Consider the following 57355-nt stretch of genomic DNA (forward strand, 5'->3'; position numbering starts at 1 on the left):
CGTCGAAGATCCCACCGAGTTCGTCGACCCGCTCATCGGGACCGGCAACGGCGGCGCGTCCGTCGGAGAGATCAACAACTTCCCGGGCCCGTCGACCCCGTTCGGCATGATGCAGTTCTCGCCCGACACCGAGGGCTCGTACGCCGGTTACCAGTACCACAGCAGCAAGATCAAGGGCTTCAGCCTCAACCACGCGTCGGTCGGCTGCACCGCGTTCGGCGACGTGCCGCTGCTGCCGGTCGCGGGCGACGTCGGCAGCGCACCGTGGGACCGCACCGAGGCCTTCACGCACACGGACGAAAAGGCCGAGGCCGGCTACTACGCCGTGACCACGGGCGACGGTGCGAAGGTACGCACCGAACTCACCGCCACCACCCGCACCGGACTGGCCTCGTTCACCTTTCCCGCCGACATCGGGAAGAAGGCGCAGGTCCTGGTCAAGGGTGGTGGCAGTCTCTCCGGCGACAAGAAGGCCGATCTGACGATCTCCGGCGACCGCGCGATCACCGGATCCGCGACCACGGGCAACTTCTGCGGCAAGGGCAACGAGTACACCGTGCACTACGCGATCACCTTCGATCGCCCCTTCGTCGCGCACGGCACCTGGGACGGCAAGGCGGTGACCGACGGCGGCGAGTCGGTGGACGCCCCCAGGGCGGGCGCCTATCTGACGTTCGACACGACCGGCGAACGTACGGTGCGAGCGAAGGTCTCCATGTCGTACGTCTCGGTCGACGGCGCCCGGGCCAACATGGCCGCGGAGATGCCCGGGTGGAACCTCGACGACGTACGCGAGCAGACCCGGGACCAGTGGAAGCAGGCACTGCGCAAGATCCGCGTCGGGGGCGGTGAGACCGGTGAGAGGAAGATGTTCTACACCTTCCTCTACCACTCGCTGATGCACCCGAACACCTTCAACGACGCCGACGGCCGCTACATCGGCTTCGACGACAAGGTCCGCACGCTCCCCGAGGGCCGCGCGCAGTACGCCAACTTCTCCGACTGGGACACCTATCGCTCACTCGCCCCGCTGCAGGCGATGCTGTTCCCGAAGCAGGCCAGTGACATGGCGCAGTCGCTCGTCAACGACGCGGAGCAGGGTGGCTGGTGGCCGCGCTGGCCGCTCGCGAACGACTACACGGGCCAGATGACCGGCGACAACTCCGTCCCGTTGATCGCGAACCTGTACGCCTACGGCGCACGCGACTTCGACCTCAGGACCGCGCTGAAGTACCTGTTCAAGGGGGCCACCTCGGTGGACCACACGCCAGGCGCGTACCAGGAGCGGCCGGGCGTCGAGGACTACGTGGAACGCGGCTACGCGAACAACAGCGCCGTCCGCGGGGACCACGCCCGCGTCGGCGCCTCCGTCACCCTCGAGTGGGCGATCGACGACTTCGCCATCGCACAGCTGGCGCGGGCCGCCGGTGACCGGGACACGGCGCGCGCCTTCGCCCGCCGCGGCCAGAGCTGGCAGAACATCCTCAACCCGGCTACCGGCTACCTGTCCCCGCGCGGCGACGACGGTCTCTTCCCGGACGGCCCCGGCTACCAGCCGCCGCCGGCGGGCAAGTTCGGCCAGGACGGCTACGACGAGGGCAACGCGGCACAGTACAACTGGCTCGTCCCACAGAACACCGCCGGCCTGATCCGGGCGATGGGCGGCCGCGAGGCCACGGCGAAGCGGCTCGACACCTTCTTCGGCAAGCTCAACGCCGGACCGAACGAGCCGTACATGTGGGCCGGGAACGAGGTCGACTTCGGAGTTCCGTGGGTCTACAACCACCTCGGACAGCCCTGGAAGACGCAGGAGAAGGTCCGGTCGATCGCGACCGGTCTCTTCAGTCCGACCCCGGACGGTGAGCCGGGCAACGACGACCTGGGCGCCCAGTCCTCCTGGTACGTCTGGGCCGCCGTCGGGCTCTACCCGGCCACACCGGGCACCGCCGACCTGTCGGTGCACAGCCCGCTCTTCCCGCGCGTGGTCGTGGATCTGCCCGGCCATGGCCGGGACCTGGACATCCGCGCCCCACGCGCGGCGGCGGGCACGCCCTACGTCCACGGGCTGCGACTCGACGGCCGCGACCATGAGCGCACGTATCTGCCGAAGTCGGCGGTGACCAAGGGCGGCCGACTGGACTTCGACCTGTCCGGTACTCCGGACAGGTCATGGGCCACGTCCGCGAAGGCGGCGCCGCCGTCGTACGGCGACGGTGAACAGGACTTCCTGGCGTACGGCGCCCGGAACCAGGTGACCGTGTCCCCGGGCGGCGTCGGCACGAAACTCGTGGTGCACGGGCAGGCGCTGGCCGGACACGACCGCACGCTGACGGTCGCCGCGGACGCTCCGCCCGGACTGTCGGTGTCGGGGGACAGGATGAACCTCGCCCCGGACACGGGCTCCGGCACCGCCGAGTTGACGGTGAAGGCGGCGGCCGGGACGGAACCGGGGTACTACGAGGTGCCGTTCACCGTCCGCGGTCGTCATGGTGACGCCGTGCACCGCACCGTGATCGTCCTGGTGGCCGAGGAGGGCGGCGTCACCGCGGCTCTCGGTAACGCGTACGCGGCTGTGGGCGTGTCGAGCGACGGCACACCGGTCGAGGCCGACTTCGACGGCGCGGGCAACAGCTACTCGCGGCAGGCGCTGGCCGCGGCCGGGCTCAAGGGCGGTGCGACAACACAGGTCTCCGGCACGATCTTCACCTGGCCCGGCACGCCCGCGGGCCGCCCGGACAGCGTCACGGCGAACGGCCGGCGGCTCGACCTCGCCGCCGACACCAAGGACGCCAAGCGGCTGGTCTTCGTCGGCTCGGCCACGAACGGCGACCGCAGGGGGAGCGCGACGGTCACCTTCACCGACGGCACCACCGCGCGGACGGATCTGTCCTTCGGCGACTGGACCCGGCCGGGCGGCGGCACCGATCCGGTGTACGGCAACTCCGTGGTGGCGAAGACGGAATACCGCAACACCCCGAACGGCAAGGGCGAGGCGGCGTTCGTCTTCGCCACCGAGCCGTATGAAGTGCCGGAGGGCGAACAGATCAAGTCCGTCACGCTGCCCATGGACGGCGACCTGCACATCTTCGCGCTGGGTCTCGGCTGAGGTCCGCCGCGGGCCGGAGGGCGGAGCCCGCTCTCCGGCCCGCGGAGACGGCCCGGCGTCGGGCTCGGACGAGGGCGGCCCAGGGCCGGTGCCTGCCGGGTGCCTGCTCGTGGGCGGCCTCAGCACGCAGGGTGAGATCCGGGAACCCTCCGCGATCAGATCGCCACGGTCGTCGGAGCGGGCCGGCGGCAGAACTCCACGGCCGTCGCCGCATGCCCGAGGTCGCGGCCGACGGGACGCGACGCACGTCCACGAGCACCTGGCGGTTGCTGCCACTTTTTACCGTCATTTCTTTGACTTCGTCGAGCTGGACTCCTAGGTTGGTACGTGCAGGTTTTCGTCCCTTTTGTGGGCAAAAGATACGACCTGGCAGTCCTTGGGTCGGAGGCAAGGCATCCGGCGCCGGACCCCGTACACGGGCTGTATGCCGGCCCAGATGTGCATGGGCGCTCGCTCTCCCGCGCCCGGCAGCGACATCAACCCTCTGGAGAGGGGATCATCATGCGAGCGAACACTTCACGCATCAGGCGAGTGGCCATTGCCGTCTGTACGGCGCCCATCATCGCCATCGCGGCCGGGGTCGGGGCGGCCAGCGCGGCAGCTCCCGCCTCTGCTCCTGCTGCAACCTCGTCCGTGCACGAAGACGGCTGGGGTTGGGGCGGCGGTCACGGCGGCGGCTGGGGCTGGGGCAACGACAGCGGCTGGGGTTGGGGCGGTCACGGCGGCTGGGGCGGCGGCTGGGGTGGCGGCTGGGGCGGGGGCGGCTGGGGTGGCGGCGGTTGGGGCGGCGGCGGTTGGGGTGGCGGCGGTTGGGGCGGAGGTGGCTGGTGACCAGTCATCCGCTACGGCCATCCGTGTGACCGGCATGAACTGAAGGATCCGGGCGTCCGAGCCCGTGGGACGCCCGGATCCCTGCCGTGATCCGGACGGCATCCGCGTGAACGAGGGCGTCGAGGCTGTGAGGCGGGATGAAGATCGTCTGCGTGGGTGGCGGTCCGGCCGGACTGTATTTCGCGATCTCGGCGAAGCTCCGCGACGCCGGACACGAAATCACCGTTCTGGAACGGGATCCGCCCGCGGCCACCTACGGCTGGGGCGTCGTCTACTGGAACGACCTGCTCGACATTCTGCACCGTAACGACCCCGAGAGCGCCAGACAGATCGGAGCCAAGTCCGTGCTCTGGCAGGGCCAGGAGGTGGCCCTGCACGGTGCCCACCACGACGGGTCCGCGTACTTCGGCGGCTACGGGTACAGCATGGGCCGCGCGGCCCTGCTGGACGTACTGACCCGGCGTGCTTCGGGCCTCGGCGTGGACGTCAGGTACGGGCACCAGGCCACGGATCCGACGGATCTGCCGGAAGCCGACCTGGTCGTCGCGGCCGACGGTGCCAACAGCCGGATCCGGCAGTCCCGCTCCGCGCACTTCGCGCCCCGGGTGGAGGTCGGCCGCAACCCCTACATCTGGCTGGGCACGGACAAGGAGTTCGACACCTTCGTCTTCTGTTTCGAGCAGACCTCCGCGGGCTGGATCTGGTTCCACGCCTACCCGTCGGTCAAAGGGATCAGCACCTGCATCGTGGAGTGCTCCCCGCAGACCTGGCGTGGCCTGGGGCTCGACTCCCTCGGCGCCGAGGAGAGCATGCCGCTGCTGGAGGGGATCTTCCGGCGGGCACTCGACGGCCATTCACTGATCAGCAAGTCACGCGGCGACCCTGCGAGTTGGCAGCGTTTCGCCCACGTCAGCAACCGGACATGGTTCCAGGACGACACGGTCCTGATGGGCGACGCCGCGCACACCACCCATTTCACGCTGGGGTCGGGGACCAGGCTGGCGATGATCGACGCGATCGTTCTCGCCCACAGCCTCTCGCAGTACCCGGACAAGGCGGTCGCGCTGCGGGAGTACGACCAGCACCGTCGTACCGAACTGCACACCGTGCAGGCGGGCGCCCGCTCGAGCATGGCCTGGTTCGAGCAGCTCGACGACTACTTCGACCGCGACCCGGTGTCCTTCGCGTACGCCATGTCGGTGCGTCAGGGCAACCAGACCCCCTGGCGCTACCAAGTGCACCTCGCCACGCAGATCGCCGCGATCCGCAGGGCACGACGGGCCTACGACACCGGCCGACGCTGGTATCTCACCCGCCGGCGAGGCGAGGCCCCGCTGCCCGCGCTGGGAGGAAGCCGGTCCGCCGGGCGGCAGCGGACCGAGGTGAAGGCGCCGCTGCACACCACCTGACCCACACGGACTTCGGGACGGCACGGGACGCGCCGCCGATCGTACGCGCGCCAGTCCGGCGACCTTCGAACCCGTGGCGGCGCGTGCCACTCGGGAGTCCTCCGGCCGGCAGGACCGGCACCTCGCCACGGGCCACGTCCGGATGCGCGGGATGTGGCCGCGGGCGATGCTTGCCGCATGACCGAGCGTGTCGTAGTCGTCAGTGCACTCGTCAAGGGGGAGGGACGACAGGTGTGCGTGGACGGAGAGAGCATGGGGGCGGCCTTCAGCTTGCGCGGCCTGGCCGAGATCATGCGGCGGGCGGGGTGGACGGACGTGGACGAGATCGATGTGGCGGACTCGCCGGTCATCGAGTGGCACGGTGGTGGGCCCGAGGTGTGGTCACGGCAGGCATGAACGGTCATGCGCGTTGCGCGGGGTGGATGAGGGCGTGCGGACCGTGGGACGCAGCGCGACGTACGCCCGCGGGCGGGTCGAGCCGGGCGGGAACCATGGCGAGAGGGAGAAACCCGTAATCCGCGAACGCCACGGCACCGGCGGTCGTACGACCGCCGCCTGGCGGATCCCGGTGTCCCGGACCGAAGCGTGCCGGTTACGGGAACACGACGTGCGCGTCGGGCCGACTTGGCGGATGATGATCCCATTGCCGGTTCTCTCCTCGAATTCCGGGAGCCTCGCCGCATCGGCGTTTCTCGGTGTCTCGGCTGGGCACTCGGTTCAGGTATCCGAGAGATGAGAGATGTCGGGTATCCAGAAGACGACGGAAGAAGACGACGGAAGAGCCGGGCTTCGAACGGGCTGGGCGCAGGAAGAAGATGAAGTGTCGTGAGCACTGAGGTCAGCAGGAAGATCGCCACGCGTCGGCCGGAGACAGGCTGGGCGGAAGCGCGTCGTCGGAACGGGAGCGGAGTACGTACCTGCGTCCCTGCGACAGCCGCCCTCGCTGCACGGCGTGACCAGGCGGACAGTCCCGAGGGGAACATCGTCAGAGGCGAGGACTGAACCCTCGTTCCGGGAACGGGTGTGAAGGGCCGGTGAGGAAGGCGACTTCCTCACCGGCCCTTTTCGCCGTGTGATGGCGTTCCGGCACGCGAGGAATATCTCGGTTTCAGATGCGGCATTGAGGGCACGCCGCCTCTCTCTCCGGCTTCCCGGAAACGGTGATCGTCATCGCCGCGAAACGGTGACCACACCACCCCACCCCAATGGCCTAAGGTTCCGAGGGGACCGCTCGGTCTCTTCCAAGAGGGGTGTGCTCTGTGGCCGGTGACGTCGTTTCGGATCGTTTGATGGGACTGCTGTCCGTCCGAGGTGAGGATCTGGGCGCCGACTGGGCGGACAAGGTCACCGGGTCGCTGGGCGGGCGGGTGAGCCGCGCCGAGATCCATCGCGAACTTCAGGAGATATTCGCCGCACTGGTGGCCGCGCTGGGCAGCGGCAGTCTGGACGGACGCGGAGAGGAGTTCGGCGAAGTCCGCGCCCTGCTCACCGAACTGTCGCGCAACCGGGCCCTGCAGGGTTTCACGCCCACCGAGACCGCCGTGAGCGTGTTCGCTCTCAAAGAGGTCCTTGAGCCGTCACAGGGCGGTGAGGCCGGCGACCTGGAGGCGTACCTGAGGTTCGCCGCGCTGCTGGACACCCTGGGCCTGTTCACCATCGAGGTCTACACCCGTACCCGCGAGGAGCTGATCTCGGCGCAGGCCGAGCAGCTGCTGGAACTGTCCACGCCGGTCGTGAAGCTGTGGGACGGGGTGATCGGCGTACCCCTGGTCGGCACCCTGGACTCCGCGCGCACCATGGTGGTGATGGAGAAGATGCTCCAGGCGCTGATCGACACGGGCTCCGAGCAGGCCATCATCGACATCACCGGTGTTCCCGCGGTGGACACCGAGGTCGCCCAGCACCTGCTGAAGACGGTGGTCGCGGCCCGGCTGATGGGCGCCGAGTGCACCATTTCCGGTATTCGCCCGCAGATCGCCCAGACGATCGTGGCCCTGGGCATCGACTTCGGTGACATCGTCACGAAGGCCACCCTCGCCGACGCACTGCGGCACGCGCTGCGCCGCTCCGGCATCGCGTTCTCGCGCACGGCACCGCAGGCCGGTACCCGGTGAGCGAGCGAGTCCCGGTACTCCAGATCGGGCAGGTGCTGCTCGTGTCCATCCAGACCGACCTGGACGACCAGGCGGTGATGCTGCTGCAGGACGACCTGGCGGCCATGGTGGTGGAGTCCGGCGCGCACGGGGTGGTCATCGACATCACCGCGGTGGAGATCGTCGACTCCTTCGTCGGCCGGATGCTGGCCACCATCGCCTCCATCTCGCGCCTGCTGGACGCCCAGACCGTCGTGGTGGGCATGCGTCCGGCCGTCGCCATCACCCTGGTCGAACTCGGCCTGTCCCTCGGCGGAGTGAGGACCGCGCTGACCCTGGACAAGGGGCTGCGGGTACTGGAGCAGGCCCACGCCAGGGCGAAGGGCGACCCCGACTCCGATTCCCCGGCCGGAACCCCTTTCGAGGGCGTTGTGCCGGATGCCGCGGCCGGCCAGTGAGCGGCGCCCCCCGGGGTCCGGAGCTACTGGAGATCACTGCGAACGCAGGGGTGGTGCAGGCTCGTCAACTGGTGCGCACGCTGGCCCAGGCATGCCGGTTCTCGCTCGTGGAGCAGACCAAACTCATCACCGCCGCCAGTGAACTGGCCCGTAACACCCTCGTCCACGGCGGCGGCGGCACCATGACCGCCCTGCTGGTGGAGGAACGCGGGCGACGCGGCGTACGCCTGGTCTTCACCGACCAGGGACCGGGCATCGCGGACGTGGACCTGGCCCTGACCGACGGCTGGACCTCCGGCAGCGGCATGGGCCTGGGCCTGTCCGGTTCCAAACGGCTGGTCGACGACTTCGTCCTCGACACCGCGGCGGGACAGGGCACCACCGTCACCATCACCAAGTGGGTCCGATGACGACGGTCGGCCCGCCGCGGCTGGTGGACTGCGAGGACGTCGCCTGGTTCCGCGACCAGCCCGAAGCCGCCCGCGGCGCCGCGGCCGCCCTCGGCCGGCGCATCGGTCTGGGCGATCAGCGCACCGCCGAGCTGGTGCTGGCGGTGGCCGAACTGACGACCAACATCACCAAGCACGCCGTCGACGGCTCCCTGCTGCTGCGCGTGCTGCGCAACCAGTCCGTGGCCGGGGTGGAGGTGGTGGCCGTGGACGGCGGTCCCGGCATGGCGGACGTTCCTGCGGCGCTGCGGGACGGGATGTCGACCGTCGGCACCTTGGGCATCGGCCTCGGCGCGGTCCAGCGCCTGGCGGACACCTTCGACATCCATTCCCAGCCGGGCAGCGGCACCGTCCAACTGGCCCGCTTCTGGCCACGCCCACCGCAGCCCTCGGTGATCGGTGAGCCGGCCGTCGGAGGTATCACCCGGCCCATCGGAGGTGAGCAGGTCTGCGGTGACGCGTGGGCCGCGCGCACGGACACCGGGGAGCGGACGACGCCGCCGGAGGGCGACGGGACCACCCGCCCGGTCGAGTCCGGCACCGCGCGCCACGACTGGTCGACCCTGACCGGTGTCCGGCCCCCGTCCGAGCGCGCACGGAAGGACTCGAAAAACCCGGACGCCTTCGTACGCCCGGGGGCAAGGGGCCGTTCCGTGCCGGTGCGCGCCGCCGTCGCCGGACCGGGCGACGGCCTTCTGGTCATGTCCTGCGACGGGCTGGGCCACGGCCCGATGGCCGCCCTGGCCGCGCGGGCGGCCGTCCATGCCTTCCGCACCGGGGCCGCGCGCACCCCCGAACAGGCGATGGAACTGGTACACCGGGCCCTGCGCGGCACCCGCGGCGCCGCGGTGGCCATCGCGCGCCTGGAGCAGGACGGCAGGCTGCTGTTCTGCGGCGTCGGGAACATCACCGCCGCCCTGGTCACCCCCACGACCCGCACCATCCTGCTCTCCCATCCCGGCATCGCGGGCCACCAGACACACCAGCTGCGCACCTACGAACACCGCCTGCCGGCCCACGGAATCCTGGTGATGCACTCCGACGGGCTCAGCGAACGCTGGACCGCCGCCGACCTGGCCGGCCTGCTGCACCACCCGCCCGCCGTGATCGCCGCCGGTCTGCTACGCCACGCCGGGACCCGCCGCGACGACGCCAGCGCGGTGATCGCCAAGGCGGCCTGGTGAGCGCGACCGCCCCGCGCCATCGCGACCACACTCCGCTGCTGGTCACGCCGATCAGTACCGAGCACGATGTCTTCGCGCTGCGCCGCCACGCCAAGACCATCGCCCAAGCCGTCGGCCTCGACAGCCGGGACCAGGTACGCCTGGCCACCGCGCTGAGCGAACTGGGACGCGATCTGCTGCGCCCCACCGTCATGACCGCCGCCTTCACCATGCAGCGGCAACCGGCCGCACTCCAGGCCCTCCTGCAGTGGCGCGACGACCGTGCACCCAGCGGCGAGTCGCTGACCGCCGTCACCCGGCTCCTGCCCCAGACCCGCTACGAACCCGCCCCCGGCGCCCCGGGCCGGCCTGTCCGCGCCGGCGGCGGCCGGATCGCGATCACCTGCCTGGTTCCCGAACCCGCTGCCCGGGACCTGAAGGTGGAACAGGTCCTGGCCCTGCTCCAGTCCGACAGCCCTACGAGCGCGATCGACGACCTGCAGGCACAGACCAGGGACCTGATCGCCGCGTTGCAGGAGGCACACGCCCAACGCGACGAACTGGAGCGACTCAACGAGGAGTTGACCGAGACCAACGCCGGGGTGATGGCCCTGTACGCGGAACTGACGGTCGAGCACAAGGACGTCGTCGAACGCTTCGGTCAGGAACACGAACTCGCCCTGGCCCTGCAACGCACCTTCCTGCCAGCCACTTTGCCCCGGATCCCCGGGACGGAGATCGCCGTCCGCTACCTGCCCGCCGCGTCCATGACCGAGATCGGCGGCGACTTCTACGAAGCCATCGCCACCAAGCGGGGACTCCTCCTCGCGGTCGGCGACGTGGTCGGCCACTCCCTGCAGGCCGCCATGGTCATGGGTGAACTCCGCCACGCCCTGCGCGCCTACGCCGCCCAGGACCACCCCCCGCACGTCCTGCTGCAGCACCTGGACCACCTCCTGGGACTGCATCAGCCGGGATGGACCGCCACCGTATGCATCGTGCTGATCGAACCGGGCAACACCCGCCTGCACGTCGCCAACGCGGGCCACCTGCCGCCCCTGCTCCTCGCCCCCGGTGCCGAACCGCGCTATCTGCGCGAACACGGCCCACTGCTGGGCCTGGGACTGCCGCAACCCGTCGCCGTCAGCCACCCCGTCGGGCCGGGCAGCCGGCTCCTCATGATCACCGACGGGCTGGTCGAGACCCGCGACAGCAACCTGTACGAGCGCCTCGAGCTGCTGAGCAGCGCCGCCGCGTCCGGCCCCGAGGAACCGGACGCGTTGTGCACCGAGCTGCTGGAGACCTTCGGCGCGGACTCCGAGGACGACATCATCGTTTTCGCGGCCCGGCTGCACCCACCCGAACTGCTCTGATCGCCCGTCGCGTTCTCCCCGCCCGGATCCGGTGGGTCAGGTGCCGTCGTGCGTCAGGGCCTCGGACTGCCCCGGCCCCTCTTCGTCGAGGGCCGGTACGGCCGTAGCCTCCTGCTCGTCCTCACCCCGGTGGCCATGAAGATGACCGACCACCGTGTTCACGACGGCGACCAGCGGTACGGCGACCACGGCACCGCCGATCCCCGCGACCAGGCCACCGGTGGCAACGGCCAGGACCACGGCCAGGGGGTGGACCCGGACGGCCTGTCCCAGGATGAAGGGCTGGAGGACGTGCCCCTCGATCTGCTGTACCAGGAGCACCACCACGAGGACCATGAGCGCGGTGAACACGCCTTGTGTGACCAGGGCGACCACGACCGCGATGGCGCCGGAGGCGACGGCACCGACCAACGGCACGAACGAGCTCAGGAAGATCACCACGCCGATGGGGACGGCGAGCGGCACACCGAGGAAGTAGATGCCCACTCCGATGAAGAGGGCGTCGATGAACGCGACGATCATCGTCCCGCGTGCGTACGCGGTGAGTGTCCGCCAGGCGCGCGGACCCGCTGAGGCCACCTCCGGCCGGGCCTCGGCCGGGACCAGCTTGAGCGTCCATTCCCAGATGCGCCTGCCGTCGTACAGCAGGAACAGCGTGGAGAACATCGTCAGCAGCATGCCGGTGAGGGCCTCGGCCAGCACGGTGACCCCTTGGAGGCCTGTCGAGGTGATCTGACTCGTGCTGCCGATCGCGTCGCTCAGATTCTTCGCGACGTCGTTGATCTGCTTCTCCGTCACGTGGAACGGGCTCTGGAGCAGCCACTGTTTCAACTGCTCGACTCCGTCCTGGAGACGGCCGGACAACGAGTCGACGTTGTCGAGCACCTGCCATACGACGAACCAGCCGACCAGCCCCAGCACGACGAACCCGCAGATCGCCGTGACCGCGGTGGCCGGCCCCCGGGGGAGCCCGCCGCGCTGCAGCCGGGAGACCGTCGGCTCGAGGAGCGCGGTGATCAGCAACGCGACGACGAAGGCGAGGACGACCAGCCGAACGGAGCCGATCACCCGCATCAGCACCCACACCGCGGCGGCCAGGACCAGGAACCGCCAGCCGGCCTCGGCCGCCACCCGCATGCCCCAGGGCACCGCGCCGGCCGGGTCCGGTGTGCGGGGGCGAGCCCGCTGGACCTCCGCCGGCCGCTCCCGGCCTGCCGTCGCCTCGTCGTCCGCGTCCTGGCCCGCACGGGCCCGCGCGCGGCGTTCACCGAGCGTGGCCGCGCCGTTCTTCACGCGATCGCGCCATCCGTGGATCCGGGGCATCCGGAACCTCCCTTTGCATCGCTGGCCTTGTGCCCCCGTTCCGATCGGTCAGCCACCCGCGGGACGAGCGCCCCGCGCGTCGGCACCGCGGTGGACATACGCGGGGCGGGCGGGGGCGGTCAGATCACCGGCAGGGGCGTGCGTGCAGGGTGGACAGCCCTTCTCCCGAGCGGCGGAGTTGTGGGCGCCGAGCCGGTCCTCCAGCGGGAGGGCCGGCGCGCGGCCGAAGGCGATGTCGGCCTCCCACTCCGGTGGTGACGACGCGGACGTGGAGCCGGTCAGCTTCGGGGGTGTCGGTCGGTGTCGTCGTCGGGGGTCTGCCAGGAGTCCCGCCGTGCCGCCGCCCGCGGGTTCTGGTCCGCGGGGGCGGCGCCGGGATCCTTGTGGCGTGCGACACGCCGGCTGCCGTACCAGAACGCGCCGATCAGGAGGGCGGCCAGCACCAGGCCGGCGACGAGCAGGGGCAGCGACGACGTCCCGTCGGCCGCGAGGACATACGAAGAGATCATGGCCGCCGTCTACCCCCTTTCCGGGGCCCCTCACGGATGACGGGCGCTTGTTCCGATGAGGACGACAGTCCGTGACGCATGGTGAGGGCGCGCGGGCCGGGGCGAGCCGCAGGGCGGCCGTTGCCTGGACGGCTCGCGCGTGCCGCCGTGCACGGACCGGACCGGCGTGGCACCCGCCCCGGTTCCTCCGGCCTCGGCCGACGGCCGAGGGTCCCCGGGTGCGGGACCTCGGCGCGACGGATGAGGCACGGTCCGCCCCCCGTACCGCGGGGAGCGGACCGTGCCGACGACCCGTCAGCGGGTCAGAACGGGGCGTGCACGGCGAAGCGGGGAGGCATCGGCCGGGGACGCCCCGCCGTCAGGAGCAACCCGCCGGGGTCGGTTGCGACGCGTCGTGGATCAGCGCGTCCTGGGCCGCCTTCAGCCGCTTCACATCGGGCTTGACCACCTTGCGGTCGTACGACATCAGCCCGTTCAGCTCGCCCTCCACATCCGAGATCTGGGTGTAGACGGCGCCGTTGCCGCCCTTGCAGGCGAGCTTGCGCACCTCGTCCAGGCGGGCCAGATAGTCGTCGGTGTACGCCGCCGGGTCCACGTCCACGTAGGACTGCTGCACCGACCAGGCGTGACCGGGCACCGCGAGGCCGAGACCGCCGTACTCACCGCTGACCAGGGCCCGTTTCCCGTCGGGATTCGGTGGCAGCGCGGGGCTCGGGTAGCCGTGCTCGTCGATGATGTCGCCGGTGCCGCCGTCCACGCCGAGGTTGATGCCCGACATGGAGTTGACGAGGCGTGTCGGGTCCCAGGACTTGGCCTGGTCGGCGATACGGGCCTCGTCGTACTGGCCCCAGCCCTCGTTGAAGGTCACCCACATGACGACCGAAGGGCTGCTGATGTGCTCGTCGATCATCTGCTTCATCTCGCGCTCGTACTCGGCGCGGGACGCGGCGTCGGGATCGACCCCGGCGGTCATGGCGGGCATGTCCTGCCAGACCATCAGGCCGAGCCGGTCCGCCCAGTAGAACCAGCGGTCGGGTTCCACCTTGATGTGTTTGCGGACCGCGTTGAAGCCCATCCGCTTGTGCATCCTCAGGTCGTACGCGAGGGCCTCGTCGGTCGGCGCGGTGTACAGGCCGTCGGGCCAGAAGCCCTGGTCGAGGGTGGCCATCATGAAGACGGGCTTGCCGTTGAGGACGGTGCGCGGGGTTCCGTTCACCTGCTCCACGGCGATGGACCGCATTCCGAAGTAGCTGCCGACGCGGTCGGCGCCGACGGTCACCTTCAGGTCGTAGAGGAACGGGTCGCCGGGCGACCAGAGGTGCGGGTTGCTGATCCTCAGGGTGAGCGGCCGTCCGGTGCGGCCGGTCACGGTGGCGACCTCGCGGTGTCCGGCGTACGCGGTGGCGGTGACCGGCACCCCGTTCCGAACGCCCTGCGGCTCGACGGTGAGCCGGCTGTTCTCGACGTCCGGCGTCAGCTTGAGCGAGTCGACGTGATCGGTGGCCACCGGCTCCATCCACACCGTCTGCCAGATGCCGGAGGACGGGGTGTACCAGATGCCGCTGGGGTCGAGACGCTGCTTGCCCACCGGCGGATTCTCGCCGCCCTGGGCGTCGGTCGGGTCGTGGACGCCGACGATCAGTTCCTGGGTGCGGCCCGGCTTCAGCGCGTCGGTGACGTCGGCGCTGAACTTGTCGTAGCCGCCCTGGTGTTCGGTGACCTTGGTGCCGTTGACGTAGACCTCGGCCTTCCAGTCGACGGCGCCGAAGTTGAGCCGCAGGCGCTTGCCGGAGCCGATCCGCCAGTCCTTCGGGACGGTGAAGGTGCGGCGGTACCACATGCGGTCCTCGTGCCGTTCGATGCCGGAGAGCTGGGACTCCACGGGGTAGGGCACGAGGATCTTCTCGGCGAGGTTCCTTCCGACCGGCGGCTGGTCACCGGCTTTGGCCGCCGCGAACTGCCACGAGCCGTCGAGGTTGCGCCAGTTGTCCCGGGTGAGCTGGGGCCGGGGGTACTCGGGGTGGGCGTTGCGCGGGCCGACGTCGTCCGCCCACTTCGTGCGCAACTGGTAGGTGGAGTGGTTGGAGCCGCTGCTCCAGAAGGTGTTGACAACGTTGCCGTTCGTGTCGGAGAGGCCGCCCTTGCCGTCGTAGCGCAGGTCGGCGGTGCCTCGGGCCGTGCCGGTCTTGTTGCCGACGACGGGTTCCTTCAGACGGACGAGCAGGGACTTCGGGTCGGCGGGGTCCAGTTTCGCCGTGGACAGCGGCCACTTGGCTCCTCCGATGACCGCTTCGACATGGTCGGTGAGACCGGCCGGGGGTGCGGTCAGTGCCTGGGCGAAGTCGAGGCGCAAGGTACGGCCGTCCCCCTGGACCGTGGTCGCGATGGCGCCGTCGTAGGCGTATCCGTCGGGCAGCCGGAGTGCCGACTGCGGGACGGCGGTCTTGGTGCCGCCAGGCGGGGTCCAGCGCAGGTGGAGGTTGGAGCCTCCGAAGTGCTCGAAGTACTCGACCTTGATGTCGTAGGCCCGTCCGGCGGTCAGGTCGAGGGGCTGGGAGGTCTGTTCCCGGTCCCAGTCGTCGACCCAGTGGTCGATGGCGAGGTGCCCGTCGACCCACAGCCGGAAGCCGTTGTCGCCGATGATCGAGAAGGTGTGGGCGCCGGTCTGCTCCGGGACGATCCGCCCGGTCCAGCGCACGTTGACGTCGTCCGACTGCCCGGTGGCGAAGGCGAGTCGGGGCTCGAGGTTGTCGAAGTCGAGGTTGGTGTCGAATCCGGTGGCCTTCAGCTCGTGGAAGTCGAAGGCGCCGGGGGCGGACTGGGTGTAGTACTCGCCTTTCAGGCCGTGGACCTCCACGGGGTCGCCGGCGGCCGTGGCGGACGGGGCGGCGGTGAGTCCCGCGAAGCCGAGCACGGCGACGAGCAGGAGTGCCATTTGGGTTCGGAGTCTTCTGATGCGCACGGATCCTCCTTGGCTGAGGAAGGGTGGCGGCTCGTTGCTTCAGTCTGTACAACGTTGGAAGGAACGGGAGTTGGCATCACAGCACGGGTCCCGGCCTCTGTCCAGGGTCATGACAAACGACCTGGTGGCAGGGGCGCACATCGATGGAGAGGAGATCCCTTGCGGGTCAGCCTGAAGGACGTCGCGGAGCGCGCCGGCGTCTCGATCAAGACGGTTTCGAACGTCGTGAACAACTATCCGCACGTCACCCCGGCCATGCGGGCCCGGGTCCAGGAGGCCATCGACGAGCTGGGCTATCGGCCGAACCTCACGGCGCGCCATCTGCGCAAGGGCCGCACGGGCATCATCGCCCTCGCCATCCCCGAGCTGGGCAACCCGTACTTCGCCGAGCTGGCCGGAGCCGTCGTCGACGCCGCCGCCGAGCACGAGTTCACCGTGCTCCTCGACCACACGCGGGGTGACCGGGAGCAGGAGGTGCTGGTCAGCCAGGGCTTCCGGGCCAATGTGATCGACGGTCTGATCCTCAGCCCGCTGGAGCTGGAGGCCGAGGACCTGCGCTCCCGCGCCGACGACGTGCCGCTCGTGCTGCTCGGCGAGCGCGAGTACGAACTGCCCTACGACCACATCGCGATCGACAACGTGGCGGCCGCGCGCAGTGCGGTACGCCATCTGCTGAGCCGCGGACGCTCACGGATCGCCTATCTGGGGGCCCGTACGGATTCGGCCAACCGGCCGGCTCATCTGAGGCTGGCGGGCTGGCGCGAGGAGCTGACGGAGGCCGGGGTGCCCGCGCCCGACGACCTGGTGGTGCCGGTCGGCGGCTGGGACCGGGACGAGGGCGCGCGGGGGATGGCCCGGCTGCTGGATTCCGGGGTGCGTCCGGACGCCGTTTTCGCGTACAACGACCTGGTCGCGATCGGTGCGATGCGGGTGCTGCACGAGCGCGGTCTGCGGGTGCCGTGGGACGTGGCGGTGGTCGGTTTCGACGACATCGAGGAGGGGCGGTTCGGCGCCGTCACACTGACGACGATCTCGCCGGACAAGCAGGCCATCGCCCGGATGGCGGTGGCCTCCCTGCTGCGCAGCCTGTCGGGCCGTACCGAGCCCGGAGGACGTGAACTGACCGCGGATTTCCGGCTCGTGGAGCGCGAGAGCACCCTGGGGCGGCGCTGACGGGATTTCGGACCGAAGGCTTTACAGCCTCCTTCCAACGATGTAAAAACCTCCCCGGAACGACGTGTACACCGAGTTGACCGCAAGAGCCGATCATCCCCGGGAGCGCTCTCAGCGCCGGGGCCGCGCCGTTTGGGGACTCCATGAAGCCGATCGCACCTCGCCACCGCACCTCCGCCAGGACCCTCCTCGCCACCGGCCTCGTCACGAGCCTCGCGCTCGTCTCCGGATGCGCGAAGTCGGAGGACGACTCCGCGGGCAAGGACAAGAGCTCCACCAGCCAGGGCGACTCGGGCCAGGTCGTCGCCTCGCCGTCCACCGGCTCCGGCCCGACCTGCGCCATAGACGCCTACGGCGCACAGAAGACCGACCTGAAGACGGCCACCGTGGGGTTCTCCCAGTCCGAGAAGGAGGCCAACCCCTTCCGGATCGCCGAGACGGCGTCGATCAAGGCCGAGGCGAAACAACGGGGCGTGAAGCTGCTGACGGCCAACGCCCAGTCGCAGTTCTCCAAGCAGATCAGCGACGTCCAGGACCTCATCGCCAAGGGCGCCGACCTCCTGGTGATCGCACCGCTGAACTCGGACGGCTGGGAGCCGGTCCTGCGCTCGGCGTCCGCCAAGCACATCCCGATCATCACCATCGACCGTAAGATCAACGCCGCCGCCTGCAAGGACTACGTGAGCTTCATCGGCTCCGACTTCGTGGAGCAGGGCAAGCGGGCCGCGGACCGGATGATCGAGGCGACGGGCGGCAAGGGTGAGATCGCCATCCTGCTGGGCGCCGCGGGCAACAACGTGACGACCGAGCGCACCAAGGGCTTCGAGGAGCGCGTCAAGGAGAAGGCCCCCGGCCTCAAGATCGTCTTCAAGCAGACCGGGGAATTCGCCCGGGAGAAGGGTCAGTCGGTCACCGAGAACCTCATCCAGTCCAAGCCCGGAATCACCGGGATCTACGCCGAGAACGACGAGATGGGACTCGGGGCGGTCAACGCCCTCAAGGGGGCCGGCAAGCAGCCGGGCGCGGTGAAGATCGTGACGATCGACGGCACCCGCAACGCCGTCCAGGGCATCGTCGACGGCTGGATCGACGGCGTCGTCGAGTCCAACCCCCGCTTCGGACCGCTCGCCTTCCAGACCCTGGACACCTTCACCAAGGGGGAGAAGGTCGCCCAGGACATCGTCATCCAGGACAGCGAGTACACCACGGCCAACGCCAAGTCGGACCTGGGCAAGGCCTACTGACATGTTGTCGGTCACCGGTCTGTCGAAGACCTTCCCCGGCGTGAAGGCCCTGTCCCAGGTGGACTTCACGGCCCGCGCCGGGGAGGTGCACGCTCTCATCGGCGAGAACGGCGCGGGCAAGTCGACCCTCATCAAGGTCCTCACCGGGGTCTACCGGCCCGACGAGGGAGAAGTGACCTACAACGGTGCCCCGGTCCGCTTCGCCACCCCGTTGCACGCGCAGCACGCGGGAATCTCCACCATCTACCAGGAGGTCAACCTCGTCCCGCTGATGACCGTGGCCCGCAACCTCTTCCTCGGCCGCGAGCCCCGCAACCGGCTGGGCCTGATCGACTTCCGGCGCATGCACCGGGACGCGGACGAGGCGCTGCGCGAGCTCGGGCTGCGCGTCGACGTACGCCGCCCACTGCGTGAACTGGGCGTCGGCGCACAGCAGATGGTGGCCCTCGCCCGCGCCGTCTCCGTCGACGCCCGCGTGGTCGTCATGGACGAACCGACCTCCTCGCTCGAACCACGCGAGGTCCGGACCCTGTTCGAGGTGATCCGGATGCTGCGCGAGCGGGGCATCGCGGTGATCTACGTCAGTCACCGGCTCGACGAGCTGTACGAGATCTGCGACGCGGTCACCGTGCTGCGCGACGGCGAGGTCGTGCACACCGGCCGCATCGCCGAACTCGACCGGCTCAGGCTCGTGGCGCTGATGCTGGGACGGGAGATCACGGACGTACGCGAGGACGGCCTCACCAAGTTCGCGGGCAGTCACGAGACCGCGACCGAACCCGTCCTGGAGGCAACGCAGCTGACCGTACGTCACCAACTGGACGGGGTGTCGGTCTCGGTCCGTCCGGGCGAGGTGGTGGGGCTCGGCGGCCTGCTCGGGTCGGGCCGTACCGAGACAGCCAAGGCCATCGCGGGCGCACTGCCCACCGACTCCGGGCGGGTCGTGGTGGCGGGCGTGCGCGTACGCACCGGCTCGACCCCCGCAGCGATCCGCGCGGGCATCAGCCTGCTCCCCGAGGACCGCAAGGCCGAGGGCATCGTGCCTGGCCTCTCGGTCCGCGAGAACATCGCGCTCGCCGCTCTGCCGGGCCTCTCACGCTTCGGCCTGGTCGACGAGGGACGCATCGACCGGATCGTCGAGACCTTCATGAAGCGACTGCGCATCAAGGCGGCCGGCCCCCACCAGAAGGTGGGCGAACTGTCCGGCGGCAACCAGCAGAAGGTCCTGCTGGCCCGCTGGCTGGCCATGCAGCCCAAGGTGCTGCTCCTCGACGAGCCGACCCGGGGCATCGACGTCGGAGCCAAGGCGGAGGTGCAGAAACTGATCGACGAACTGGCCGACGACGGACTCGGCGTCCTCCTCATCTCCTCGGACCCGGAGGAACTGATCGAAGGCAGCGACCGGGTGATCGTCCTCAAGGACGGCGCGGTCGTCGAGGAACTGACCGGCGACGCCGTCACCGAGGACCGGCTGATGCGCGCCATAGCGGCCGCGCCCGCGGACACGGGTACCGGCACCGGCCCGGGAGGCCACGATGACTGACCTGACCCTGGGCCGGGTGACCACGGACCGCGACCGACTGCTGCGCCTGCTCCAGGAGTACGGCGTCTACGTCGGCGTCGTGGTCCTCTTCCTGGCCAACACCGTCCTGACCCCGCACTTCCTGTCCACCGAGAACTTCCGCACCCAGGCCGTCCAGGTCGCCCCCGTCCTGATCGTGGCGCTCGGCATGGCGTTGGCGATCGGCAGCGAGGGCGTGGACCTGGCGGTCGGCTCGGTCATGGCCCTTTCCACCTCGCTCCTGTCCCTGTACCTCGGCTACGGGCCCTGGATCGCCATCCTGATCGCCCTCGTGGGCGGTGCCGTGATCGGAGTCGCGAACGGCTCGCTCATCGCCTTCGTCGGCGTGCAGCCGATCGTCGCGACCCTCGCTCTGATGGTCGCCGGACGCGGCCTGGCCCTGGTACTCCTCCCTCAGCTCAAGGACGTCCACGACCCGGCGATGGCGTCGCTCGGCTCGGGCGATGTCCTGGGCGTCCCCTATCTCGTGCTGATCGCCGCCGCCCTCGCGCTGCTCGTCGCCTTCGTCGTGCGCCGCACCACCTTCGGCCGGCAACTCCTTGCCATCGGGGACAGCCGCCCGGCCGCCCGGCTCGCCGGACTGCCGGTGCGCCGCGTGCTGATCCTGGTGTACGTCTGCTCCGGCGTCCTCGCCGCGATCGCGGGCGTGCTGGCCACCGCCCGCCTGACCGCGAGCGACCCGACCTCGCTCGGCAACCTGATGGAACTCTCCGCGATCACCGCGGTCGTGGTCGGCGGCACCCCGTTGAGCGGAGGCCGCGTCCGCATCGGCGGCACGGTCGCGGGCGCCGTCCTGATCCAGTTGCTCACCACCACGCTCATCAAGCACGATCTGCCGCCGTCGTGGACCCAGATCGCCCAGGCCGTGGTGATCGTCCTCGCCGTCTACGCGGCACGGGAACGAGGAAAGCGATGACGACCGACGTGGACACTCCGGTGAGCGCCAAGAGCACGGCCGAGGACGATCCGCCCGGCGCCACCCGCTCCGAGCGGCTCAGCGGGCTCGCCCAGCAGCACGGCGCCCTGGTCACCCTCGTCGTCGCGATGATCGCGGCGTCGCTCAGCTTCGACACCTTCCTCACCGGCGACAACCTGGAGAACATGGCGCTCTCCTCGGCGTTCCTCGCCGTGGTCGCGCTCGGTATGACCTTCGTCATCGTCACCGGCGGCATCGATCTGTCGGTGGGCTCGCTCTTCGCCCTCGGCGGGGTGCTGGCAGCCTGGGGATCGCAGTACGGAACCGCGGTGGCGCTGTTGCTCCCGCTCGCCGTGTGCGGACTGATCGGGCTGGTCAACGGCCTGCTCATAGCCCGCTCGCGACTGGCTCCGTTCATCGTCACGCTGGCGGCGATGCTGGGCGCCAGGGGCATCCTGCTCTCCGTCACCGACGAGGGCTCGACGACGTATCTCGTGGACAAGGGCTCGTTCTTCGCGAAGCTCGGCCAGGACACGCTGCTCGGTATCGGCATCCCCGTGTGGATCACCGTCGCACTGTTCGTGCTCGGCGCGGTGGTGCTCCGGCGCACCCGCTTCGGCCAGTACGTCTACGCGGTCGGAGGCAACGAGGACGCGGCGGCGCTGATGGGCGCCCCCGTGGCCCGTACGAAGATCTCCGTCTACACGCTCTCCGGGCTCTGCGCGGGGCTCGCCGGGGCACTCAACGCGGCCTGGCTGGTGTCGGGCGTGACGATCCTCGGCTCCGGCATGGAACTGGAGGCGATCTCCGCGGTGGTGATCGGCGGCACGCTGCTCACCGGAGGGTTCGGCTTCATCAGCGGTTCGCTGGTGGGTGTTCTGCTGCTGAAGGTCATCCAGAACGTCATCAACCAGATCGGTTCACTGGACTCGGCGTACCAACAGGTCGTCAGCGGCGCCTTCTTGGCCGTCGTGGTCATCGCGCAGACGTGGCTGGGACGTAGACGCCGGGTGCTGTGACGACCCCGGCCCGGGTGCCGTCCGATGGGGATCTCGTGCGCGGTCCACGGCTCGCTCGCGGCGACCGGCGGGTCACACCCTTCGTACGACGACACCGGCCGCGGTCAGCGCCTCGGTCTCGTCGTCCGGGGCGGACCGGTCCGTCACGACGGCGTGCAGGGCGGAAGCCGGGGTGACGAAAGCGAGAGCGGTGCGGGAGAGTTTGGCGGACTCGGTGACGGCGATGACACGACGGGCCGAGGCGATCGCGGCGCGCTTGATCGCGGCGTCGGCGAGGTCGTAGGCGGTGAGGCCGTCCGCGACGGTCAGGCCGCAGCACCCGATGACCGCGGTGTCGAAACGCAGGGCCGCCAGCGACGCCTCGGTCAGCGGGCCCGTCAGTGCCAGTTCACCGACACGTGGTTCCCCGCCGGGCAGCAGGAGTTGCAACCGGGGGGCGCCGGTCAGTGCGTTGGCCGCGTGCAGGGACAGCGGCATGACGGTCAGCCGGCGCCGATGGAGGGCGCGGGCGACTTCCAGACAGGTGGTGCCGCTGTCGACGACGACCGACTCGCCGTCCGCGATCAGCGCGGCGACCTCGACGGCGAGCCGCCGCTTGACCTCCAGGCCGCCCTGGGCCCGGAGGGCGAACGGTGGCTCCTCGCCGCGCAGGAGCAGGCTTCGGGCCCCGCCGCGGTATCGCTCCAGGACTCCCTGATCGGCCAGGAGCTCCAGGTCGCGGCGGATGGTCATCTCCGAGGCGCCCGTGAGCTCGGCCAGTTCCGCGACGCTCAGGCGACCGGTCTCACCCACGGCATCGGCGATCTTCTTCAGCCGCTCTGCGCTCATCATGCCTCCCATAAGACCACCTGAAGCGATCGCAACGCAAACTTTCGAACATCGAAGTTGTTCGTTATGTTCGTTCGCATGAACAAAACCCTGCGGGCCGGCCGTCTGGCCACGTTCGCCTTCTTCGCCATCGTCGGCTTCGACATGGGGATGTGGATCGTCCACATCCCCGCCATCGAGCAGCGCGTCGGCATCAGCCACGCGGTGCTCGGCTGGCTCCTGCTGCTGCTCGGCGCCGGCGCCTTCACGGGCATGCAGCTCATCGGCCCGCTCACCGACCGCTTCGGTGCCCGCACGGTCGTCCCCGCGAGCGCTGTGCTGTGCAGCGCGGCCCTGGTTCTGCCGGGCCTGGCCACCGACGTCTGGACACTGGGCGCCGCACTCGCGGTGTTCGGCTTCTCCAGCGGCTGTCTGGACGTGAGTATCAACACCCACGCCGTACAGGTCGAGCGCGGCTACCAGCGACCCGTCATGTCCGCCTTCCACGCCCTCTTCTCCATCGGCGGTGTGGCTGCCTCGCTGGTCGGCGCCTTCACCCTCACCCGGGGCTGGAGCCCGGCCACCACCCTGGGCGCCATGGCACTGCTCAGCCTCGGCGCCACCGCCCTCGCCGCGCCCGCCCTGCTTCGCCAGGACCACGCCCGTGACCCCGCCGCCGACGTCCCCGCGCCCCAGGGCGTCAAAGCCCGGCGCAGGACGCCCCCGCGCATCTGGATACTCGCCGCGCTCGCCTTCGCGCTCATGCTCTGTGAGGGGGTCGCCAACGACTGGAGCGCGCTGCACCTCAAGGACGTCCTCGACGCGCCCGCCTCGACCGCCGCCCTGGCCTACGGCGCCTACGCCACCGCCATGACCACCGGCCGACTCCTCGCCGACCGCGTGGCCGCCCGCCTGGGCACGGTCGCCGTACTGCGGTACGGATCGGCGCTCGCCGCACTCGGCATGACCCTGGCGGCACTCGCGCCCGACGTCCCCATGGCCCTGGCGGGCTGGACCGTCTTCGGCGCGGGTCTGTCCGGCTGCATCCCCCAGCTCTTCAGCGCCGCCGGCCATACCGACCCGGCCGCCGCCGGAGCCAATGTCTCCCGGGTGTCCGGCCTCGGATACCTCGGCATGCTCGCCGGTCCCGCGGTGATCGGGCCGCTGACCGAGGTCGTCCCGCTCAATGTCACCTTCTTCCTGCCTGTCGCCTTCTGTGTCACGGCCTGTGTCACCGCCCGCATCCTCAAGGCCGCGCCCGCGACGACTGCCGACGGCGGGACCATCGAGGCTGACCGGGCGGCCGCACGCTAACGGCTTCGGCGGCGATCAGCCGTGCCTCTCCGGGGCGGTGGTCCGTACTCCACCGCGCGGGAGAGAAGGTGAATCGGCCAACTCTGGTGCCTGGGAGGGCGGGTAGCGGCGGCCGGAGTCGACCTCGGCCAGGTGCATCTCGTGATCGATACAGTTGGTCAGGTCGACCAGGTCTGGTACCCGAGGCCGCCAAGGACGGCTCGACGTCCGCAACGGCGGGGGCGTCCTCGGCCTCCCCCGGAGGGTTGACCCGCCACGCTCCATCTCCGCAGCCCCGTGGATCAGTTGCGTCAAAGTGAGCCGCGCGCGGAACGTGGATCACGTGCTCATCGGAGCCCGCCGGATCGACGATCCCGAGCACGGCGTGGTGGACGCCGACACCTTTGAGGCGGAGGTCTCGGGGGATCGTCCAAGTCGGCTCGAGAACCGAGACGGTCGACGACGCGGTCCGCCGCAGATCTCGACACCCCGAACAACTGGGGGAGCCGGCGCGGAGTCGGATCAGGGCCCGTCGCGAGAGCCGATCAGGGTCACGCGCTGGTCGCGGCCACCAACGAGTGGATATGACTGGCCCCGCGACGCATCCGATCGCTAACCTCGCCCCCCATGAACCGGCGGCAGCACAAGAAGCTCTCCCGACGTCTCTTCGCGGCCATTCCGGGGGGTGACACTGCGGTCGTGAAGGCCGTTCTGCGGGCTGGAGTCGACCCGGACCGGGCGGACGGTGTGGGCACCACTCCTCTGTACGAGGCATCCGTGAACGGGAAAGCCGAGATCGTCCGTCTGCTTCTGACGGCTGGGGCTTCTCCGAACGCCGAGAGCAGCGGAATCGGCGCGGAGGGCACGCCCTTGTGCGCGGCCGCATGCTGGGGGCACACCGAAACGGTGCGCGAACTGTTGGCGCACGGCGCCGATGTGAACCTTCACGAGGATCACGGCACGGGTTGGTCCCCCCTGAAGTGGGCGAACCACGGCCCTCATCCCGAAACCGCCGATCTCCTCATCGCAGCGGGAGCCACCCCTGGTGGGACCCCGTAGTATCGCCGTTCGCCATCCGGGCTCCGCCCAGCGCGGCGGATCTCCCCACGAGTCACCTTCACGACAGGCCCTTGGAGGACTCCCGGACGTCGAGTGATCTCGGTTGGTGGGTATCCGCATGTGGTGGGGCCGGGGGAGGGGGAGCGGCTCCGGGTTGAGCTGACGGAGTTCGTCGCCGATGTGTCTCGTTCGGTGCCGGGGCGGGACCAGCGGCGGCGTGGCCGCACCACTGGACGGTGGATGGACCGTTCGTCGGCCCGTCCGGCAGCAATGGTCCGGACGGGTGGTGCTGCGGGGACGCGCCGCGGAGGGGGCCGCGGCGGATCGATTCGCCGCAGGTCGTCGCTCCTAGGGTCGGGCCCGCAGCATCCTTTGATCATCTTCGGAAGGGCCCCGCCATGAAGCTCCGCAACACCGTCGCCACCGCCCTCGGTGCCTTCGCCCTGGTCCTCGCGCTGCCGGGGTCCGCCCTGTCGGCCACGGGAGACTTCACCTACAAGTACGTCACCGGCCTCGGGCACGAGGAGCGCGTGACCCTGCACGACCCGCACAGCGGCAAGTGCATCAATCTCTACGCGGTCGGCGACGACGACGTGCCCGCGGGCTACGGTCCGCACAACCGGACCGACACCTCCGTGACCGTCTACCGCGGTTCGAGCTGCACGGGCGACCAATGGCGGCTCCGCGCGCACGGCAACCCGGCCACCGACCAGCTCGAAGTGCGCTCGGTGCGCTTCGACGCCCCGAACAGCTAGTGCTGTGGCCGGACAGGCTCGCCGGGCCGGAGGCCGTGACGGTCGGATGTGCGGTGACGTCCGATTCCGACCGCTGGACGCGCGGTGGCTGAGCCTGTCCGTGCACGCGGACTGACCGCCGGAAGGGGCAGAAGCCGCAGCGGATCGTGCGCCGTGGCAGCACCCGTTGGGTGCGCTGTCGGCGGGCGATGACGCTGTCGGCGTCGGAGGGCGGGAACGGGGTGCCGGTGATCGCCCAGCTGGCGGCGGCCGACGAGGACACCGTCCGCGAGGTGATCCACCGGTTGAACGAGATCGGCCTGGCCCGCCTGGCCCCGCGCTGGGCGGGAGGCCGTCCCCGCCCGCTCAGGCCCGACGACGAGTACTTCGTCGTCCGGACGGCCACCACCCGCCCCGCCGAGCCCGGCGCCCGCGTCCGCAGCGAAAAGGCCATCCGCCGGCGCGGACGTCCACTGGCCCAAGCCGTCTGATCGTGGCTGTGGACCCGACCGGGGGCCAGTACCGTGCGGACATGGCAAGCAAGCGGCGGCCGTACTGGCACACCATCGGAACTCCGACGTCTCTCGTGCTCTACCGAACCGTCGAAAGATGGCGGTACGCGCTCTACTTCACCGAACCGTCGGGCGTCGCCGACGGCGCTCTCGACGATCCCGCGTCCTCTTCCGCGCCCGGTGCCGCGCAGGACGCCTGCCGCCAGAAGGCCGAAGAGTTCACACACAGACGCCTCGAGGTGCTCTGGTGCGAATCCGATCAACCGGACTGGTGGACCGGCACCGTCACCAGCACCGGCCCACGTCCACCTGTCTGACCGCATCAGTTCGTCCTTCGCCCCGGCGAACCTTCGCGGTCACCGGTGAACGAATCCGGCCCGAGTCGTTCATGCCGGTTCGCTCCGCAACTCCTCCAGCCAGAGCGGTTGGCGGTGCCCGCAGCCGGTCTCAACGCCAGCCGCGTCCGGAGACACCGCGCATGTCCCACACCGACGGGGAGCTCAGGGTGGTGAGTGGTGACGCCTGGCCGTCCAGCACACCGGTGGAGCGCATCACGAGCTTGGGCAGGTGGATGTCCTGGCTCAACCGCCCGCTCGGTTCCGTCAGCGAGAGGCCGAGCGACTCGATCCCGTCCATGCGGGACGGGGGCAGATCGCGCACCCACATCGTCACCACCTTCCCCGGCACCGTGGCCAGAGCCGCCTCGATCAGGTCGCACCAGATGTCGTCGTCCACAGCCTCGCACTCCACGATCGTGGTCGGGGTGGGGCCGTCGTCGGAGTCCACCGAGGTGCGATGAGCGATCAGGTATCCGACCGTCCCGTTCGAATCCGCCACGAGGTGGAAGTACCGTGCCAGCGGGTTCGCGGCTCGCCACCCGAAATACTCCTCGTCACGGACCACCCGAACACTGCCGCGGGGGGCAAGCCTGGAGGCCAGCTTCGGCAACTCGGGAGAGCTGGTCGCGAGGGGACTGATGACCGCTCCTGACCGGGAACCTCGAACGGCCTCCAGGTCTTCCCACGCCCCCTGGAGAGGCACAGGCGCCCCGCGCTCGGCGCTGGCGACCGGCCAGGGTCCGACCGCCGTCCAGCCGTTCATCAGCATGGCCGGTCCGGCTGGCTGGTCGCCGAAATCGAGCAGCCACGGCACCCCGTCGCCGTGCAGCCGGTCGATGACCCGGTCCAGCATGAGCCCGAACAGCGGTCCACCCCGGTGTGCGGGGGCCACCACCGTGTCGGCAAGACACGGCAACGTCACCTTGCCGTGGCCGTCGACCTCCCAGGACGATCCGAAGACCCCGAGCATGCCTACGAGTTCGTTCTCCTCCCACGCCAAGGTGACGTAACGGTCGTCCAGGTACGGGTTGTCGGCGAACTTCCAGTCGAGATACGAGGAGTTTCCCTGGGGGCCGCCCTGCCAGAGCATCTGCTGGAACTCGACAACGGCTTGCCGGTCCTGCGGCGTGTATCCCGTGATCCGGTAGTCGCTCATGCCCGATCCGCCTCCAGGGAGATTCCGCTCCCGCTGTTCTGCCGCAGCTTCTCGATCACGAATTCGCTGATGCTGCGGACCGACTGGAAACGGTCCAAGGACAGGTCGCGGGCAGTGACCTCGATCTCGAACTCCTCCTCCAGGACAACGAAAAGGCGAATGAATCCGGCGGAATCGATCTTGCCGGACTCGACGAGGTTCGTATCCGCTGTCACCCCCTCAAGGAACAATTTGTCCCGCAGGTTCTCCAGAATGGTGCGGCTGACCTCTTCCTGCCCGGGATATCCGTTCATTCCTCACCCAATCCTCTCGTTGAGAAAAGCCTGCCGCACTGCCAGATGGTCGATCTTCCCGTTCGCGTTCAGCGGTAGGGATTCATAGGCACGCCATTGCGAGGGAAGCATGTACTGCGGCAGATTCGCCGCCAGGGCGGTCCGTAGCTGTGCGGGGGTGGACCCGGAGCCGGGCAGCGGGACATAGGCCGCACAGATCCGGTTTCCCTCGGCGCCGGGGGCCGGGACGCTGACTACGGCGATGTCCTTGAGCCCGGGCAGGTCCCGCAGCGCGGCCGCGACTTCGTCGAGCTCGATACGGTGACCGCTCGACTTGATCTGACGGTCCGCACGCCCGTGGAAGTGGAACACTCCCTGGCCGTCCTCCCTGGCCAGGTCGCCGGTCCGGTACCAGCGCGCGCCCGACCCGGACGGCCACTCGACGAACGACCTCTCCGTCAGCGCCGGGTCACCCCAGTAGCCGGGTGTGAGTCCGGCGCCGGAGATATGCAGATCACCGACTGCGCCCGGCCGAGCAGGACGCATGTCGCCGTCCAGCACCTGGAAATACTTGCCGGGTACCGGTCGGCCGATCGGTACGGCCGCCGCGTCCCCGTCGGGAATCGTCGCCAGGGTGTGGCAACTGGACACGATGGTCGTCTCCGTCGGGCCGTACATGTTCGTGAACCGCACGTGGGGCAGGCGCGACATCCAGTACCTCAGGGCGGGGAGCGAGAGCACGTCCCCGCCCCAGAACACCCTGCGCAACTCCGGGAAGTCTCCGTGGGCCACCACGTCGAGACCGGCCATCGACGTCATCACCGAGGGCACGGTGAGCCACTGGGTCAACCGCGATTCCCTGATGAACTCGGCGACCGTGCTCGGAAGCAGGTTCCTCCGCCCGGAGAGCAGGTGCAGTTCCGCTCCGGCGGACAGCGCTCCGAACACGTCCCAGAGAGAGCCGTCGAAGTGCAGTGGCAACTGACACGAGATCCGGTCGCCGGGCCGCACTCCGAAATGCTCGTTGGCCCATGAGACGAAGTGAGCCACGTTGGCGTGGGTGATGGCCACGCCTTTCGGCCGGCCCGCGGAACCGGATGTGAACAGGATGTAGGCGCAGTCACCGGCAGGGACCGGCGTCGGCGCGGTGTCCGCGGCGGATTCCTCCTCCCCGAGCCGGAGGACGCCGCTGAGCGTGTGCGGCCCGACCTCTTCCGCGAGCCGCTCCGCGACGGCGGCGCACTCGGGAGCGACCATCAGCCGGCCTGGTGCGCACTGCCGCACCACCGACGCCAGCCGGAGCATCGGGCTCGCCGCGTCGAGGGGAACACAGACCCCTCCCGCCTTCAGAACCCCGAGGATGCCGGCGATGGCCGAGGCCGATTTCGGAACCAGCAGGCAGACCCGGTCGCCCGGCCTCAGACCACTGGCGATGAGGGCGTTGGCCACACGGTTGCCGCGGCGCTCGAGATCGCCGTAGCTCAGCCGCTCGGCCTCGTCCACCACCGCGCAGTCCCCGGGGCTGCGTTCGGCCCGCGCGGACACCAGCTGCTCGAGGCGTCGCCCGATCTCTGTCACGGGGTGCTCCTTCCGGAGAGCACGGTGCTCACCGATGCCCTGGCCTGCTCGCCGTCTCCGACCGATCCCGTGAAGACCTCTCGGCCCGCGGGGCCGTAGTGAACCGTGTCAGCCACCGTCTCCCGCGCGATGAACGCCTGATACGGCCTGACGGCGGTGGCCACGTCGTCGGGTACTTCGAAAGTCAGCTTGATCCGGTCGAGGAGTTGGAGTCCCGCGGCCCGGCGGGCCTGTTGCGCGACCCTCACCAGATCTCGGGCCATCCCCTCGGCCGCCAGTTCCTCGGTGACCCGGGTGTCGAGCACGACGAGGCCGGCGTCATCGGGCAGTACCGCGGACCCGGGAGCGTCGGCGACCAGGTGCTGCTCGGTCTCTCCGGGCCGCATGGGGATCCCCGCGATGGAGATGCCGCCGTCCTGGTCCCTGGTCCAGGCGCCGGCCGCGACGGCATCGATGACCTCCTGGGTTCGGCTGCCGAGGCGGCGGCCGCAGGCACGTGGGTTCACCGAGAGCTGGTACCGCCCGTAGGAGGTGATGTCGGTGGTGAACACGACCTTCTTGATGTTGGCCTGTTCACGGATCAGCCCGGCGAGCGGTTCCAGGGCGGTGTTGTCATCGGCGACGACCGTCAAAGTGGCCAGCGGCAGCCGGACCCGCAGGCCGTCCGCGCGGCGCAGGGACAGCGCGGACGAGACGATCTGTCGCGTCCGTTCCATCGCGGTGACCAGGGCGTCGTCCGCCGGGAGGTCCGACGCGTCCGGCCAGTCGGTCAGGTGGACCGAGCGGTTGCCGGTCAGCCCTCTCCATATCTCCTCGCTGATCATCGGCAGCAGTGGTGCCATCACACGGCAGAGGACTTCCAGCACCGTGTGCAGCGTGTCGATCGCGTCGGCGTCCCCGGAGGCGAACCGGGAGCGCGAACAGCGGATGTACCAGTTGGTGAGCATGTCCAGGAAGTCCCGCACCGCCGCGCACGTGGCCGAAAGGTCATGGGCGTCCATGGTTTTCCTGGCCGTGGCCACCAGAAGATGTGTTCTGGCGAGCAGATACCGGTCCAGCACCTGCCGGCTCTCGGTGTGCCACCGACTCTCGACACCTGAAGTCCCCGCGTACAGCGCGAGAAACGCCCAGGCGTTCCACAACGGCAGGACTGCCTGGCGCACGGCGTCCTGGCTGCCACGGCTGGTGACCACGAGGTCGCCGCCCCGCACCAGCGGCGAGCTGATCAGCGACCAGCGCATCGCGTCCGAGCCGTCGCGGTCGAATATCTCGCCGATGTCCAGGTAGTTGTTCCGGGACTTGGACATGGCATGACCGTCGGTGCCCTGCACCACTCCGAGAACCGAGCAGTTGCCGAACGCCGGGCGGTCGAACAACGCCGTGGCCAGGATGTGCATGTAGTAGAACCAGCCGCGGGTCTGGGCGTGGTACTCGACCACCAGGTCGCAGGGGCTGTGGCGTTCGAACCACTCCGCGTTCTCGAACGGGTAGTGGACCTGGGCGAAGGGCATCGATCCTGTCTCGAACCAGCAGTCCAGGACCTCGGGGATCCTGCGCATCGTCGAACGTCCGGTCGGGTCGTCGGGATTCGGCCGCGTCAGCTCGTCGATGGCAGGTCGGTGCAGGTCGGTCAGTCGCACCCCGAAGTCCCGACGGAGGTCGTCCAGCGAACCGTAGACATCGGTCCTCGGGTACGCCGGATCGTCCGAGACCCAGATCGGCATGGGGGCGCCCCAGTACCGGTTCCGGGAGATGTTCCAGTCGTGGACGTTCTCCAGCCACTTGCCGAACTGCCCGTCGCGGACGCGCTCCGGTGACCAGACGATCTGCTGGTTGAGCTCGAGCATCCTGCGGCGTATGCCGCCGAGGGCCAGGAACCAGGACGGCAGGGCCCGCTCGATCAACCGCGTCCCGCATCGCCAGCAGTGCGGGCAGGTGTGACGGCGCGCCCCATGGCGCAGCACGGCACCCGACGCCTTGAGATCGCGCACGATGGCGGGGTTCGCGTCGAGGACCGACTGCCCCGCGTAGGGCGGCACTTCGTCGGTGAACCGGCACGCCGCGTCGACGGGAACCACCAGGGCGATACCGGCCGCTTCGGCGGCAGCCTTGTCGTCCTGGCCGAAGGCGGGAGCGACCGGCACGACACCGGTTCCCTCGTCGAGGCTCACATGGGCCGCCGTGAGCACCCTGTGCGCGCGGTCGTGGCCGGCGAAGAAGCCGAACGCGGGGGTGTACCGGAGACCTGCCAACTCCGTGCCCGGGACCGTGGCCACCACTCGGTCAGCGAGGTTCTCGCCCAGTTCGTGAGCGTGATCCGACAGGCGGTCCGCGGCCAGCAGATAGCGTTCCCCGCCGTGTTCGACGGTGACGTACTCGGCTTGGGGATGGACCGCGATGGCGAGGGCGGACGGCAGCGTCCACGGTGACCGTGTCCAGACGAGCGCCAACTCGCCCGTCTCCAGCCGCAGTCCCAGGGTCAGCTCCGGATCCGACCGCTCCCGCCCGGTCTCCCTGTGGTCCATGGTGCCTTCGCTCTCGGAATCGGAGAGCGGTGTCTCACAGGATCCGCAATACCAGGACATTGAGTGGCCCTGGTAGATCAAGCCCTTGTCCCACAGGGATTTGAAGGCCCACATGACGCTTTCCATGTAGTCCAGGTCCATCGTCTTGCAGTCGTTGTCGAAGTCCACCCACCGGGCCTGACGAGTGACGTAGTCGCGCCACTCCTTGGTATGACGCATCACCGAAGTACGGCAGACCTCGTTGAACTCGGCCACACCCAGCGTCTCGATGTCGCGCTTGGAGGAGAGGCCCAGCAGCTTCTCGGCTTCCATCTCGGACGGCAGACCATGGCAGGTCCAGCCAAAACGCCGTTCGACGCGGTGCCCGCGCATCGTCTGGTAGCGCGATGCCGCATCCTTGGCGTAGCCGGCCAGCAGATGACCGTAGTGCGGCAGGCCGTCCGCGAACGGGGGTCCGTCCAGGAGGACGAACTCATTTCCGTCGTTCGTCTCCGTCGCGCGCGCGTCAACGCTCGCCCGGAAAGTCTGATCCGTCTCCCAGTATTCCAGGACTTCTCGTTCGATGCCCGGAAGGAATGGACGCGCTGGCACGCCTTCGCTCGGCTTCGTTTTCGGATACGCCATGACCAGAGACACTCCTTGCGGTCGGGTGCTCGCGTCGCAGACCCTGTCGTGGCCGCGCAGGCCAGAAGGCCCTCAGTCTAGGGTTTCCGAGTAATTGTGCGGTCATTCTTGTCCGCTGGAACAATGGCTACCGAATTACCTGACCCGTCTAGAATCCGGCTTCGTGGCCAAACTAATTCTTCCCGCCCGCGGGCCTGCTCGCAGCCTCACGTCGGCGACGTTGTTCATGACGATGGGCAACGGTGCCTTCATGACGTGTTCGGCCCTGTATTTCACGAAAGTCATCGGGTTCACCCCGGCCCGACTCGGGCTGGGGCTGAGCATCGCGGGCCTCGTCGGGCTGCTGGCCGGGGTGCCGCTCGGCCACCTGGCGGACCGCAGGGGTCCCCGGGATACCGCGGCCGCGCTGGTGGCCCTCAACGGGATCGCGGCCTCCGGCTACCTCTTCATCGGTTCATTCGCCCAATTCGTCCTCGTGGCCTGTGCGTTCGTCGTCCTTGAGAGAGGCGGCCGAGCGGCCCTCCAGGCGACACTGGCCGCCGTCCTGCAAGGCACGGATCTCGTCCGCACCCGCGCCTATCTGCGCTCGGTCAACAACGCCGGAGTCGCGGCGGGCGCGCTGCTCGCAGGGTTCGCGATACAGATAGGCACCGACAACGCCTTTCGCGTCGTACTGGTCCTTGACGCGCTGAGCTTCCTGGTTTCCGCACTGCTGCTCATGACCCTGCCTCAGACGGCTCCCGCGCCGGCGGCAGCCCCTGGTGAGCCCAGGCTGGCAGTGCTGCGCGACCGCCCGTTCGCGCTGATCACACTCATCAGCGTGGTGCTGTCCCTGTACGCGGTCCTGCTGGAGATCGTGCTCCCACTGTGGATCGTCAGTCACACGACTGCCCCGCGATGGCTGGTGACCCTGCTGTTCCTGGTCAACACCGCGACCGTCGTGTCGTTCCAGGTCGGCATCGCCAAGAAGGTGGACAGCCTGCCCCTGGCCGTCGCGGCGTTCCGGCGATCCGGAGTGGCGCTTCTGCTGTGTTGCGTGCTGTTCGCGCTCTCGTCCATGGGGACGGCCGTCACCGCGAGCCTCCTGCTCGTCCTCGGCGGCGCGGTCCACGTCTACGGCGAGATGGTGCTGTCCGCCGCGGCGTGGGTGGTGGCCTACGAACTGGCACCACCGGAGAAACAGGGTCAGTACCAGGGATTCTTCTTCACCGGCTACGCGGCCTCCGTCATGATCGCGCCGGTCCTTCTGACGTCCCTGCTCATCCGGTACGGGACTCCCGGCTGGTTCGTCCTCGGCGGCGCGTTCCTCCTGTCCGCCCTGGCCATGGGCCCGGCCGTCCGCTGGGCGGCGGAGACCCGCGCGCAGTTCTCCGGCTCCTCCTCCCTGTCGTCGAGTCCCATGAAGGGTGTCTCGTGAACATCGACGCCGACCTTCCGCACTACCCGGCCACCCGCACCGGTTGCCCCTTCGACCCGCCGGCCGCCTACGTCGCCTGGAACAAGGCCGGGGGCCTGCGCCGCGTAAGGCTGTGGAACGGGCGCGAGGCCTGGGTGGCAACTCGCTACGAGGACGTGCGCGCGGTCCTCTCCGACCCGCGCGTCAGCAGCGACGGAGCCCGTGAGGACATGCCCACGGTCTCGCCGGCCTCGCAGGTCATGACACCGCTGCGGGCTTCCTTCAACCGGATGGACGACCCCGACCACACCCGTCTGCGGAGCATGGTCGCCCGTGACTTCTCGGCCCGGCGAACGGCCGAACTGCGACCCCGGATCCAGGAAATGGCCGACGGCCTCATCGACACGATGATGCTCCACGGGTCCCCCGCCGACCTGGTGGCGGAGTTCGCGCTCCCCTTCCCCTCCCTCGTGATCTCCCTGATGCTCGGCATTCCGTACGAGGAGCACGACTTCTTCCAGAAGCACAGCATGTCCCTGCTCGACACGCATTCCTCGGCCGAGGAGGTGGAGCAGGCCGGGACGGAGATGCGGGAGTTCCTGCGTGAGTTGACCGTGGTCAAGGAACGCCGGCCCGAGGACGACATCATCAGCCGGTTGGTCACCGAGCAGCTGGCCGTCGGCAGCATCACCCGGGACGAGCTGGCCGACCTCGCGCTGCTGCTGCTGATCTCGGGGCACGAGGCAACAACGAACATGATCGCGCTCAGTGTCCTGGCCCTGCTCGGTGATCCCGATCAGCGGGCCAGGGTGCGGGACACGGACGACCCCGCCTTCCTGGCGGGGGCCGTGGAAGAACTGCTGCGCTACCTTTCCGCGGCCGACGCGGGCTTCGCCCGGGTCGTCACCGAGGACATGGAGATCGGCGGCCAGTTGCTGCGCGCCGGCGACGGGGTGTTCGTCGGCCTGTCCGCGGCCAACCGGGACCACTCGGTCTTCGACTCCCCGAACACGATGGACACCGGCCGCACCGCCCCCCGCCACCTGGCCTTCGGGCACGGCAGCCACCAGTGTCTGGGGCAGAGTCTGGTTCGGGCGGACCTGCAGACGGCGTTGCCCACGCTGTTGCGGCGGCTTCCGGAACTCCGGCTCGCCGTGCCCGTCGAGCAGATCTCCTTCGCCCACATGGGCACCTTCGGACCCGTCGAACTCCCCGTCGCCTGGTGACGTTCGCCCTTCGGACGGCGGCATCCTGACCACGTCCGAGGGCGTGGGTCCGCTCAGCCCACGGCAGGGCCGGCCGGGATCCGATGCCCTCGTCGACACGCGGCGCGTACTCGACGCGGCCGAGTCGGCGGGGCGCGAGCGTTCCGGTCGGCCTGTGGGCCGCGCAGGTCTCCTACCGGCTCCTCGAAACAGCCCCGCCGGGGGGAGTGCGGTCAGTACCTTTGCGCGGTGACGACCCACACTCTCCTGTCGAGGGCCATGAGCGGCGCCGCCGACCCGCCCCTGCTCCCGCTGCCGGATCGTGTCGCTGAGCTACTGACGGAACTGGGAAGTCCGCCGCGGTTGGCGGCTCATCTGCGAGCCGTCCATGATGTCGCGCACCAACTGGTCGACCGGGTGGGCCTGAACCACCCCGCCTTGACCTTCGACCGCGAGGCCGTGTTGTTCGGAGCGGCGACGCATGATGTGGGAAAGACGGTGCACATCTCCGAGCTCTCCGGACCCGGGGCGGAGCATGAGGAGGCCGGGCGGACTCTTCTGCTCGACCACGGCGTCGGCCCGCGGCTGGCCCGCTTCGCCGCGACGCATGCCTCGTGGGCGGAGTCCGGTGCCGGTCTGGAGGACCTCCTGGTGAGCCTCGCGGACAAGATCTGGAAGAACAAGCGTGTCCCCGCCCTGGAGGATCTCGTCGTGGCCCGGCTGGCCGAGGCGACCGGCCGGGCGGTGTGGGAGGAGTTCCTCACGCTCGACGGGGTTCTCGCCCGTATCGGCGAGGGGGCCGACGAGCGCCTGGCGTTCCAGGCGTCCTTCCCCGTCCACGCCTGAGTGCTCGGGGCTCTCTGGTCGACCCGGGAGGCAGGCGGGCGCGTCCTGGCCGGCGGTGGGTCCGACGCCGGGACGGTGACGGGCCCCGTGTACCCGTCGGACCCGTCCGCGGACCGGGACGAAGTCCGGCCCGGCGCGGCGCAGTTCATCGCACGACGGGTCGGCGGCCACGACCGCCGGGCCGGATCACCTGGACGGCGGATCCTCGGCCGCGAGAAACGCCGCCATCCGGTCGAGGGCCTTGCGAGTGGTTTCGGCGCCGCGGACGAAGGTCGTCCGTATCCAGCGGTCGCTGTCCTCCTGCCGCTGGAAGAACGGGGAGCCCGGTGCGACCAGGACGCCCGCCGATTCCGCCAGGCGGCGGGAGAGCGCCCGTGCGGACCAGCCGAGGGCTTCGGTGCCCGCGAAGACGAACCAACCCCCCTCGGGGGGACTCACGGTGAATCCCAACGCGGACAGCCCGGCCACCAGCTCGTCCCGTTGTTCCTGGAACAGAAGCCGGCCGTCCAGGACATCGGATGCCTGCAGCGCGGACGCACCGTACTGCAGGGGATGGTTGGTGCCCACGGTCGTGTGCTCATGGATCCTGCGCAGCACCGTTGTCATCTCCGGGTCGGCGATGCAGTATCCGATGCGCCATCCCGTCATCTGCATCTTCTTGGACAGGCTGCCGACGATCACGCTGTTCGACCGGGCTCGCGGCATCGCGAGCGGGGACAGGTGCCGGCGCCCGTCGAAGACCGTGCAGTCGTAGACCTCGTCGGTGATGCAGACGATGCCCTGCTCCTGGCACACGTTCATCACGAGGTCGAGCTCTTCGGCGTCGAAGACCCGTCCGGTCGGATTGTGCGGTGTGTTCAGCACCACTGCCCGCGTCCGCGGCGAGAGCGCGCCCGTCAGCGCGTCCTCGGTGAGTCGCCAGTCCGGTGCCCGCAGCCGCACGAAGCGCGGTACCGCTCCCGTCAGTTCGACGACCCCGGGGTAGAGCTCGAAGTAGGGCTCCAGCAGCAGGACTTCGTCACCGGGATCGGTGACGGCCAGAAGGGAGGTCAGCAACGCCTCCGTGGCGCCCACCGTCACCGTGATCTCGGTGTCCGGATCCACGACGACCCCGTGGGTCCGCAGGGCGTCCGCAGCGATGACGGCACGCAACTCGGGCAGCCCCGACGTGTCGGCGTACTGGTGCCGGCCCTGGCGCAGGGCCGACACCGCGGCGTCCACGACGGCCGCGGGCGGGTCGCCCGGGGGTATGCCCAACGCGATGTCCAGCGAGCCGGAGCGAGCCAGACGCTGCAGCCCGGCCAGCTCCATGGGGGCGACCGCCTGCGCCCGCAGAGACGGCTTCACCGGGCCGGTGCTCCGGCCGTGATCTCGTAGTACGCGAAACGGAACATGGTGTTGGGCACCGACTGGACCCGTCGGCACGTGAGCCCGGCCGCCTCGATGACCTTCAGCCACGGCTCCCGGGGCTGCGGGAAGCCCTGTTCGGTGAGCGCGTGGACCAGGAAGAAGTCCGCGTCCTCGGCGTCCGTGAACAGTTCGGGCTCGGCGAGGACCAGTACACTGCCCGGCTTGCCCGCGAGCAGATCCGAGTAGGCGCGCAGCAGTTCGACCACCGCCTCCTCACCGTCCCGGAAGTGCTCGTGCACGGCGCCGACGGCGATGAAGAGATCGCATTCCCTGGCGGCCTCGGGCCAGTCCTGCGGCGCGAACGCGTCACCGACGACGAAAGACGCCCGGTCGTCGAGGCCCTCCTCCACCGCCCGCTTCGAGCCCAGCGCCACTGCGTCCTCGGCGATGTCCAGGCCCACCGCCCGCAGTTGGGGGTCCTCCCGGCACAGATCGAGTACCAGTCCACCGGTTCCGCAGCCGAGGTCCAGTACTCGCTCGGCCTGGTACTTCCCGACCAGATCGCGGACCACGTTCATGCCGACGCTCCGGAACAGCACCTCGCAGCGGCGGCCGAGCGCCTCGGTGTCACGCGCCACGTCGGCACCGTACCGGAGGCGTCCGGTGAGGAGTCCCTCGATGTTCCTGAGCACCGGCCCGTAGGCTTCGGTGTAGTAGCCGATCACCGCCTCGGGTACCTCACCGAACAGGGCAGCGCCACTCGGGGTCAGCCGCCACGAGTCCCCCTGTGACTCGACCAGGCCGCGCACCTCCACGAAGCGCAGCACGTTCCCCGCCAGCTCGGTGTAGGCACCCGGCGGGACCAGGTCCGAGAGGGGCTTCCACTCGAGGGACAGCCGGGCCGCGACGCCGGTCCGTGCCAGTCCCAAGACCGCGTTGCACAGCACATATGACGACGCGAGTCCGGCGGCGCCGGTCTCGGCCACCGCCTTCCACTGTTCCTGCACCGACGCGTCGAGCACCTCGACCGACTCGGCCCTGCTGGACATGGTCACTCCTGTCGTTGGGTGTCCTGATGAATGTCTGGCGCCGCGCGTGACGTCCGCTCGGTTCACAACCGGGCTCGTATCGCCTCGCCGGCGCGACGGGTGTCCAGCGAACCACCGAGATCGGGGGTGGTTTCCCCGGCTGCCACGGCGTCGGAGAGCGCGGCTCGCAGGGCGGCGGCCTCCTCGTGGTGGCCCAGGTCGTCGATGAGCAGCCCGGCGCTGAGGATGGCGCCGACCGGATTGGCGATCTGCTTGCCCGCGATGTCCGGTGCGCTGCCGTGGACGGGCTCGTAGAGGCCGAAGCCGCGTTCCGGGTTCAGATTGGCCGACGCCGCCGTGCCGATACCGCCGGCGATCGCGGACGCGATGTCGCTGAGGATGTCGCCGTAGGAGTTGTTGGTCACGATCACATCGAATCCGGTGGGATCGGTGACCAGCTGCATCGCGGCGGCATCGACGTAGAGGTGTCTGGAGACCTTGTCGGGATGGCGTGACGCGGCTGCCCGCCAGCACCTCTGCCACAGACTCCCGCCGAATTCCACGGCGTTCGCCTTGTCCACCACGCACACCTCACGGCGTGCGACGGAGAACGCGTAGTCGACGATACGGGCCGTCCCGTGATAGCTGCTGAGATCCACGTCCAAGGCGATCTCGTGTTCCGAACCGGGGTGCACCGAACCGCCCGCACCGGTGTAGAGGCCCTCGGTGTTCTCCCTGATGACGATGCAGTCCACTGCCCGCGCACTGGACGCCCTGAGTGGGCTCAGCCGGTCGTGCAGCAGTTTCGCCGGGCGGTGGTTGACGTACAGGTCCAACTCGAAGCGCAGACGGAGCAGAACGCCCCGGCCGTACGCCGGCGAGCCGACCCGGGGGTCACCGATGGCCCCGAGCAACACCGAGCGGCTGGACCTCACCCGCTCGAAGTCGTCGTCGGAGAGCGCTACTCCGGTACGGAGAAAGGTGTCGGCGTTGACGTGGTCGAGGAGGTCGAAGTCGAGGCCGAGCTGGAGCTGGTCCAGCGTCAGCATGGCCTGCTCGACCACCTCGGGCCCGATACCGTCGCCGGGAATGACAGCGATGACTGACATATTCGTTCCTCAGCGGGTTTCCGACGGAACCGGTGCCATGTCGGGCGTCAGCACGGGCAGCCAGTGACGGCGTGAACTCTCGTGGGCGGCAATGGCCGCCTCCCTCGTCAGGGTGGCGGTGATGTCGTCGTGTCCCGCGAGCAGCATCCGCCGTGCGCGCCCGTCGATGTCGAAGGTCCAGCTTCGTCCGCCGGCCGAGACCTGGCAGCGCAGCAGATCGATGGTGGCCTCGAACTCACTGTCGTCTTCGGCCCGCTGGAGAAGCCAGGCGACGGCCGGCTCCGGCAACGTGACGGCCAGCAGGCCGTTCTTGAGAGCGTTGCGGCCGAAGATGTCGCCGAAGCTGGGCGCTATGACAGCGGCGACGCCCCAGTCCCGGAGCGCCCAGACGGCATGTTCGCGCGAACTGCCCGTGGCGAAGTGGGGGCCGGCCAACAGGACTGTCGCGCCCGACCGTTCGGGCTGTTCCAGGACGAAGCCGGGGTCCGATCGCCATCTGGCGAACAGCGCGTCGGCGTATCCGGTCCGGTACAGACTCCTGCAGTGCTGGCTGGGGATGATCTGATCGGTGTCCACATTGCTGCGGCGCAGCGGCAGACACCTCCCGGTGTGGGTGCTCAGCGGTTCCACGAGGATCTCCTTAGGGCAGGTCTGCGGGGAGGGCGAGCCTGCCGGCGACCGCGGTGGCGGCGGCGATGGCGGGGGACACCAGATGTGTCCTCGCTTGCGGTCCCTGTCGTCCCTCGTAGTTCCGGTTACTGGTGGACGCGCAGCGCTGCTTGCCGGGGAGCCGGTCGGTGTTCATGCCCAGGCACATGGAGCAGCCCGGCAGACGCCATTCGGCTCCCGCCCCGGTGAAGACCTCGTGCAGGCCTTCCTGTTCCGCCCGGGTGCGGACCTCCATGGAGCCGGGGACCACCAGCACGCGTACGCCGTCGGCGACCCGATGGCCGCGGAGCACGTCCGCGGCGGCTCGGAGGTCTTCGATACGGCCGTTGGTGCACGAGCCGATGAAGACGGTGTCGATGCCGATCTCCCGCATCGGCGTGCCCGGTACGAGGTCCATGTACTCGAGCGCCCGTCGTGCCGAAGCCCGTTCCTCCGGGTCGGCGAGGGCGTCGGGATCGGGCACGGCTCCGCCGAGCGGCACCGCCTGGCCGGGGTTGGTTCCCCAGGTCACCCAGGGGGTCAGCCCGCAGACGTCGACGGTGACGGTGCGGTCGAAGACGGCCGACGTGTCGGTCGTCAAGGTGCGCCAGTGGGCGAGCGCGTCCTCCCAGGCCGGTCCGGACGGACTGCCGGGCCGGTCCGCTAGGTAGGCGAAGGTCGTCTCGTCGGGTGCTATCAGCCCGGCCCTGGCGCCTGCCTCCACACTGAGGTTGCACATCGTCATCCGGCTCTCCATGGAGAGGGAGCGCACCGCCTCGCCGTGGTACTCCACGATGTGGCCGTGCGCGCCGTTGGCGCCGATCTCCGTGATCAGGGCGAGCATCAGGTCCTTGGCGGTGACACCGTCGGCCGGGGTGCCGGTGAACTCCACCGCCATCGTCTTCGGCTGTTGGATCGCGACGGTCTGGGTGGCGAGCACGTGCTCGACATCGCTTGTTCCCACGCCGAACGCGAGCGCACCGAAGGCGCCGTGGGTGGACGTATGGCTGTCTCCGCACACCACGGTCATGCCCGGCTGGACGAGACCGAGTTCGGGGCCGACGACATGGACCACGCCCTGCTGTCGATGGCCGTGCGGGAACAGGCCGACACCGTGCTCGGCGCAGTTGCGGCGCAGTGCCTGCAATTGCTCCCGGCTGAGCGCGTCGGAGACGGTCAGCGAGTCGGTCGGCACGTTGTGATCCTCGACCGCCAGTGTCAGATCGGGCCTTCGCACCCCGCGGCCGGCCTGCCGCAGCCCGTCGAACGCCTGCGGTGAGGTCGCCTCGTGCACCAGGTGCAGGTCGACGTAGAGCAGATCGGGGCCGTCGGGTTCCGTGCACACGACCGCGTTCTGCCAGAGCTTGTCGATGAGTGTCGTCGGAGCCGCGTTCACGCCGTGGCTCCGACACTCCGCGGCACACCGAGCCTGTCGGCCAGCTTGTCACGAAGGACGTCCAGTTCGTCGCAGTCGCCGTTCGGCCGGTTCGCGATGTATTCCTGGTACAGCTCGCTCACCAGGCCGTCGTCGGCGGGTACCCCGAGCTGTCCCAGGAGATGCCGCAGTATCGACCGACCCGAATGCCGTCCCACGAGCAGGGAACGTCTACGTCCGAAGCTCTCGGGCCTGATGAACTCGTACGTGACGGGATTCTGGAGCATGGCCGCCTGGTGAATTCCCGCCTGGGTGGCGAAGGAATTCGTTCCGAAGATGGCCTTGTTGCGCGAGCGCTCCAACGAGATGGCACCGGAAAGCAGTTCGAACGCTTCGTCGAGAAGTTCGGTCCGAATGCCGGTGTCCATGCCGAGTTCGGCGCCCTTGTACGACAGCACCGCCGCGAGTTCCTCGAGCGCGGTGTTGCCGGAGCGCTCGCCGATGCCCGCGAGCGTCGCCTGGACCTCGTCGGCTCCGGCCGCGAGGCCGGCCAGGGCGTTGGCAAGGGAGAGCCCGAGATCGTCGTGACAGTGGGTCGCGAGCACGATGTCGTCGGCTATGCAGGCACGCACCACGGCGACGAGTTCGGCGAACTCCTGGGGAGTCGCGAAGCCGGTGGTGTCGGCGAGGGTCACGGCGGTGGCCCCGGCCTCCACCGCGGTGCCGACCAACGCGCGGATCCACTCGTGCTCACCCCGGCTCGCGTCCTCGACCGCGAGGTTGATGTCGAGGGCACCCAGAGACCGGGCGTACCGGATCGAGTCGCTCACCTCGCTGAGGGCCTCTGCCCTCGTGATGCCACGTTTGTGGCGCAGATGGATGTCGCTGCCGGTGCAGCAGACCTGCACCTGGTGGCGCGGATTGTCCCCGGCCGCCTCCATCGACAGGCGGATGTCCTCACGCGAGCAGCGGTTGAACGTGGAAAAACCGGCTGTGGTGAGCGACTTCGCGATCAACTGCGTGGCTTCGAAATCGGAGGGGGAGGAGCCGGGATAGCCGGTTTCGACCGTGTCAACTCCGAGTTCCTCAAGTTTCAGAGCGAGCGCCAGCTTCTGCTGGGGGGACATCGCATTGCCCGGGGCTTGTTCCCCGTCACGAAGCGTGGCGTCAAAAATGCGTATCCGGCGCATTATTCCTACCGCCGTTCGGGTTGAGTACCTGTTCGAGTCCGCACGGTGCATCGACCTTCGTCGTCACATCGAATGTAGAGGAATTGGACGCGGTGCCACACCGGTCTCATTCCATTCGCCGCACATTGCCAGGTAAGCGTGAGCTCATTCCGTACCGTCAGCGTTCGGAGCGCTGTTCGTGGACGAGTGCGGCGAGTCCATCCAGACCTGCCCTGATCTGGTGGGGCTGAAGAAGGCTGAACGACAGACGTATCTGGTGGGTGTGCCGCCGCCCGGCATAAAAGTGGTGCATGGGCGTCCAGATCACCTGGTGCTGCCGCGCTGAATGCTCCAGCAGCGCGTCGTCGGTGCGGAACGACACCGTGAGGACGAGGAAGAACCCGCCGCCGGGTGTGTTCCAGGTGACCCCGGAGCCCGGTGGGAACCGCTCGGCCAGGCCGCGCAGCATCACCTGGAGGTTGCCGCGGTACAGCTCCGCCTGACGCGTGTTGGCCCGCGCGAGGCTGTAGCCGTTCTCCAGCAGCTTGCCCGCGACAACCGCCTGGGCCAGCGGCGAGGTGTTCACCGTCAACATGCTCTTCACCTTGGCCAGTTGATCGGCCAGCAGCCCCAGCCGTCGGCCGCCGGCGTCGGTGACCACCTGGTCCGCGACGACGTACCCGACCCGGGCACCGGGCATCGCCGTCTTGGCGAACGACCCGAAGTAGACAACACGCCTACGGGTGTCGAGGGCCTTCAGGGTGGGCAACCGCGCGGAGCCCGCGGGAAACAGACCGTACGGATTGTCCTCCAGCAGCAGCAGATCGAGCTGCTCGGCCAGGTCGAGCAGCCGACGTCTGGTGTCCAGATCCAGGCTGACCCCCAGCGGATTGGAGAAGTCGGGGATCACGTAGCAGGCCCGGGGACGCAGGCCCTCGGCTCTCACCCGCCGCACAGTACGGGCCAGGTCTTCGAGGTCCACCCCGTGGTCCCCGGCGCGCACCGGCAGCACCGGAAGGTCGGCCAGCTGAGCGGCACCGTTGAGCCCGACGTAGGTGGGCGACACGGCGAGCACCACGTCGCGCTCGTCCGTGCGCAGCGCGCGCAGCGCCAGGAACATCGCTTCCTGGCAGCCCACGGTGATCACGATGGATTCCGGGTCGGGCTCGAAGCCCTCGTCGACCGTCAGGTTCCTGGCCACCAGGTCATGGATGACGCCCTTGGTCCGGCCGTACTGGAAGAGGAGCCGGCCGACCTCCTCCTCGGACCAACCGCGGACCAGGGCGAGATGTTCGCAGAAGGTCCGCAGATGACGATGGACCTCCTCGACGTCGAAGAAGCCCTCGTAGGGCCGGCCGGCCGCGAAGGAGATCGCGTCCGGGAACCGCTGCGCCACCTCGTTGAGGAGGTTCATGGAGTCCAGCGCCGGGTCGTCGAGGGAGCCGTGCAGCGCCTCGATCCGCAGGGTCGCCGGCTTGGCGCCATGGAGCTCCGAGCCCTGCCTCACCGTGGAGGTCATGACGTCGTTCCAGCCTCGGACGCGGAGACACCGGTCGGCGCTGTCGTGGTGAGCCGCCGGGCCGATGACAGGTCCGCGCATCCGGCAAGTGTCATCGCGTGCTCCAGCTCCGTGTGCAGCAGACGGAGCACCTGAGAGGCGCCGTCCTGCCCGCCCGCGGCGAGTCCCCACAGCGCGGGCCTGCCGACCAGCACCCCCGAAGCGCCGAGCGCCAGTGCCTTGAGCACGTCCGTACCGCTGCGGATCCCGCTGTCCACCAGGACGGGGCAACGGCCGGACACCTCCCGTACCACCGAGGACAGGGCGCTGATACTGGGCAGTGCCCCGTCCAATTGGCGCCCGCCGTGGTTGGAGACCACCATCGCGTGCACCCCGGCATCGACTGCTCTGGCCGCGTCGGCCGGATCCATGATTCCCTTGAGTATCAACGGGAGACCGGTCCGGTCGCGGACCCACTCCAAGTCCGCCCAACTCAGGGCCGGATCCAAGGCCTCGGCCGTATGGACCATGACCGCTGAACTGCCCGGCTGCTCACTGTGGGCGGTGGATCCACGCCCGGCGGCCGGTGAACCTTCCAGGTTCGCGGCACTCACGGTGCTCGGCAGCGTGAAGGCGTTGCGCATGTCGCGCAGTCGTCGTCCCATCCGGGGAACGTCCACCGTCAGGACGAGCGCGCGACAGCCCGCGGCCTCGGCGCGCTTGATGAGTTCTCCGGTCCGGGCCCGGTCGCGCAGCCAGTAGAGCTGGAACCAGGTCTCGGCGCCGACACCGGCGATCGCCTCGATGGTGTGACTGCTGAGCATGCTCGCGATGAAGACCACGCCGGCGGACCGCGCCGCGCGGGCCAGCGCGAGTTCGCCGTCCGGGTGCACGAGCTGCTGGTACGCCATGGGGGCGATGGCGACCGGCATGGACACCGGGCTGCCGAGCAACTCGCCCGCGCAGTCCCCCCGCGTGACGCCGGTCAGTGTCCGTGGTGTCAGGCATATCCGGCTGAGGGCAGTGAGGTTGGCCACGAGAGTCGACTCGCTGCCGCTGCCGCCGTCGATGAAGTCCCATACGTGCCTCGGGAGCGCCCGGAATGCCGCCTTCTCGGCATCACCGATGTCGAACAGCGCCAGGGAGTCCGAGGCCGCCGAGGTCACGACAGAATCCCGGTCTTGACCCGCTCGGCTTCGACGGCCTCGTACAGAGCCTTGATGTTGCTGCTGCCGAAGGTGCTCGCGCCGAGCCGCTCGATGATCTCGAGGAAGAAGGTGCGGCGCGGGTGAGTGGACTGCGTGAAGATCTGGAACAGTTGCCCGCCGTGGTCCTCGTCGGCCAGCACGTCGAGCCGCCGCAGATCCTCGGTGGTGTGTCCGGTCGGCGTGAGTCGCTTGCCGAGCAGGTCGTAGTAGGAGTCCGGGGTCCGCAGGAACCGCACGCCTCGCTCGCCCAGCGTCGAAACAGTGCCCACCACGTCCTCGGTGCGGAACGCGATGTGCTGGACGCCTTCGCCGAGATGGCTGTCGAGGAAGGCGTCGATCTGGCCGGGATCCGCTGTGGGGTCGGGCTCGATCAGGGTCAGGGTGACGGCGCGTGACGCGTTCTGCACCACTCGGGAACGCATGGCCTGGGTGCCCACGCCGATCTGTTCCTCGAAGACCAGGCGGAAGCCGAGGGCCGACTCGTAGAACGCCACCGCGGTGTCAATGTTTCCTGGATTCAGGCAGACCGCGAAGTGGTCGATGTCGAGCAGCGCGGCGCCGGCGTGCGGGGAGAGCTCCGCGGTGTCCGGGAAGCCGGGGAGGAAGATCCTGTCGCCGACCCGGTCCGGGGCCTGGACGAACGTGTGACGCACATCCCCGAACCCGTGGATCGCGGCCGTGAGTCCGCCCGCGGAGCCGTCCGGCTGTCCTGGCGGTGCCAGGGGCCTGGCACCGCCTTCCACCGCCCGGTCGAACGCGGCGCGCGCGTCGGTGGTGCGCAGGGCGATGTCGGCGACGCCGTCTCCGTGCGCCGAGACATAGGAATGGGCGGGATGCCGTGCGGAGCGAGGCTCGGTGACCACCAGGACGATGTCCCCTTGGCGCAGGGCGATGGAGAAGTGATCGCTGTGTCCGCCCAGCTCACCCGATGTGGCGAAGGGGTCGAAGCCGTACTCCGCCGCGAACTGGGCAGCCTGCTGCAGGGCGTCGGCCACATAGAACTCGACGTGATTGATCGTCAGGTCGGGGAGCGCAGGGGGTTGGGAAGCGCGGACCATTGGGGAACTCCTCAAATTCAGTGGCCGACAATCCGGGGCGTGAACCGGAGGCTCGGTCGGTTCGTGTGTTCTGCCTCGCGGTGAAATTTCACGCCGTGCCCCTCCACAGCACCGGGCAGAACTCCGGATCGGCATAATCAGGTGTTCCCTGCGGTGTCCTGCGGACCAGGAAGTCATGGTTGTACGAGGCTGTCTCACCGTTGCGGAGGCGGAATTCCTGGTAGGCGTTCTCGCCGTCCTGCAGATGCAATGAAATGGCGCGTCGCGGCACGGTGGAACGATTTTCTCCGCTACCGTGGTACGTGTGGCTGTGGTGGAAGCTGGCGTGCCCCTTGGGAATGATCATGGGAACCTTCTTCACCTCTGTCCCATTGAACCTGGCGTTCCTCTCCAGAATGGATTCGAGGTCGTTCCGGTCACGGTCGGCGAAGTGCATCGAGGTGACGCTCTCCTCGTTCTTCGCCTCCTGCCACCGGCTGCTGCGATCGATCATGGTGATTGTTCCCATGTCCTCGCCGCAGTCATGGAAGGGAATGAACGCGGTGAGCATCCGCCCGGACACCGACGTGGCCCAGTAATCTCCGTCGAAGTGCCAGGGGACGATATTGCTCGGCTCGTCCGGACGCGGCGGCTTGAAGATGAGGGTGGACTGGAACACCCGGATCTCTGTCGCGCCGGAGAGCCGTGCCGCCACCGCCCCCAACAACGGCTTGCGCAGAATGGCGCCGATGGCGGAACTCTCGTAGTGAATGTAGTCGTTGTGCCGTTGAACCGGGCCGTCCTGCGGCTTCCAATAGGCCAGCCGTGGGGGACGGTGCGGCAGCGGCCGGTCCACGTGGCCGGCGTAGAACCTTTCGCTCGCCGTCTCCAGCCGCTCCACCTCCTCATCGCTGAAGAGTTTCTTCGACAGATACCAGCCGTGTTCTGCGTAGAACGCGACATCACTGTCGGAGGGCAGGAGCTCGACTTCCGCATCGGTCAGGATGAATTCCCTTGTGGTTGCGCTCATGCTATGTCCGTCCAGGTTTCTTCCGACATGAAATCAGCCAACTCCTTCTCGGCGATCCGGTCGACTTCGCCCCAGGCCCGCTCCACATCGCCGAGGGACGTGCGGATATTGCCGATCGAGAACCGCATCACGTAGCCGTCACGGATCACGGCATGTGACAGGAAAACAGCGCCGGAAGCATTGACCGCTCTGAGGATCCGGGCATTCAGCGCATCAACCATCTCTTGTATCCGGATCTTGGACAGCCGGTTGTCCGCACAAATCACCTCGGGTTCGTAGCGCAGACACACCAAGGGATAGTTCGACGAGACCGGGCACCTCCAGTCGGGATGCCGCGATACGGACATGCGCAGCCAGTCCGCGATTTCGAGGGACTGGTCGAGCCGGGCGGCCAGGCCGGCACGTCCGAACGACCTGATCACCCACCACAGCTTCAAGGCCCGGAATCCACGACCGAGCTGGGGTGACAGGTCCATGAAGTCGCACGTGTCGCCTTCGTGAGTGGACCTCAGGTATTCGGGCACAAGCCGGAAGGTGTTCGCCAGCGCGCCCCGGCGACGGCAGTAGAGCGCGGTCGCGTCCAACGGCACGAACAGCGTCTTCTGCGGGTTGACCACCAGCGAGTCCCCGACCGCGGGGCTCTCGAGGGCGCCGGCCAGCGACGACGCGACGCGATACAGGCCACCGTACGCGGCGTCGACGTGCAGCCAGACGTCGTGCCTGCCACAGACGTCCGCGATGGGGCCGAGGGGATCCGCCGCGCCCACGGCGGTGGTCCCCACGGTCGCGACCACCGCCAACGGCTTGAAGCCCGCGGCCAGGTCGCGCCGGATCGCCTCGTCCAGCAGATCCGGCCGCATGCGGTACTGCTCGTCGGACGGCACCCGGACGACATTGGCGAGTCCCGTACCCAGGGTGATCGCGGCCTTGTCGATCGAGCTGTGAGCCTGGTCCGACGTATAGATGCGCAGCGTCGGCACGCCGGGGCCGGCTGTTCCCTTCTCCCTGACGTCGAAGTCGAGAGCGTGGTCACGCGCCGCCGTCAAAGCATAGAGATTTGCCAGTGAAGCACCGGTGACCAGGAGGCCGTCCGCGTCCTCGGGGTAGTCGGCCATGCGCGCGACCCAGCGCAGCACCACCTGTTCGAGAGCGGAAGCGGCGGGGCTGGTCTGCCACAGCATGGAGTTGACGTTCAGTGCTGCCGTCACGGTCTCCGCGAGGACACCGGGAAGGCTCGCGGAGGTGGGAAAATAGCCGTGGAACGACGGATGGTTCCATTGCACGAGACCAGGAATCACCTTCTCGCGCGTATCGGCCAGGATGCGTGAGAAGTGTTCACCCGCCTCGGGCAGGTCCGCCCGCAACGCGTCCTTCAGCTGCTGCGGATGCTGCGGGACGGCCACAGGAATGTCCCGGATGGACTCGAAGTGCTCGCGGATCAAGGAGATCACTGCACGGCCGTGCTCCTCGAAGACGGCCGGCTCCCAATCCCCTACTTCCTCAGGCATCTTCTTCCCCTCCGTTCTCAGGCACTGCTGTCGACGGCATCGACGTCCACCGGAAGCTCGGTGAAGTACGTGATCTCACGAGGCCCGGCACAGTACTTGGCGTAGAAATCAGCGAGGAGCAGTTCCTCGTTCCTGATGAATTCCTCGTGCTCGGCCCGGCTGCGCCAGGTGTACATCATCCAGATCTCGCCGGGGCTGTTCTGGCGCTGGAAGAAGCGGCCGTGCTCACACCACCCAGGATCGACATGGGCCGGCGGTCCCACCAGCTCGTCCATCTCCTGCATGAGTTCCAGGGCTTGGCCGGCGAATTCGTCTGCGAGCCGCCAGGTCTCGAGTACGGTGACCATTGGTTCAGTGCCTCCTCATCTAGTTCTTCAGCCTGTTCACGCACTGGGGAGAACCGAGATTTTCCGGGATGCCGACTACGAGGTACTCCGTACCCGAGATTACGCTTCACGCTGCGGCACGCGAATGACCAGAATCCATCTCAGGCTCATTGGGCGGTAACCGCTCCCGCCCCGAAGGCGTGATGGTCGCGCGGCTGAGCGGAGGCCACAGCGGGCATCACCTGCCGGGCCACCAGTTCGACGGTCTGCCAATCGATCGGCGGACGGACCCCGAGCACAAAGTCGGTGACGCCCAGTTGACGGTAACGAAGCAGATCGGCCACGCACTGGTCGGGCGTCCCGAAAGTCACGTACTCGTCCAACAGCGGGGAATCAGCGGGAAGACGCCGCAGCAGTTCGGCTTTTCGGGCCCTGGCCTCCCGTTCGTCCTCGGCCAGTACCGCTCGGAAGGTCACGGACCGGCGGATGTCCTCCGGGGCTCGCCCGACCGCAGCACAATGCCGCGCGAGGGCCTCGCACTTGCGGCGGTAGGACTCGGGAGTTCCGGCGAGCGTGTTCCAGATGTCGGCGTGCTCTGCCACGATCCGGAGCAGCCGCCGTTCACCGTCGCCGCCGATCACCAGCGGAACCCGCGGCTGGAGAGGCTTGGGCGCCAAATGGGCGGAACTCAACCGGACATACTGCCCGGAGAAGTCCGCGACCTCCTCCGTCCAGAGCGCCCGCGTCACGCGGCACGCTTCGTCCAGCAGATCCATGCGCGCTCCGGCCGGAGGAAAGGGAATGCCGTACTGCGTGTAGCCGAGATCGGGGCCCGCCGCGCCCAGGCCGAACTCCAGCCGCCCGCCGGAGATGTGGTCGATGGTCGAGGCCATGGTCGCGGCGACGGCCGGGTGCCGCCAGGTAGGGGCGGAGACCAGGATGGCGCACCGGATGCGGCTGGTTCGCGCGGCCAGCGCGGCCAGCAGCGTCATTCCGTCGAAGCAGGGTCCGCCGGGGCCTCCAAGCGGCGGCCGGAAGTGGTCGAAGACGGACGCCCACTGATAGCCGAGTGCCTCAGCGCGCTGCCACAGAACGAGGGATTCCTCGAACGTCTCGTTCTGCTGGCCCGAGTGGACACCGAACCGGATGGCTTCACCGTGGACCGGCATCGGGATCCTCCGTGCCGAGCGTCGCCCGGAGCGCCTCGGTGATGGTACGAACGCTTTCGAAGGTGCTGCGGTGCATGACGTCCGCGGGCAGCAGCACGGAGAACGTGTCCTCGAGCGCGACCAGCAGGGTCACCAGCTCCAGCGACCCGAGCCGGAGCGAGTGGAGCCGGCTGTCGGGACTCGACAGCGCCTCGGCTTGGTCTTCGGGCAGTACACGCCGGACGACTTGCGTCACGGCGGCGAGCGTCGGTTCCATACCTGGCCTCCTCAGCGGATCAGGAACTCGTGCGTCGTCCGGTGGCGGTAGACCTCACCCGGATCGAGCCGGGAGAAGGGGGAGGGTTCGCGGCCCGGCGGGTCGGGGAGGGCACCGGCTTCCAGGCAGAGGCCGCCACGGGGGTGATCGGTGAACTTGTCCGCCGAGTACACGCCCAGGCCTGGCTGGTCCGTGAGCACCCGCATGGCGCGCCCGCTGGCGGGGTCGTACAGTTCCGCGGCCCAGGCCGGGTCGTCCAGGACGAAGCAGTTGTCGATCTGGGCACCGGCGATCGGCCGCGGTTCGCGGTAGTCGAGAGCGGTGCCGGCGATGGGAGAGGGTGGTTGGGGGAGCGGCAGCAGCTCACTGTCGAACACCACGGCCCGATCCGCGTTGACGGCGAGCCGGTGGTGGTCCACGGTGCCCGACCCGGACAGATTCCAGAAGGCGTGGTTGGTCAGTCCGACGACGGTCGGCGCCGTGGAGGTGGCTCGGTAGTCGAACGTGAGCCGCCGGTGGCGGTCCACCCGGTAGACGACCTCGGCGGACAGCGTCCCTGGATAGCCCTGGTCACCGTCAGGGGTCACCAGCCGCATGTGGAGCACGAGTTCGTCGTCCTGGTGCTCGGCATCGGCCTCCCACACGTAACGGTCGAATCCGATGCTGCCACCGTGTACGTGGTGCCGGCCTTCGTTGCGGTCGAGCTCGTGCTCGACTCCGTCCAGCCGGAGCCGCCCGTCCCCGACGATCCGGCAGTAGCGTCCGAGCGTCGACCCGACGTAGGGGTTGCGCCGCCGGTCCTGGTAGCTGCTCAGGTCCGGGAGGCGGACCACGGTGTTGCCCACCATGCCGGACCGATCCGGTGTGAGGACCTCGACGGTGGAGGCGCCGTAGGTCCAGATCACCACGCTGAGGCCGTCGCCGGTGTCCAGCGTGTAGGAGTCGACCGTGGTCGGACCCTGGCCGCAGTGCCCGCGCGTGCTGCCCACCGCCTCCTTGCGAATGTTCATCCGTCTGCCTCCGCTCCGGCGGCGGGGGCAGGGGCGAAGCTCTTCTGGAGGCGTACGGTTCGCCGCCCCTCACCGTCCGTGAGAACGCCGCCATGACGGCGGAAGCCGAGCAGCTCCAACAGCTTCACGGTGTCGGCCAGGTCCGGGTTGGCCTCCGAGCGGAGGGCGTCCGCGCCTCGGGCCGAGGCCAGTTCCAGGGCGCGGCGTACACAGGTCGCCCCGGCGGGCGTGCTGTCGGCCAGCCACCGCGGGGCGACGGCGAGGCGTCCCAGGTAGGCCGGTCTGGTGGCCGCCGGAAAACTGTCCGGGGCCAGGGCGAACGGCGGGTCCCAGGTCAGCGTGAACATCCCGGCGGCCTCGCCGTCATGACGCAACAGGTGGACGTCGCCCGCGTGCACGCGCCGCTCGGTTGTTCCGGAGTTCCGTACGGGGGCCGCCGAGCCGTACTTCCGCGCCTGATAGCCGTCGCAGGCGCGGAGCAGGGCATGTACTTCGTCCGGGTCCTCGGCCGTCTCCCAGGTCCAGTCCACCACTGTGCTCCCGGTCATCGCTCCGGCCCGAGGGCACGGACCGTGACGGTCTTGGGCCGCTGGTAGTCGGAGAGCGCGAGCACACTCAGATCGGTGCCGTGTCCTGAGCCCCGGCGCCCGCCGTGCGGAAGTTCGGGGGTCTGCTCCAGGTGGCAGTTCACCCAGACTTCCCCCGCGTCGAGTGAACCCGCCAGGGCCAGGGCGGTGTCCATGGACGTGCTCCAGACACTGGCGCCCAGGGCCTGCGGGACGCCGTTGGCCATCCTGACCGCTTCGTCGTGGCCGGCCGCCGCCTGGACGGTCAGCACCGGCCCGAAGATCTCCTCGTGCACGGCGGGGTCCTGGGACGGAAGGTCCGCCAGGATCTGGCCGGGACGCCAGTAGCCACGTGTCTCGTCCGACTGCGTGGTGATGTCGGCGACGTGCCGGATTCCGGCGGCACTGCTCGCCAGGATGCGGTCGTAGCGGGCCACTTGGTCCGGATTGTTGAGCGGCCCGAAGTCCGTTCCGGCGGACCGCACGGCCATCGCCTTCGCCAGGCCCTCGACGACCTCCGTGTAGTTCTCGCGCAGCGTGATGACCCGGGCGGGGGAGGCGCAGCTCTGGCCGGCGTTGTAGGTGCAGGCTCGGACGAGTGCCTCATAGGTGTCCTCGTCGGCGTCAGGGAGCACCACCGCCGGGCCGTTGCCCCCCAGTTCCAGACTCACCCGGCGCAGGCCCGCTCTTCGCACCACATCGAGACCTCCCGCTGCGCTTCCCGTGAACGCCACCGCGTCGACTCGGGTGTCGACCAGCAGACGCCCGGTCTCCCGGTCCCCGGGTACCACCGTCACGACCCCCGGCCCGAGGATCTCGTCGCAGTACTGGCCGAGTATCACGGCGGAGTCGGGTGTCGTCTCCGCCGGCTTGACCACCACGGTGTTGCCGGCGGCGAGAGCCGGCGCGGCACGCCAGGCGGTCATCAGGAGCGGATAGTTCCAGGGAACGATGGCGGCGACCACGCCCAGCGGTTCCCACCGGACCCAGCTTTCGCGTCCGGGGAGCAAGTGACCGGCGGCCGGGCTGTTCCCGGTCCGCAGGGCTCCCGCGAAGAAGCGCAGTACATCGGCGCTCTGCTCGACCTCGCCCCGGGCCTCTGCCTCGGGTTTGCCGGTACCGGCCCGCTCGGCGGCCACGAACGCGTCCGCGTGGTCCTCGATCGATTCCGCGAGCCGGAGCAGCAGCCGGGAGCGCCGTGCCGGGGTCAGTGCGGCCCAGGCCGGCTGGGCCCGTCGAGCGCGGGCCACCGCGCCGACCACCAGGCGTGCGCCGCTGACCGGTATCTCCTGCCGTACGAGTCCGGTGCGGGGGTCGGTGAGCTTGGTCGTGTCCTGTTGCAAGGACATGGGGACTCCTGTCCTGGAGCGCGGTGGGTGTTGACGTACGCCGGCCCCAATGTCGCGTCTGCTTCTCATGACGGCGGGGGCTGCCCGATGGCCGTCACGGGTGTGTGTCGGGTCCGGAGCTGGACAGCTGCCGGGTGAGCTCCGGCCGCAAGATCTTGCCGGTGCGGGTCCTGGGGATCGCTTCGAGTTTCGCCACCCGGCTGGGGTGCACCGCGGGAGAGAACACGGCCGAGAGCGCCGGGCGGAGGTCGACGTCCGACACGCCGGGCGCCAGCACCACCGCGGCCACGACCTCCTCGCCGAGGAAGCGGTGCGGCAGGGCGACCGTCGCCGCGTCCACCACGTGGGGAACGGACCGCAGGACGCGGTCCATCTCCTCGAGAGAGACCGATTCTCCGCGCACCTTGGCGATGTTCTTCCGTCTGCCGGTGATGACGAAGAAGGTCCGGCCGGTCCCCGTGTCCACGTGGTGACGGCCGAGGTCGCCGGTGTGGAACCAGCCGCCGGCGAACGCCTGCGAGGTCGCCTCCGGGTTGTCGACGTACCGCGTCATGACATTGAGTCCGCGCACGCAGATCTCGCCGGTCTCCCCGGGCGCGACGCGATCCCCGCTGTCGGCCAGCACGGCGACGTCGTTGCCGTGGAAGGGGATACCGATCGACGGGATGTCGGTGTCCAGCAGCATCCGGCGGTAGGTGTCCTCATCCAGGTCCGCCGGCATGGTCGTGGAGAAGTTGGTCGTCTCGGTGAGCCCGTAGCCCTGCAGGACGCGCGCTCCCACTTGGTCCGCCATCGCTCGTGCGGTCGCTGTGGTCAACGGTGCGGCCGCGGTGACGAAGTAGTCGAAGGAGGACGGCAGGACGGGCCGCCGGACGGCAAGGATCGTTTCGAGGATGCTCGGGACCACACTCGCTATGCGAGGCTTGAACCGCTCGATGAGTCCGGGATAACCGAACGGATCGAACTCACGGGCCAGTACCAGATGCGCTCCGGCTGTCAGTGCGCCGAAAACGGTGAAGTGCAGTCCGTTGACATGGTGGACCGGCAGGCAGCCCAGCAACCGGTCACCGGGCAGCAAGGTGTGGTGGCGGACCAGAGCGTCCGCGTTCGCGGCCGCGTTGTAGTGCGACTGGGCGACCAGCTTGGAGGCCGCGGTCGAACCCGAGGTGCCGAAGTACAGGGCATCCGACCACGGATCGAGTGGGATGTCGGTCGTGTGTTCCGCTGTCGTGTCAGTGTGCGGACGAGGGGTCGCCGGTAGTTCGGTGGCCTCCGGGAGAACGGTGTCCGGGACGGAAGGGGACCGGAGGACCGCCTTCGCCGTGAGGCGGCCGGTCTGCTGTCGCAGGCGGTCCGGCGGGTCACCGGGGTTGAGCAACAGCACCGCGCAGCCGGAGCGCTGGAGGGCGAAGAGGGCCGCGAGCGAGATGGCGTCGTTGGCCGGCAGCAGCCCTGCCACGTCGCCGGCGACGACACCCACCTCCTGGGCGAGCCATCTGCCGACCTGCCGGCTGAGCAGGTCGAACTCGCCGTAGGAGAGGGTGTGTTCCTCACCCTTCTCGGAGAAGGTGGTGAGGAAGGGCTTGTCGCCCCGGGTGCGGGCGCGCGCGGAGAGCCGCCCGGGCATGGTCGCCCCGGCCTGCCCGGAGGGGCCGAAGGGGATGCCGCCGTAGGTGTGGACGCGCTCGAAGTCCTCCTGCCGGACGCCTTCGGGTGCCGTTGCGACACTCATCGGTCAGCCGAACCGGTGCGGGGAATGCGTGCAGCCCAGGGACTCCAGTTCCTCGCCGCCCTCGGCCGCGACGTCGCAGATCAGGCAGTGGATGGAACCGAACGGGTTGAGCAGGGCGGCGTAGGCGGTCAGCGACTGCCGGTCCTCGCTGTCCAGAGCCCGGTGCGGTGTACCGATCGAAAGGATCGTGTGGTCGGTGATCGCTCCGACCGCGTGGACGACGGACCCGTCGACCATGTACGCCCGCCCCGGACCGGTCGGCACGATCTGGCCGTTGACCGAGATGGTGCCCTCGCCCGCCAGGACGAACAGCAGGTGATCCCCGGGGTGGGTGTGCGGGGCAAATCCCTCACCGGCGGGGACGTGCAGGATGTCCGCTCCCAGGTGCCCGTTGGACAGCAGTGAACGTCCGGTGGCGGCGCTTGTCTTGGCCACCTTCGTCGGGCCCGGAACCGACTCGATGCCGAGGCTCTGCACCTTTCCCTCGGCTCCCAGGTCGTCTGCCCAGTCGCAGATCAGCAGCGGGGTGGTGCCCGTGTCCGGATTCTGGCCCGTCTCGCTGTCGAGGACCGCGGTGATCCGCTCGGCCTTGCGCTGCCGGCTCGCCGGATCCGGATCCTGCAGTGCCGCTTCCAGTCGCTCCAGCAGCGTTGTCGCTAGGGTTTTTTCTACTGTATTTCTCACGTCAGCCCTTTCCAGCATGCCGGAATTTCTGATACAGGTTCGTCGGCAAAGGGAAAGCGGGGCCGTCAACAGCCCCTGCTCCTCGGGAAGGCAAGGTTCGCTCTTGCTGCTGCCACGATAGGACGAGTGCGTGGTACCGGTGCAAGGGGCGGGGAATTCTTCCTTCCACTGTCAGGTCGTTGGCCGCCCACGGCTGCTCGGCTCATTACCCGCCGGTTACCGGAGAATGAGGCTGGGGGATTGTCTGGGCTACGGCTCCGCATACCTTGAATAAGTCGACGGCGTTGTGTGAGCCCCATGGCGTGGTGGCCCGGGCAACCGCCGTGCGCCGGAGTGCCGTTCACCGGTCAAGGAATTCGGAGCGCAGCACATGATGCATGGAATATTTGTGAGCGGGACCACAGATGCGCATATCGCTCCGAGGGCGAACCTCCTCGAGCTCGGTTCCGAGCTCGCACCTCCGCCGCTGCCCGTCCCGGATGTTTCCGCGGAGGGTTTCCGGGGCCGAGCGCTCGACGACTTCCTGGGCAGGCTGGGAAAGGACGGCCTGGCCGGGGTCCGGCTGGATCGTCCGCTCTCGGACGACCGCTTCCGCGCGTTCGGAGAGGTCTTGGGCACCCCGCTGCCGGAGAGCGATCCCACGGTGCTCCCCAGGGTCTCACTGGACGTCGTGCTCAACCTTGTCGAGGAAGGGCCGCGGACCGAGAACGTCTCTCTGCAGCCGTTCGCCGCCAACCCCCTGTCCCTGCACACGGAGGGCAGCGGCCGCCCGGCGGCGGAGCAGCCTCGCTACATCGTGCTGATGTGCTGCGAACCGGGGGACGTCACGCGCGCGGCCCAGACCGTTCTGAGTCCCATGGACGCGATCGGCGGTCGCCTCACACCCGGTGAACGGGAAACCCTGTCCCGGACGAGGTACCGGCGCAATGTCCAGGGGCCCCCGATCCTCAGGGACGACGACGGCCGCCGGGTCTTCTCCTTCCGGGACTTTCTCGCGGAGCCGCTGGAGTGGACGTACAGCGGCTCCGCCACCACGCCCGACACGGTCAACAGCGCGCTGCGCGGACTGCTGACGGCCATGTACGCACCAGGCCGCCACACCGGTGTGCGATGGACGCGCGGTCTGCTCCTGGCCATCGACAACACCTATTACTTCCACGGCAGGAGAGCCGGCACATCCTCTGTTCCCGCCCGGCGCCGGCACCTCAAGCGCCTCCGCATCAAGTAGCGCCCGTGTCCCTAGGAGAAGGCATGCAGCTTTTCGCCGCTGTCCCCAGACCCCGGCTCAGCGTCGTCCCCGAGGAGGCCCGTCACGCCGCCGCCCTCTCACACACCGCGGGTGGCATTC

At 69.1% G+C, this 57355-nt stretch carries 50 protein-coding genes and 1 pseudogene (2 of these 51 running past the window's edge); 24 read left to right on the forward strand and 27 right to left on the reverse strand.

The window, feature by feature from the left end:
* From ACFVTC_RS26970 to ACFVTC_RS27010, 9 genes are all read left to right on the forward strand, one after another.
* Positions 1 to 3106, forward strand: partial view of a GH92 family glycosyl hydrolase gene (locus ACFVTC_RS26970; protein ID WP_390131106.1) — the 3' portion only. Its footprint begins 80 nt before the window's first position; 3106 of the gene's 3186 nt are visible here — the last part of the coding sequence; the start codon falls outside the window, past its left edge; it ends in the stop codon at positions 3104 to 3106.
* A 633-nt stretch (positions 3107 to 3739) separates the two neighbouring features.
* A complete protein-coding gene (locus tag ACFVTC_RS26975; protein WP_390131107.1) occupies positions 3740 to 3937 on the forward strand; it encodes a hypothetical protein in 198 nt (65 codons plus the stop codon).
* Positions 3938 to 4074: 137 nt separating this feature from the next.
* Complete coding sequence (locus ACFVTC_RS26980) at positions 4075 to 5346, forward strand: FAD-dependent monooxygenase (protein ID WP_390131108.1); 1272 nt, start codon at positions 4075 to 4077, stop codon at positions 5344 to 5346.
* Between the two features lie 177 nt (positions 5347 to 5523).
* On the forward strand, positions 5524 to 5742 hold the full coding sequence (locus ACFVTC_RS26985; RefSeq protein WP_168533057.1) for a hypothetical protein: 219 nt from the start codon (positions 5524 to 5526) through the stop codon (positions 5740 to 5742).
* Positions 5743 to 6635: 893 nt separating this feature from the next.
* On the forward strand, positions 6636 to 7460 hold the full coding sequence (locus ACFVTC_RS26990; RefSeq protein WP_390131109.1) for an STAS domain-containing protein: 825 nt from the start codon (positions 6636 to 6638) through the stop codon (positions 7458 to 7460).
* Positions 7457 to 7897 (forward strand): STAS domain-containing protein, encoded by a 441-nt coding sequence (locus ACFVTC_RS26995; RefSeq protein WP_390131110.1) that lies wholly within the window; start codon positions 7457 to 7459, stop codon positions 7895 to 7897. Before ACFVTC_RS26990 ends, ACFVTC_RS26995 begins: the two co-directional genes overlap by 4 nt.
* Positions 7894 to 8307: an ATP-binding protein gene (locus ACFVTC_RS27000; protein ID WP_390131111.1), complete on the forward strand. Its 414-nt coding sequence runs from the start codon at positions 7894 to 7896 to the stop codon at positions 8305 to 8307. Before ACFVTC_RS26995 ends, ACFVTC_RS27000 begins: the two co-directional genes overlap by 4 nt.
* The gene (locus ACFVTC_RS27005) at positions 8304 to 9530 is read left to right on the forward strand and encodes an ATP-binding protein (protein ID WP_390131174.1); all 1227 of its coding nucleotides are present in this window, start codon (positions 8304 to 8306) and stop codon (positions 9528 to 9530) included. Before ACFVTC_RS27000 ends, ACFVTC_RS27005 begins: the two co-directional genes overlap by 4 nt.
* Complete coding sequence (locus ACFVTC_RS27010; RefSeq protein WP_390131112.1) at positions 9527 to 10882, forward strand: PP2C family protein-serine/threonine phosphatase; 1356 nt, start codon at positions 9527 to 9529, stop codon at positions 10880 to 10882. Before ACFVTC_RS27005 ends, ACFVTC_RS27010 begins: the two co-directional genes overlap by 4 nt.
* Positions 10883 to 10918: 36 nt before the next feature.
* Here the strand turns inward: ACFVTC_RS27010 and ACFVTC_RS27015 are convergent, their stop codons facing one another.
* From ACFVTC_RS27015 to ACFVTC_RS27025, 3 genes are all read right to left on the reverse strand, one after another.
* Complete coding sequence (locus tag ACFVTC_RS27015) at positions 10919 to 12205, reverse strand: AI-2E family transporter (protein ID WP_390131113.1); 1287 nt, start codon at positions 12203 to 12205, stop codon at positions 10919 to 10921.
* A gap of 278 nt (positions 12206 to 12483) precedes the next feature.
* Positions 12484 to 12714 (reverse strand): DUF6479 family protein, encoded by a 231-nt coding sequence (locus ACFVTC_RS27020; RefSeq protein WP_390131114.1) that lies wholly within the window; start codon positions 12712 to 12714, stop codon positions 12484 to 12486.
* A 358-nt stretch (positions 12715 to 13072) separates the two neighbouring features.
* The gene (locus ACFVTC_RS27025) at positions 13073 to 15676 is read right to left on the reverse strand and encodes a PA14 domain-containing protein (RefSeq protein WP_390131115.1); all 2604 of its coding nucleotides are present in this window, start codon (positions 15674 to 15676) and stop codon (positions 13073 to 13075) included.
* Positions 15677 to 15835: 159 nt separating this feature from the next.
* On the opposite strand from ACFVTC_RS27025, the gene ACFVTC_RS27030 reads away from it, so the two are divergent.
* From ACFVTC_RS27030 to ACFVTC_RS27050, 5 genes are all read left to right on the forward strand, one after another.
* Positions 15836 to 16849: a LacI family DNA-binding transcriptional regulator gene (locus tag ACFVTC_RS27030; protein WP_168533071.1), complete on the forward strand. Its 1014-nt coding sequence runs from the start codon at positions 15836 to 15838 to the stop codon at positions 16847 to 16849.
* Between the two features lie 143 nt (positions 16850 to 16992).
* Positions 16993 to 18093: an ABC transporter substrate-binding protein gene (locus ACFVTC_RS27035; RefSeq protein ID WP_329524867.1), complete on the forward strand. Its 1101-nt coding sequence runs from the start codon at positions 16993 to 16995 to the stop codon at positions 18091 to 18093.
* A gap of 1 nt (position 18094) precedes the next feature.
* Positions 18095 to 19636, forward strand: a complete 1542-nt coding sequence (locus ACFVTC_RS27040) for a sugar ABC transporter ATP-binding protein (RefSeq protein ID WP_390131116.1) — start codon at positions 18095 to 18097, stop codon at positions 19634 to 19636.
* Positions 19629 to 20591 (forward strand): ABC transporter permease, encoded by a 963-nt coding sequence (locus ACFVTC_RS27045; RefSeq protein ID WP_390131117.1) that lies wholly within the window; start codon positions 19629 to 19631, stop codon positions 20589 to 20591. Before ACFVTC_RS27040 ends, ACFVTC_RS27045 begins: the two co-directional genes overlap by 8 nt.
* Entirely contained in the window at positions 20588 to 21610 is a 1023-nt protein-coding gene (locus ACFVTC_RS27050) for an ABC transporter permease (RefSeq protein WP_390131118.1), read from the forward strand. Before ACFVTC_RS27045 ends, ACFVTC_RS27050 begins: the two co-directional genes overlap by 4 nt.
* 72 nt (positions 21611 to 21682) lie before the next feature.
* Here the strand turns inward: ACFVTC_RS27050 and ACFVTC_RS27055 are convergent, their stop codons facing one another.
* A complete protein-coding gene (locus ACFVTC_RS27055) occupies positions 21683 to 22441 on the reverse strand; it encodes a DeoR/GlpR family DNA-binding transcription regulator (RefSeq protein ID WP_390131119.1) in 759 nt (252 codons plus the stop codon).
* 75 nt (positions 22442 to 22516) lie between these two features.
* On the opposite strand from ACFVTC_RS27055, the gene ACFVTC_RS27060 reads away from it, so the two are divergent.
* From ACFVTC_RS27060 to ACFVTC_RS27080, 5 genes and pseudogenes are all read left to right on the forward strand, one after another.
* Complete coding sequence (locus ACFVTC_RS27060) at positions 22517 to 23731, forward strand: MFS transporter (protein ID WP_390131120.1); 1215 nt, start codon at positions 22517 to 22519, stop codon at positions 23729 to 23731.
* A gap of 606 nt (positions 23732 to 24337) precedes the next feature.
* Entirely contained in the window at positions 24338 to 24769 is a 432-nt protein-coding gene (locus ACFVTC_RS27065) for an ankyrin repeat domain-containing protein (RefSeq protein ID WP_390131121.1), read from the forward strand.
* 398 nt (positions 24770 to 25167) lie between these two features.
* The gene (locus ACFVTC_RS27070; protein ID WP_390131122.1) at positions 25168 to 25524 is read left to right on the forward strand and encodes a hypothetical protein; all 357 of its coding nucleotides are present in this window, start codon (positions 25168 to 25170) and stop codon (positions 25522 to 25524) included.
* A gap of 84 nt (positions 25525 to 25608) precedes the next feature.
* Positions 25609 to 25925: pseudogene (locus ACFVTC_RS27075) on the forward strand (helix-turn-helix domain-containing protein); the annotation flags it as partial.
* 110 nt (positions 25926 to 26035) lie between these two features.
* Positions 26036 to 26332, forward strand: a complete 297-nt coding sequence (locus tag ACFVTC_RS27080) for a hypothetical protein (RefSeq protein ID WP_390131123.1) — start codon at positions 26036 to 26038, stop codon at positions 26330 to 26332.
* Between the two features lie 130 nt (positions 26333 to 26462).
* Here ACFVTC_RS27080 and ACFVTC_RS27085 read toward each other — a convergent pair whose 3' ends face one another.
* From ACFVTC_RS27085 to ileS, 4 genes are read right to left on the reverse strand one after another with little or no spacing between them, the layout of a single operon-like run.
* Positions 26463 to 27509 carry a GNAT family N-acetyltransferase gene (locus ACFVTC_RS27085; RefSeq protein ID WP_390131124.1) on the reverse strand — a complete coding sequence of 349 codons (1047 nt, stop codon included), beginning with the start codon at positions 27507 to 27509 and terminating at the stop codon, positions 26463 to 26465.
* A complete protein-coding gene (locus ACFVTC_RS27090; RefSeq protein ID WP_390131125.1) occupies positions 27506 to 27802 on the reverse strand; it encodes an acyl carrier protein in 297 nt (98 codons plus the stop codon). Before ACFVTC_RS27090 ends, ACFVTC_RS27085 begins: the two co-directional genes overlap by 4 nt.
* Before the next feature lie 3 nt (positions 27803 to 27805).
* Positions 27806 to 29359, reverse strand: a complete 1554-nt coding sequence (locus ACFVTC_RS27095; protein WP_390131126.1) for an amino acid adenylation domain-containing protein — start codon at positions 29357 to 29359, stop codon at positions 27806 to 27808.
* Complete coding sequence (gene ileS, locus ACFVTC_RS27100) at positions 29356 to 32508, reverse strand: isoleucine--tRNA ligase (protein ID WP_390131127.1); 3153 nt, start codon at positions 32506 to 32508, stop codon at positions 29356 to 29358. Before ileS ends, ACFVTC_RS27095 begins: the two co-directional genes overlap by 4 nt.
* Before the next feature lie 163 nt (positions 32509 to 32671).
* Between ileS and ACFVTC_RS27105 the strand changes: the two genes are divergently transcribed.
* The 3 genes from ACFVTC_RS27105 to ACFVTC_RS27115 all read left to right on the forward strand — a co-directional run bounded on the left by ACFVTC_RS27105 (position 32672) and on the right by ACFVTC_RS27115 (position 35955).
* Entirely contained in the window at positions 32672 to 33925 is a 1254-nt protein-coding gene (locus ACFVTC_RS27105; protein WP_390131128.1) for an MFS transporter, read from the forward strand.
* Complete coding sequence (locus tag ACFVTC_RS27110) at positions 33922 to 35130, forward strand: cytochrome P450 (protein WP_390131129.1); 1209 nt, start codon at positions 33922 to 33924, stop codon at positions 35128 to 35130. Before ACFVTC_RS27105 ends, ACFVTC_RS27110 begins: the two co-directional genes overlap by 4 nt.
* Positions 35131 to 35388: 258 nt before the next feature.
* Positions 35389 to 35955, forward strand: coding sequence for an HD domain-containing protein (locus ACFVTC_RS27115; RefSeq protein ID WP_390131175.1), 567 nt, complete (start codon positions 35389 to 35391; stop codon positions 35953 to 35955).
* A 186-nt stretch (positions 35956 to 36141) separates the two neighbouring features.
* Here ACFVTC_RS27115 and ACFVTC_RS27120 read toward each other — a convergent pair whose 3' ends face one another.
* From ACFVTC_RS27120 to ACFVTC_RS27210, 19 genes are all read right to left on the reverse strand, one after another.
* Positions 36142 to 37302 (reverse strand): pyridoxal phosphate-dependent aminotransferase, encoded by a 1161-nt coding sequence (locus ACFVTC_RS27120; protein ID WP_390131130.1) that lies wholly within the window; start codon positions 37300 to 37302, stop codon positions 36142 to 36144.
* Entirely contained in the window at positions 37299 to 38354 is a 1056-nt protein-coding gene (locus ACFVTC_RS27125) for an SAM-dependent methyltransferase (RefSeq protein WP_390131131.1), read from the reverse strand. Before ACFVTC_RS27125 ends, ACFVTC_RS27120 begins: the two co-directional genes overlap by 4 nt.
* A gap of 62 nt (positions 38355 to 38416) precedes the next feature.
* Positions 38417 to 39442 (reverse strand): isocitrate/isopropylmalate dehydrogenase family protein, encoded by a 1026-nt coding sequence (locus tag ACFVTC_RS27130; RefSeq protein WP_390131132.1) that lies wholly within the window; start codon positions 39440 to 39442, stop codon positions 38417 to 38419.
* Between the two features lie 9 nt (positions 39443 to 39451).
* On the reverse strand, positions 39452 to 40072 hold the full coding sequence (gene leuD / locus ACFVTC_RS27135) for a 3-isopropylmalate dehydratase small subunit (RefSeq protein ID WP_390131133.1): 621 nt from the start codon (positions 40070 to 40072) through the stop codon (positions 39452 to 39454).
* Between the two features lie 10 nt (positions 40073 to 40082).
* Complete coding sequence (gene leuC / locus ACFVTC_RS27140) at positions 40083 to 41486, reverse strand: 3-isopropylmalate dehydratase large subunit (protein WP_390131134.1); 1404 nt, start codon at positions 41484 to 41486, stop codon at positions 40083 to 40085.
* Complete coding sequence (locus tag ACFVTC_RS27145) at positions 41483 to 42706, reverse strand: LeuA family protein (RefSeq protein WP_390131135.1); 1224 nt, start codon at positions 42704 to 42706, stop codon at positions 41483 to 41485. The genes leuC and ACFVTC_RS27145 overlap by 4 nt, the downstream gene beginning before the upstream one ends.
* A 106-nt stretch (positions 42707 to 42812) precedes the next feature.
* Entirely contained in the window at positions 42813 to 44153 is a 1341-nt protein-coding gene (locus ACFVTC_RS27150; RefSeq protein ID WP_390131136.1) for a PLP-dependent aminotransferase family protein, read from the reverse strand.
* Positions 44150 to 45298 (reverse strand): alpha-hydroxy acid oxidase, encoded by a 1149-nt coding sequence (locus tag ACFVTC_RS27155; RefSeq protein ID WP_390131137.1) that lies wholly within the window; start codon positions 45296 to 45298, stop codon positions 44150 to 44152. Before ACFVTC_RS27155 ends, ACFVTC_RS27150 begins: the two co-directional genes overlap by 4 nt.
* Positions 45295 to 46398, reverse strand: a complete 1104-nt coding sequence (gene hppD / locus ACFVTC_RS27160; RefSeq protein WP_390131138.1) for a 4-hydroxyphenylpyruvate dioxygenase — start codon at positions 46396 to 46398, stop codon at positions 45295 to 45297. Before hppD ends, ACFVTC_RS27155 begins: the two co-directional genes overlap by 4 nt.
* A gap of 88 nt (positions 46399 to 46486) precedes the next feature.
* Positions 46487 to 47407 (reverse strand): phytanoyl-CoA dioxygenase family protein, encoded by a 921-nt coding sequence (locus ACFVTC_RS27165; protein WP_390131139.1) that lies wholly within the window; start codon positions 47405 to 47407, stop codon positions 46487 to 46489.
* Positions 47404 to 48915 carry a pyridoxal phosphate-dependent decarboxylase family protein gene (locus tag ACFVTC_RS27170; RefSeq protein WP_390131140.1) on the reverse strand — a complete coding sequence of 504 codons (1512 nt, stop codon included), beginning with the start codon at positions 48913 to 48915 and terminating at the stop codon, positions 47404 to 47406. The genes ACFVTC_RS27165 and ACFVTC_RS27170 overlap by 4 nt, the downstream gene beginning before the upstream one ends.
* 17 nt (positions 48916 to 48932) lie before the next feature.
* Positions 48933 to 49262: a hypothetical protein gene (locus ACFVTC_RS27175; protein WP_390131141.1), complete on the reverse strand. Its 330-nt coding sequence runs from the start codon at positions 49260 to 49262 to the stop codon at positions 48933 to 48935.
* Between the two features lie 146 nt (positions 49263 to 49408).
* Positions 49409 to 50410, reverse strand: coding sequence for an LLM class flavin-dependent oxidoreductase (locus ACFVTC_RS27180; protein ID WP_390131142.1), 1002 nt, complete (start codon positions 50408 to 50410; stop codon positions 49409 to 49411).
* The gene (locus ACFVTC_RS27185; RefSeq protein WP_390131143.1) at positions 50394 to 50666 is read right to left on the reverse strand and encodes a phosphopantetheine-binding protein; all 273 of its coding nucleotides are present in this window, start codon (positions 50664 to 50666) and stop codon (positions 50394 to 50396) included. The genes ACFVTC_RS27180 and ACFVTC_RS27185 overlap by 17 nt, the downstream gene beginning before the upstream one ends.
* Positions 50667 to 50677: 11 nt before the next feature.
* The gene (locus tag ACFVTC_RS27190; RefSeq protein ID WP_390131144.1) at positions 50678 to 51676 is read right to left on the reverse strand and encodes an aldose epimerase family protein; all 999 of its coding nucleotides are present in this window, start codon (positions 51674 to 51676) and stop codon (positions 50678 to 50680) included.
* Positions 51673 to 52224, reverse strand: coding sequence for a hypothetical protein (locus tag ACFVTC_RS27195; protein WP_390131145.1), 552 nt, complete (start codon positions 52222 to 52224; stop codon positions 51673 to 51675). Before ACFVTC_RS27195 ends, ACFVTC_RS27190 begins: the two co-directional genes overlap by 4 nt.
* Positions 52221 to 53591 (reverse strand): aldehyde dehydrogenase family protein, encoded by a 1371-nt coding sequence (locus ACFVTC_RS27200; protein ID WP_390131146.1) that lies wholly within the window; start codon positions 53589 to 53591, stop codon positions 52221 to 52223. Before ACFVTC_RS27200 ends, ACFVTC_RS27195 begins: the two co-directional genes overlap by 4 nt.
* 94 nt (positions 53592 to 53685) lie before the next feature.
* Positions 53686 to 55323, reverse strand: coding sequence for a class I adenylate-forming enzyme family protein (locus ACFVTC_RS27205; RefSeq protein WP_390131147.1), 1638 nt, complete (start codon positions 55321 to 55323; stop codon positions 53686 to 53688).
* 3 nt (positions 55324 to 55326) lie between these two features.
* Entirely contained in the window at positions 55327 to 56007 is a 681-nt protein-coding gene (locus ACFVTC_RS27210; protein WP_390131148.1) for a cupin domain-containing protein, read from the reverse strand.
* A 388-nt stretch (positions 56008 to 56395) separates the two neighbouring features.
* Between ACFVTC_RS27210 and ACFVTC_RS27215 the strand changes: the two genes are divergently transcribed.
* Complete coding sequence (locus ACFVTC_RS27215; RefSeq protein WP_390131149.1) at positions 56396 to 57235, forward strand: TauD/TfdA family dioxygenase; 840 nt, start codon at positions 56396 to 56398, stop codon at positions 57233 to 57235.
* A 23-nt stretch (positions 57236 to 57258) separates the two neighbouring features.
* Positions 57259 to 57355, forward strand: partial view of a pyridoxal phosphate-dependent aminotransferase gene (locus tag ACFVTC_RS27220; RefSeq protein ID WP_390131150.1) — the start only. The gene runs 1472 nt beyond the window's last position; the window shows 97 of its 1569 coding nt (coding positions 1–97); the start codon lies at positions 57259 to 57261; the stop codon falls past the right edge of the window.

Source organism: Streptomyces sp. NPDC057950, from assembly GCF_042887295.1.
GTDB classification, from domain to species: Bacteria; Actinomycetota; Actinomycetes; order Streptomycetales; family Streptomycetaceae; genus Streptomyces; species Streptomyces kaempferi.

Bases quoted from the DNA above. Each gene is read 5' to 3' on its own strand.
- ACFVTC_RS26980 (WP_390131108.1), top strand. From the start codon at position 4,075: ATGAAGATCGTCTGCGTGGGTGGCGGTCCGGCCGGACTGTATTTCGCG.
- ACFVTC_RS26985 (WP_168533057.1), top strand. From the start codon at position 5,524: ATGACCGAGCGTGTCGTAGTCGTCAGTGCACTCGTCAAGGGGGAGGGA.
- ACFVTC_RS26990 (WP_390131109.1), top strand. From the start codon at position 6,636: ATGGGACTGCTGTCCGTCCGAGGTGAGGATCTGGGCGCCGACTGGGCG.
- ACFVTC_RS27005 (WP_390131174.1), top strand. From the start codon at position 8,304: ATGACGACGGTCGGCCCGCCGCGGCTGGTGGACTGCGAGGACGTCGCC.
- ACFVTC_RS27015 (WP_390131113.1), bottom strand. From the start codon at position 12,205: ATGCCCCGGATCCACGGATGGCGCGATCGCGTGAAGAACGGCGCGGCC.
- ACFVTC_RS27020 (WP_390131114.1), bottom strand. From the start codon at position 12,714: ATGATCTCTTCGTATGTCCTCGCGGCCGACGGGACGTCGTCGCTGCCC.
- ACFVTC_RS27035 (WP_329524867.1), top strand. From the start codon at position 16,993: ATGAAGCCGATCGCACCTCGCCACCGCACCTCCGCCAGGACCCTCCTC.
- ACFVTC_RS27040 (WP_390131116.1), top strand. From the start codon at position 18,095: ATGTTGTCGGTCACCGGTCTGTCGAAGACCTTCCCCGGCGTGAAGGCC.
- ACFVTC_RS27045 (WP_390131117.1), top strand. From the start codon at position 19,629: ATGACTGACCTGACCCTGGGCCGGGTGACCACGGACCGCGACCGACTG.
- ACFVTC_RS27050 (WP_390131118.1), top strand. From the start codon at position 20,588: ATGACGACCGACGTGGACACTCCGGTGAGCGCCAAGAGCACGGCCGAG.
- ACFVTC_RS27055 (WP_390131119.1), bottom strand. From the start codon at position 22,441: ATGATGAGCGCAGAGCGGCTGAAGAAGATCGCCGATGCCGTGGGTGAG.
- ACFVTC_RS27060 (WP_390131120.1), top strand. From the start codon at position 22,517: ATGAACAAAACCCTGCGGGCCGGCCGTCTGGCCACGTTCGCCTTCTTC.
- ACFVTC_RS27065 (WP_390131121.1), top strand. From the start codon at position 24,338: ATGAACCGGCGGCAGCACAAGAAGCTCTCCCGACGTCTCTTCGCGGCC.
- ACFVTC_RS27070 (WP_390131122.1), top strand. From the start codon at position 25,168: ATGAAGCTCCGCAACACCGTCGCCACCGCCCTCGGTGCCTTCGCCCTG.
- ACFVTC_RS27080 (WP_390131123.1), top strand. From the start codon at position 26,036: ATGGCAAGCAAGCGGCGGCCGTACTGGCACACCATCGGAACTCCGACG.
- ACFVTC_RS27085 (WP_390131124.1), bottom strand. From the start codon at position 27,509: ATGAGCGACTACCGGATCACGGGATACACGCCGCAGGACCGGCAAGCC.
- ACFVTC_RS27090 (WP_390131125.1), bottom strand. From the start codon at position 27,802: ATGAACGGATATCCCGGGCAGGAAGAGGTCAGCCGCACCATTCTGGAG.
- ileS (WP_390131127.1), bottom strand. From the start codon at position 32,508: ATGGCGTATCCGAAAACGAAGCCGAGCGAAGGCGTGCCAGCGCGTCCA.
- ACFVTC_RS27115 (WP_390131175.1), top strand. From the start codon at position 35,389: ATGAGCGGCGCCGCCGACCCGCCCCTGCTCCCGCTGCCGGATCGTGTC.
- ACFVTC_RS27125 (WP_390131131.1), bottom strand. From the start codon at position 38,354: ATGTCCAGCAGGGCCGAGTCGGTCGAGGTGCTCGACGCGTCGGTGCAG.
- ACFVTC_RS27130 (WP_390131132.1), bottom strand. From the start codon at position 39,442: ATGTCAGTCATCGCTGTCATTCCCGGCGACGGTATCGGGCCCGAGGTG.
- ACFVTC_RS27145 (WP_390131135.1), bottom strand. From the start codon at position 42,706: ATGCACCGTGCGGACTCGAACAGGTACTCAACCCGAACGGCGGTAGGA.
- ACFVTC_RS27150 (WP_390131136.1), bottom strand. From the start codon at position 44,153: ATGACCTCCACGGTGAGGCAGGGCTCGGAGCTCCATGGCGCCAAGCCG.
- hppD (WP_390131138.1), bottom strand. From the start codon at position 46,398: ATGGTCCGCGCTTCCCAACCCCCTGCGCTCCCCGACCTGACGATCAAT.
- ACFVTC_RS27165 (WP_390131139.1), bottom strand. From the start codon at position 47,407: ATGAGCGCAACCACAAGGGAATTCATCCTGACCGATGCGGAAGTCGAG.
- ACFVTC_RS27170 (WP_390131140.1), bottom strand. From the start codon at position 48,915: ATGCCTGAGGAAGTAGGGGATTGGGAGCCGGCCGTCTTCGAGGAGCAC.
- ACFVTC_RS27175 (WP_390131141.1), bottom strand. From the start codon at position 49,262: ATGGTCACCGTACTCGAGACCTGGCGGCTCGCAGACGAATTCGCCGGC.
- ACFVTC_RS27180 (WP_390131142.1), bottom strand. From the start codon at position 50,410: ATGCCGGTCCACGGTGAAGCCATCCGGTTCGGTGTCCACTCGGGCCAG.
- ACFVTC_RS27185 (WP_390131143.1), bottom strand. From the start codon at position 50,666: ATGGAACCGACGCTCGCCGCCGTGACGCAAGTCGTCCGGCGTGTACTG.
- ACFVTC_RS27190 (WP_390131144.1), bottom strand. From the start codon at position 51,676: ATGAACATTCGCAAGGAGGCGGTGGGCAGCACGCGCGGGCACTGCGGC.
- ACFVTC_RS27195 (WP_390131145.1), bottom strand. From the start codon at position 52,224: ATGACCGGGAGCACAGTGGTGGACTGGACCTGGGAGACGGCCGAGGAC.
- ACFVTC_RS27200 (WP_390131146.1), bottom strand. From the start codon at position 53,591: ATGTCCTTGCAACAGGACACGACCAAGCTCACCGACCCCCGCACCGGA.
- ACFVTC_RS27205 (WP_390131147.1), bottom strand. From the start codon at position 55,323: ATGAGTGTCGCAACGGCACCCGAAGGCGTCCGGCAGGAGGACTTCGAG.